Here is a 57,671-nt window from a genome sequence, read left to right on the forward strand (position 1 = left end):
AACTACGGGTATACCGATGAAATGACGGGCGCCGGCTGGCAGGCCAGGAGAATCAATCTGGAAGATTCCATCCCATACCGGCACTGGCACCTGAACGATCCCGGTGTGGTGCCTAACCTGCTGCAAACGGGCTCCGGCTCACCCACCGGCATGGTGGTGTATGAAGGCAGCCTTTTACCGGAAATTTTCCATAACCAGATGATCCACGGGGAGCCGGGGCATAACGTAGTACGTTCTTATCCCGTAAAAAAACATGGCGCCGGTTACACGGCCACCATCGAAAATATCGTTGAAAGCGGCCAGGATAAGTGGTTCCGGCCTTCAGATGTGGGCGTTGCACCGGACGGCTCCCTGTTCATCGCCGATTGGTATGATCCGGGCGTTGGAGGGCACCAGGTAGGAGACCTGGATAAGGGTAGGATCTACCGCATAGCCCCTGAAGGCAATGCCTACAAAGTAAAAGCCCCGGAAATCAGGGGATCACACGATGCCATTAAGGCGCTGAAAAGCCCCAACCCCGCTACCCGCTACCTCGGCTGGACCTGGCTCCATGCGCAGGGAACCGATGCCGAGAAACCTCTGAAAAATTTGTTCACGGATGAAAATCCCCGCTTCCGCGCCCGGGCGCTGTGGCTGCTGAGCAAATTGCTCGGCAGGGGAATGGATTACGTTCGCCAGGCAATAGCTGACGATGATGAAGACATACGCATTACCGCCATCCGCGCCGCGCGGCAATTACAGGCAGATGTGGCACCGCTGCTGGCAAGCCTGGCGGAAGATCCCTCGCCCCAGGTACGCCGGGAAGTATTGATCGCCCTGCGGCATAACAAGTCACCGCAGATGCCTGCCCTGTGGGCGCAACTGGCCTCTCGCTACGATGCCCGCGACCGCTGGTATCTCGAGGCACTGGGTATTTCCGCAGACAACAATTGGAACGCCTGTTTTACCGCCTGGTTGAAACTCACCGGCAACCAATGGAACACGCCTGCCGGCCGTGATATAATCTGGCGGGCAAGAACATCCGCTGCCCTACCCCTGCTGTCGCAAATCATCAACGATCCGGCAGCCAGTCCCTTGCAAAACCTGCGGTTCTTCCGCGCATTGGATTTTTACCCGGTTTCGGAAAGCACTCCCGTGCTGCTGGGCCTGCTAAAAGGAAATCATCCGCAGCAAAACCTGGTGAATGCGCTTGCATTCACCATGCTGGATGAACAGCGGCTGGAAATAAATGCATCGGTAAGAAACGCTTTGCACAACAGTCTCGGCGCAGTTAAAGGCAGGCAGGAGTTTGTAGACCTGGTGCAGCAATATAAAATCCCTGGGCAGGATGAAGAACTGCTTGAACTGGCGGTTGCAGACAAAGGAGAACTCAGCAGCTATGCCATGAAAACGTTGCTGGATGGCGGCGGCCGGCCGCTGGTAGAACGAAAAATGAAAAAGGACACCGCTTCTGCCTCCGCCCTCGTGAAAGTGATCGGCGCCAACCAGGACAAACCCAGCAGGGAACTTTTACAAAACGTCATCCTCAGCCAATACACCCTGCCCGTAAGGATTACCGCTACCCGTATGCTAGGTAGCAGCTGGAACGGGTTCGATCAACTCTGGAAACTGGTAGAAGATAAAAAACTGCCCATGGATCTGGATACTACCGCAAAAGCAGTACTGATCAATTCCTGGCGGCAGGACGTAAAAGCGAAAGCCGTGGCATATTATGAACCAGGCAAGGTCGGCAACACCAACCTTCCTCCCATTGCCCGCCTCGTTGAAATGAAAGGCGATGCTGTATCAGGAAAGAAGATATACGCCACCTATTGCGCCAGCTGCCATATCGCAGGCAACTCCGGCGTGAACTTCGGCCCCGCACTCACTGAAATAGGCAGTAAGCTGGATAAAACAGCCATCTATGACGCCATCATCAACCCGGATGCAGGTATCAGTTTCGGTTACGAAGGAGTGCTGCTGAAGCTGAAAGACGGCAGCAGCATGCTGGGCTATATTGCCGGGGAAACGAAAGAGGAAGTGGAATTGAAGATGGCCGGCGGAAGCGGCGCAAAAATAAAGAAAGCCGACATCTTATCACGTAAAGCATATGAGCATTCATTGATGCCGACAGGGCTGGCGTCAGCAGTTTCTGGACAAGAGCTGGCAGACCTGGTAACCTACCTCGGCACCTTGAAAAAATGATGATTATAAATACCCGCCTGACCGGAGTGCGTCCATCAGTTGGGCGGGTATATCTTCTTTCACGTCAATATCATTGAGGACCGGAAGCAAACAAAAGCTCATCCGCCCTGTCGCGGCCGTTTTCAGCGTTTCAGCGAGCAACGTCGATGTACTCCAGCTTTTCCCTTCAAACAATGGCGGACAAGGTTTTTTTATACCCAGCAGGTAATACCCTCCGTCTGTTGCAGGCCCCACAACCAGGTCGTTCGTCTGCAACAATTCAAACGCCTGCCCTATCACCCCGGAAGTCAATTCATAACAATCACTCCCGATAATGACCACCTGCGCGTAGCCCGCTTTAAATAGATCCTGGAAGGCTGCATGCATACGCTCCCCAAGGTTTCCGCCCTGCTGAACCTTCTTGGAAAACATTGCCGGATCCCAGATATCAGGGTTGCCCACTTTTTCGGAATAGTACACGAACTTGTCACAATGCAGGGGCCGGGTGATCGCTTCGGTATGTTCCAGCAACTTGTTATAAACGGCAAGTGCTGCTTCGTTTCCCAAAGTGGCGGCAATCCTGGTTTTGACTTCTCCGTACACCGGGTTCCGGGTGAATATGATGAGCGCATTCTTCTCCATTTAAAACGGTTTAAGTTACTGCTCCTCCGCAACTGGAGCCAGCCCCGGCGGTACAACCATAACAATGCTGGTTCAGCATAATATCTCTTTTTTCGAGTTCGCGGACATCCAGCCGGGAAATATGCGCGCTGTTTCCACAGCTCACCTTCAAATCAAGCATCTGGTTAAAATCGCAGTCGTACAAATGTCCGTCCCAGCCCACGGAAATGGTGTTCCTGCACATCACACTGTCTACTGCGGCGGGATTAAATGCATCCACCAGCTTCTCCATGTACTTTTCATAATTGCCGGAGGCCAGCAGGTAATCCAGGTAACGGCTGATAGGCATATTGGTGATCGCGTACAGCTGGTTAAAAGAAATATCGTATAGCCGCTTCAGCTCCACTTTATATTCCTTTTCCAGGCTCTGCTGGTTAGGAGGAAGAAATGCGCCTGCCGGGTTATACACAAGATTCAGGATTAACCCGGTTCCAGGCATGCCATAGCCTTCTTCATTGAGCATTTGCAGGGCGGCAATCGAATCTTTGAAAACGCCGTCTCCACGCTGACGGTCGGTCCGGTCGGCTGTAAAGGAAGGCAGTGAAGAAACTACTTCAATGTTGTATGATTTGTAGAATTTGGGCAGATCGTAAAAACGTTTGTTGGAAAGAATGATCGTGAGGTTACAACGGACGATTACGTGCCTGTCCAGCTGTTTGATCCCGGCAACAAACCACCTGAAGTCCGGGTTCAACTCCGGTGCACCGCCGGTAAGATCAACGGTTGTAATTCCCGGGTTGTTCCTGAGGGCATCGAGGCAGGCAGTCATGGTCTCCCTGGTCATAATTTCCTTCCTATCCGGCCCTGCATCCACATGGCAGTGCTTGCAGACCTGGTTGCACATCTTGCCGATGTTTACCTGCAATACTGCCAGGTTTGCAGGTTTTAACGGGAACTTTGCCTGCTCCTTCAGTTTTTCGGTAAAAAAAGGGAACCTCTCTCCTGCCGCGCCTGCCAGCACTGCCAACTGGGCGGGGGCGCTTGCAAGGGTATGTTGCATTGCCAGTAAAGATTTCATGATAACAATTTAAGCTACATGGAAATTTCCCTGACCTTGTTCATCATCTGTACGCCATGCACCAGTGCTGCCCCTCCTTTGATAGACGCGGCAACATGTACGGCTTCCATCATTTGGGCTTCGCTCCAGCCCTTTTCAAAAGCATCGGAGCTGTATGCGTCAATACAATACGGGCACTGTACCGCATGGGCCACCGCAAGGGCCACCAGTGACTTTTCTTTCGCGGTAAGTGCACTGTCTTTAAACACTTCTGTATACCAGCTAAAGAATTTATCGGCCAGTTCCTTTTGAAAGTCTCCAATCCCCGGAAAATTTTTCAGGTCTTTAGGATCGTAATAATTGTCAGCCATCTTGCTCGTTTTTGTAATTGCGTAAAAAAAGGTTCCAATCGTACTTTTTAAATTCCAGGAAAGGACTTTTGCCGGGAGGGATAATGTGCAACTCCCTTAAAATGCTTAAAATTCCTTTTTTACCTCCGAAGTCCCCTCTGAACCAGCCCATGATGGCCGGTACATACACCCTATTTTCTTTCTCGTTATAGGTTGATTCTCCAGAGAGATACACTTTTGTGGCAATTTCCAACTGCTGGTCAAGCCTGGCTGCATCATAGAACGCTATCGGCGGGCAACTTTTTGCACCGCAGTTTAATGCAAAATGTATCCGGTAATCCAGTTCTTCTACCCGTAACTTTTTCTCTATCCCGGATGGAAACGTTTTGTTGAGATAACCAAGGCTCCATTTAATTTTCGAGCGTCTTAATATACCATGCTCAATATCGTCCAGGCTGAATTCCATCCCGGCGATCCTTATTTGCTTTTTGCCGAAAAAAGCGCGCCTGTTCTTGTAGGCTCCCGTGTTTTCGGTTAATATAACCTGTGTGTAAGCATTATAAATGTTTAACCAAAAAGCTTTTTTTTGGGCATCCGTTTTCAGTTGCGCTGCGAGTAAAGCCGGTTCTATTTTAGCCAGTTCTGTGATAATGCTATCTACCGGCCCGCCCGTCCTGGCATTATACAATAATTGCTGGGAAAGCGGTAAAAGACCAGTATCATCCGGGGAACGTTGAAAAACAGGATGGGTAAGCGTGGAAAACAACAATAGCTTAATGAATAACAAGCGCGTTTTTATTGAATGTACGAATAATTGCCTGAAAAGGTTTTGTCAGCGGCTATCTTTGGGATGGCGGATCATGGAGTGATAGGTTTGCCTGATAACTGAAGGATCCTCACCCCTGCTGAATAGCCGGAAGGCTGTAAAATTCGCCCTTTGAACTTTCCACCAGCTGTTCTGGTCGTATTTCCTGGCGGAAACCACAACGTCTTTGGGAATTATTCTGAACCGCTCTGATATTCTTATCCTTTTGATCAGGTCGTATTCTTCCATAATAACATACTTTTCGTCGTAGCCATTGCAGCGATCAAAAACATCTTTTTTCACGAACAGCGTCTCATCGCCGCCACTGGTCCACAAGCGGTCAAAGCGGGTAAACCAGGCGTTCAGCTTCAGCATCATTTTCCCGGAAGCGAACCGGAAGCGGAAACGGCCGGCGGCAAACCCTTCGTGTACGGCTTGCATAATATCCGCGGCGTATGTAACAGGCGGAAGCACATCCGCATGTACGAAGTAGAGTATGTTACCGGAAGCCTTCCGGGCGCCGAAATTCATCTGGAACGCGCGGCTGACCTTCGGCACTGCGAAAACGGTCGCACCGAGGCTTTCAGCTATCATTCGGGTGTGGTCTGTTGGAGAGGCATCCACAACAATAATCTCAACAATTTCAAGCCGGCCCAAAACCAGCCGCTGGATGCAGTTGCCAATATGATCCGCTTCATTTAATGTGGGAATTATAATGCTGATCATGCTATGCAAGATAAAACAAAAAAAAGGCCACCATTGCTGATGACCTCTTTAAAGCTTGTCGGGACGACAAGATTCGAACTGAGTTTCAAAATGCCCGCCCATCAAAGGTTTCAAGGCATTCATTATTTTTACTCATGACTTTACTCATAGCGTCCTATCAATGCCAATACTTTATGCAAAGTATTGACTTTCAGTATTTTATAAGCCTGTAAAATGATATATAAGATACTTCAAAAATAGATCTCCGTCTTCCACCATTTTTACAGATAATAGACCAAAACGCAAAGAACTGTTGTAAAATTAATAAAATTCCGGATTTCATCGTCACATATGTTTTGTAACAATAATAAGTAATGGGGGCACCATCTTCCTCGGAGATCTTCCGGAAAATGAGTCTTCAATTTGAGCATCTTCAACCGAAGCACTCCCTTCAACTCATAACTTCCCCTGGTGAAATTCACGAAGCCAGTCGCCCATTTCTCTTGCACCTTTCGCCAGTTCTTGAGCGTCGCTGGTGAGCCAGGCGCCCAGGATGGATTCAAAATTCTGCGATGCGTTGAAAGAATTTTGTTGAAAAGTGCATTTCAAATTTTGAAGATGATTTTCGCAAATCCATTGCCCTGGCTGGGAGCCTCTTCGCATCCAATATCTGATTGTCATTTGGCGTTGATTTTTTATATACGTTAAAATGAACATGTGATCCATGGAGCATTTACATTGCGAAAAACACCATTCGCTCCATCACTTTGAAACTACAATGGTACAGCAATTAGCCCTATAGTCATCAATTTTTGATATCAATTCCGATACTTCTTGGCCTGCTACCACTGGAAGACGGGACCACTCAAATGAATTGTACCGCCTAATCTTCCTCCCGCTGTTGGATGAGCACGCCATTCAGAAAGATGTCTTTCTTTTTTAAACCATAAAGCGCCCAAGCTGCGGCATATGGACATCCTTGCTCGTCGCTTGCTCGTTGCCATGGCCGGGTCTCACAACGATCGTCAATTTCGTGGTTTTGAGATGAGCGACATGTTCTCATAAGGCTGCACGGCCTTTCTCCTTCCAACAGAAACTTGCTAAGTTGCCATGCTACCCGAAAGTGCGCAGGATCTGCATTGTTCTGTAGCCGCTCAAGTCCAAGTGGAACACGCACCCACCTAAATCCATTGTTATTAATGGATAACGGGCCGCCTAAAAAATTGAAGGTTTTATAAAATTCATGACTTAGTGCGGTGTCGCGACTAAATATTTCCACCATGAAATAGGGATTTTGCTCCCTTATAATTCTTCCTCGTTCAACACTTGCCTGTAGTAACTCTTTGGTACCGGTATAGAACTCGTGCCTGTATAAGGCATCACTTATGTGTTGAATTGCCTGGTCTGCATGTCTTGAGTAACCGATAAGGTCCCATTGAATTTTATCATAGAAAGCATAGCTAAAATCGATCATCTCCTTGCCGCTTGCCGGCACAAATTGCATTCGAGCCATTTCTTGAACAATTTTCACAAAGGCCCACCCAGGCATATTATACAGCAATGAAGCATCACATAAGGCAAAAACCAATTCGTCGCTTGCATTCAGTGCTGGATATAGATGATGAACCAAGTCCGCTGCAACTTTATAAGGATATCGAGGAAGGGAATTTAGGTTTGGGAAAAATTTCTTTTCTACCAAATACGCCATTGTCTCCGATACGGCAGCCTCCCCAAAAGTAAATCGCTTTTCCTGGGCTCTCGGCTCGTCACTCTGCAACCTAAGTTTAATGGCCGTTGCAGTTGAATTAGCATAGTAATCAAGGATCATTGGATTATGTTCCTCCAATACCTCAACAATATGATATGTATCGGCCACCTCCAAAGTCACTCCCGTCATTTGACCACTACCGCGTAACGTTTCCAAGAAATCCAGGTGCCGCTTTTGCTCTTCAGCCGTGGGGTTAGTCATGGGCACTTCAAACTCCATAATTGTATCTGGCTGAATAGAAGAAACAAGCTGTCTGAGACAATCAAACGCACGCCATATCTTGCTGAGACCGCTGCAGGTCGATACATCCTGGATATAGTGAAGATATTCGTGATAATAGGTGCCTTGATCGGCCTCGATGAGCTGGGCGATGTTTATAAGAGGCTGATCGGTATCAACGAAAATTTCAAGGAAAGAAGTAAGGTAACGTCCATTTTCCATATAGGGATCAGTTGAAACTGCTAAACACTAATGTACGGAATTAGGATGATGTCGAAATTCATAAAAAAGACTTATTTTAACCACAACTTATAATCTTCGCCTATACAAGTGAGTTAGAAAAGGTATTGAACCTGATCGATTCCAAGTCAGTTTCAACCCATCGGCGATAGAACATAGCACTAAAAACTGAAAAATAGTGCAGAAACCTAATTTATACTATTTATTTTACATTTATATCATGCAGATTATAAAATAGAAGTATGAAAGAACTGTTCGTAAAGGTAAGGTACTGGACACTGTACGTAATGGATTATATCGTATGCTTAGCTGGTTCATCTGTCGTTATGTTCTACGTGGCCCTGGAAGCGGGAAAGGCCGCCCACCGCGAACAAGGGATAGCTTTGCCCTCCATACCTGAAACAGTTTTCTTCGTTGTTGGTTGGACAATAGGCTGCGCCGCCTTTTGGCTTATTTTTCGATTGTTTTTAATAAAATGGACCAGATTTAAGGCCGGTAATGATCTCGGAAAAAAAAGCCGTAATTGAAAAATACCTGCCGGCAATATACGGCATTCTGACCCGCACCTTAGACCGGGCTGCAGCGGCCCGCGCCCTGGAAGAAATATTTACCACAACCGTTTTCATCCAAGACGACTTAACCTTCTGGATTCAGGCCACGACAAAGCATCTACGTGATAACGGCACTCCAAAGCAGCAAATATTATTAGCAGTAATTCCACCAAAAGTATTATAAAGACTATTCGGATTGTATAGGCTATTTCAATTGAATCAAGAGAGAAGGTTCGCATGTGGTATGATTGGAATAACAGGTGATTAACGACACAGCATATGAATAAAATGCAATTTGTTCTTTGTGTCGGGAATTGAGAGCCTGGCATAAAATTCTAAAAGGAAAAAATCAACCGGCATTGGTGTCGTCCAGTGCTGGTTGATTTTTTATTCTATCCTTACAAAAAAAAGTTCCAGCACACGACCATGCCGGAACGAAGTGTTCGAGAAAATGTTGAATTTACTTTGAACTTTTTCTTAAGTGTTACGGCACTCAAAAAACGCACTCTCTTCAATGTAAGAACTTTCAGGATGTATTTATGTTAATCATTGGTTAGTAAAAGTTTCTTTCGGTTTCACCCTAAAAAGCTGTTTTTGCGTCTTTAGTATTGACACAACATAACCCTTATATGTATTTATTCCCTGCGGTAACTCTAGCGTTACTGAGCTGCTGTATATTTTCGACTTGTAAACCTCGCACCCATGCTGTAATTCACCACGAAGTAAAGTACCCGCCTGATTTTGATACGGTAAAATACCGACAGGCCAATATGAATCCAAAAGAAATCACTTTATTACGGATGATGGCCCCACAAGACAGGATGAGGCCAAACGGTTATTTTTACGGCCCGGCAGGCGTTTATCCTAACGGTGACGTTTCAATTGAAATGTTGAAGCAAAGCCCTACCTATCCTGAGAACGGGGAGATTAAAATTTTTTATAAATATCTTGAAGAGACAACACCTCTTAGGCCGTGGCGTTTAGCAAAGACAGACACCTTCCATTTTAACTTTGGGCCCAAAGATCATTAGCATTGTAGCCATCAGTGGTAAGGAAAGTTTCCGTTTAATGACTTCCGGTGTAACATTGAAAAAAGCCGATGCGTCGACGTTACAAATTGTCAATTTTCCACGTAATAGATGCAAGGTAATACCTGCGCAGTAATTCTGCCGTCGTTGTCTCGGTATAAACCGGAGTTATGGAGTTCTGAAAAAGCGCGTTGCGGTTGAGTAGATCGAAACCTGCCAACCGTAAGATCCATTTCCTGTTCCGGGTAAAGTAGTAATTGACCGACGCGTTCCAAACGGCTGCCGTTGCCGGGTTCCCGCCGCCGTCACGCTGGTTGTACTGATAGTTGAAAGTATTTTCAATCACCAGGCGTGGGCTCCAGTTGAACTGCGCAAAAACTGCCCCGGTCATAGTGGTGGAAGTGACCTTGTCGGACATTGGCAGTGAATACCGGGTAGCCGAATAGGCGACAGAGACGCTGGGCTGAATCGTTATTTTCTCCTTAAAACTGTACTGCATTGAGAGCCGCGGCGCCAGGCCCAGGATACGGAATCGGTTCTCAAATTTGTTAGAGTAAGACACATTTACATTGCTAAATACGCTCGTGCCGATAGAAAACCTGATTGCCGACGCGCCCCGCCGCCAGGAAGCGCTGTAGTTGAGGTTACCACTCAGTGAAAAGTTGCCATCGCTGTTGATCGGCCGGGTATGTTGCACGGAATCGAGCCATGTTTCCTCAACGATCAGATTTGTCGAGCCGGTATAGGCGAGGGCGCCGCTCCAGTAAGACGCACCGCGGTTCTGCTGAATTTCGGCGGAGACGTTGTGAGTAAAGGACGGCTTCAGCTCCGGATTACCATGTCGGACATACAGCGGGTTGGTGATGTCGGGAACTGGTTGGAGCTGCTGCAGGGAGGGTTGTCTGGAAAAGCCATTGTAACGAAGGGTCACTGACGCTGCATCCCCAAACCTGCGCATCAGGATAGCGGCAGGCTGAAAATTGGTGACCCGCTGTTCCAGGTCCGGAAGACCACCACCTGCAGCACTTCGAAGCTGGTTGCCCTGTAAGCCGGCGCCGATCTCCAGAATGGTCCGTTCACCGTTGTATTGAACTGATGCCATGGGTGATTGTGAAAGAAACCGACTGGTGAAGTGGTTACTAAAAGCATGATCTGCCAGGATGTAACCGCCCGTGACAGTGTCCTTCCTGAAAGCATCCCGGTTGCTGATGCTTCTGGTCATGCTCAAGTTGTAGGCAAGCCGTAGACTCCACCTTGGCAGCAGCGGTTCAGTCCAAGCAACGGAGAGCGCCACCGTCGGGCCGCCGCCGGAGATCTTCACATATTGGTCGATGACTGTTTGTTGCGCCGTTCCCTGCAGATTTTCATTGATGGAACTCAAGTTGTAATCGTCCCCATTGTTAGAGTTGTTGGAGAAATTCAGGTTTAGGGCGAAAATCCGGCCCCTCTTCTTGAATTTACGTCCCATAAAGAGCATCGAACTAAAGTTGGTAGTAACGGATTTCGAAAAGAGGTGATTGGCGCTTTCGTTGATTTTTGTTCCTGAAATCGTGGTGTTCGCGCCGCTGGTAAGTACGTTCGGTCGCGATCCGGAGTGCTGATACTGGCCACCGATCGTTAGTTCGGTCAGGCTGTCGGGGCGAAGCTCCAACTGGAAGGTCGCCGAATGCCCAGTGGTACGGGTGTGGTTATCGGCGACAGATCTGAAATTATAGGCTGTATCCGGTAGTATATTACTGCGTTCCGTCTCAATGAGGCTGCGCTGCATGTCTGCATTGAAAAAATAGCTGCCATTTAGCTTGAGTTTCGGTGTAGCCACCAGGCCGGCGTTGAGGCCAATGCCGGATTTGCGGATACGGGCAGGGGTGGTTGACCCGAGTGCCGACAAGGGCACAGCTCCTCCCCCATTGTTGTTGGTGTTATTAACATAGCCGATCAGGCTGAGCTGGGTTTTGCTGTCGAACTGATTGAGATTTGTACTGGCTTCATAACGATCGGCCGTCCCCGCCCCGACAGATGCGCGGCCAAACACCCCCTTCTTCTTGTCTTTCTTCAGTACCAGGTTGAGGACTTTACTATTTCCGGTGGGGGTGGCGCCGGTGAAGCGCTGCTCATTACTACGGGCATCAACCACCTGGATCTTATCGATAATGTCGCGCGGCAGGTTTTTGGTGGTCAACCTCACGTCGGTCCCAAAAAAGTCGCGTCCATCCACCGTGATCTTTGCCACCGGCTTCCCGTTGACCGTGATATTACCATCAATATCAACCTCCACGCCGGGCAGTTGCCGCAACAAATCTTCCACTACGCCGTTGACAGAGGTTTTGAAAGCTCCTGCAGAGAACTCCAGCGTATCCTTTTTTACCACCACCGGCGGGCGTAGCCTGGACACGATGACTTCATCGAGCGTCGTCACCTGGCGTGGCAAGCCAATGGTGCGGATGATAAGTTCCTTGCTCTCGGGTGGAATGATAAATTCCTGCTCATAGTTTTGCAGCCCCTTGAAAGAAATCACGATTTTACAGGGCCGTGCCTTTGGCACGTTTTGTATCGTAAACTCTCCTCTGCGGTTGGTGATGGTATAGGATACCAGGGCTGAATCGGCGGCAGTAAATACCGAAACGGTGGCAGCTTCCAGCGGCTGGGAAGTTGCCGAATCCGTTACAATGCCTTTCAATGGCGCATAGCCCATACGTTGCGCGGCAGCATTCCCATGGAAAAGCACGATAAGCATGACGATTGCGAAAATGCGCATACACCGGTAATTGGTGGCCAACCTGCCCGTTTATAAAATTACTGCCTTTGTCGCCCGCAAATGTAATGGGTGCCACCTGATTTATATTGAGATCGGAAGTATTTTCGGCGGCGGTAGAGGCCATCAATTCTATTGTTATGGCTGCTCGCCGCTGACCTCATAAAAGATATCGACCAGTATGCCAATGTCGTCCCCTGTACTCCATTCGGGAGCCTTTTGATATTCAAAGGTCCTTCTGCCGTCTCTCATCAGAAACTGGCCCTGATAGTAATTATCAATGTAAAGATGCCATTGGTGAAGTGAGCCAGACACCGGGCAGATATCTACTACTTTGCTCTCTTCTCCGAAAGTCGCCACATACCGGATGCCTTTCATCTGGCAAAGCTACGATTAACTCCACGGAGAAGAAATAGGTGTCAACCACCCCCCAATACCTAACCTGAACTTTTATTTAACGGCCAGCCGCTGCTGGTCCCCTTTCCAGGTTGCTGAAATCAACGCGCCGATCATTTTTTAGTAAATCGGGCATTGCAATCTTCCACTTGGGCACTTTTAATCCCACAGCAGGCGCCCTATGAACTTTCCGTTTGGCAGCATGCGGAGTTTGTCCAACATATGAATGTAGGTTTTGTAATCATCACTTCTCATTTCCTCCTCCAGATTTCGTTCCCTACCCCAGTCGATATCTTCCATTACCCGGTCAATACATTTTGGCAGTTGATCACAATGGTAAATTGCTGCTACATCGATGGCGATTTCGCCGGAAGCCGGCTCATTTGTTAAAAAGTCGTGCAGATCCTTTGCGCCATTGATAATTTCATCCAAGATTTCTCGGAGCGTTGTCAGAATAAACAGGTCAAGGTTTTCGTCCTTCAGCTTTTGTTGCAAGGCTATGACAACGGCGTCATTTTGTAAAAACAACATGGAATGTATCGATGAATAGCTTTCGGAGGGAAATGCGCCGTACTCCTTGCCTTCCCTGATTTGATCGACGATCTCGGAAAAATATGACCGGAATTGGGATAGCACTACTCGCATACTTACATATTTTGGTATGCTAATATCGTCAGTAGTGTCAGCTTTTTCATACAGTTTAACCCAGTCCATAAAAAAAGCCGCCTCGCGGTGCGGTACTGGGAGGCGATTAACCTGGTGAAATTACCGGGCTCAAATTTCTACAATTAGGCTATAAGAGAAAAATCTCTTGATTGCTTAAAAGATAATAGATAACGGTAAAAACGCGGAAGGTTTTACTCTGATTATCAACGCAGCGAGAAAATCGGGATGCACTTATCCATTACTGCGATAGGGATGTAGTTTGAGATATGTTTTCACATAATCCACGGCTTCGCCCAGAGAGAGGCCCCAGTCCTCTATTGCCTTGGCGGCGATGCCTGCGCCTTGCTCGAGTAGTTGTTCAGCGATGTCAGCAGATTTGAGCTTTTGTACAATTTCTTCATGAGTTGGCATCAGTATCGATTTTTATCTCAGTTTACAAAAATTTCACGAAAATCCTACCTTTTGTTTGAACCAGCCAAACGCGGTGTGTTTCAGGGCATGGTGTAAAATAAAAATTCTTACTACAGGGTCGGGGAAGCGTGCTTAAGACAGGTCTACCTATACAAACCCAGCAAATGAGAAAAACCAGTAATGCCTCAAAAAAATACCCTACAAAAACAGCCACTTATCCGATGCCACTTGGTCTAACAGACCGCCCATTTCACAAATTGCAAAGCCTATGATGGCACTGGAATTAACGTTCTTGACGTTTCCTATCTAATTGCATTAAAATATGCCGACAAAGCTTCAAAAACTCTTTTTCCTGATCGCTAGGGCTCATGTCACAAAGAGGTTGCTGCGGATCGTTCACTGCTTGGTAGTTCCTTAACAAAGATTCGGAAAAGAGGCATGGGCTAATGATTACCGGCATCAATAGTGTGCCTTGCCGCTCGGCCTTCTCCAAAAGCGGGGCGAGTTCTTTATAACGAATGAACTTAGAACCCAGGAACTTAGTGGAAACAAGGAAAATGGCGATATCTGCTTCGCCGATAGCTTTTTCTATTTCATGTTCAAACACATCGCCGGTCAACAGGTTAGTAGTATCGTTCCATTCCTCGATTTCATCCTGAGAAACATGCGCCAATGCTTTAAGATGGTCCTTTAATACCACTAACCATTCCTTATCTGCATGTGCATAGCTGATGAAAATACGGGTTTTTGTTTTCCTGCCTTCGTGTATGGCCGTGCTGTTATGATTATTGCCTTTACCCTTTAATAGATGCTCGAAGTACTTCTGGCCGCCCCGAGAAAGTGAATACTTCTGGTTTTCTTCAATAATGTAGCGGTTCAATTCAATTTGTAATTTCTGGAGTAAGTTCATCTCCGGGTAGCCATTGGTGGTACGGGGCGCCTCATCAACTAGAACTTGCGGCATTTCATCCATTGGAATTGGGCAGTCTTGTTCTGATAAGAATCGTAAAAGTGCAAAATCATAATCTGTATATACAAACTCACGAATGCGATCCTCCTGTCCTTCATTATCCTTTTCAAGCCACGTTTTGCCGACTTGGGTGATTTCCACCTTACCATCGCTACGCTCGATTAGGTCATACCCCTCCAGCTTATCTCCTTCGGAGCGAATTTCATCCATACTAATCCCGGTTCTCATGCTGATGATTCCAGGGACCGGTGGCCTTAATTCGCTTTGCTTGTAAAGAAACCGCAGTATCCTCCTGGAAGTACCGGATAGTTGAATATTAGTTTTGTCCATTATAAATCTATTTTTTGTAGTTGCTGACCTACCTGGTTCCCACTTGTCCAATTCGCTGAGTTTCCTATTTCTTGGTCCAGTAGGTGCCCGAATCGTTTTCAACCTGCCAATAAAAATTTGCGAATCCTCCTTTCCAACAACGGCGGCAAATTCCGTTAATAACGCCAGGTGAAGATCAGCAGGAAATGCCCCAACGCATTGAATAAAGCCGTCGCGCTTGCTGTAAATGCTGCCGTCGATAGGAAACTCTGCATCCACAATCGGCAGATCTATATGGTAATCCTTGGATTTGGCCAGAAAAAAGTCAGCAATCTCGCTCCAGGCTACCCCGCTCTGATCCCCTCCTAAAAGTTCGCCCGCATAGGCAACAAAACAGGGAGATACTTCTACCTTTGGATAGGATTCCAAGTAATGTAAGAACAAGTAGGCTTCATGAGCTACTACCTTCTCTGCGCATTCAATGTATTCCCACGGTTTCTCCCTCCAGTTAAGTTCTCCGCCCGAAACCAAGTCCTCAAAAGTCGTTCTGATGTTCTTATTGCGATGATTTTCCATTCTAGTATGGAGATCAGCCTTGTTTTTCTCAACTAACTGTTCAGGGTACAAAGCCCTGCTCATTCTTGTTTCAAAGTCCTTTACTAATTGTCCCAGTGAAATCTCATTGAACAAAGTGGTCTCGAACTCTAATTGGTGTCTATACACCGCTTGGTTGTAAGCCCCAAAATTTCGGCTATCGCTGGGTATAACAGTATGTCTGTCTCCCCTATTGGGATGATGATAAACTGTACTTGGATCAAGCCCCTCTCTGATCCAAAAGGCAAACTTATCATTGTAAGGAATATCGGAATCCAACACTGACCTAACGTTTCGCCAGCCAGCATCTATTTGTCTATCAACAAAAACTCCATCTTTATCCTGTAATCTTTTCTGATGACAATTGTTGCAACCACAAAATATTTTATGCACTAGTTCCTCGTTATTGTTGTAGGTACCAAAAATGCCACCCTGGGAAACAATAGGATAATATTTGATCAGTTCTGTAAATTGACTTTGAAAATCAGTTTTACTCAACACTAACTCCCCAATTTTTTCCTGAGTCAATCCCCGATACTTCCAATAAAACATGATGCTAACAGCCATAGAAAGTAATATATGCCCGAAAAATAGTTAATATTCAATTTAATCAATAATTACCATTCGAAAAAAAGCTTATCTCCTTTTTTAAACCACCTGGAACCAGCAAATCAGCGAATAAATGAACGTATGGGTTAGGCAAGCGGTGGATTTCATTGTATCCTAAGCACTGTAATTTCTTCAATTCGCCCGCACTTCATTAATCATTCCTCGCTCAAAAGCCGTCTCCGATGGGGCTGCATGTCTCGCTACTTTTCCCACCATCTACTGTCTGCGCGTCCGGCGCTGCAGCAATTTTTGAGCCTGGCACTTGCTACACCACTGCACCAATCCACCCGCTGCGTATCCGGCGCCGCGCGTTTTTTTGACCCGGCACGGGTTTAATAAAGCTGCGCTGGGTGGTCCCCCACCGCAGCTTCTACCCCGCCATCAGGCATGCTGGCCGCTTCTTGTTTTGCGGCGTGGCCGGGGAGCTTCCGGGGCGACAGCATCGGGATCGCCGAACGGTACCGGCACTTCAAACCCGGTTTTTTGGTTGATGACCGATCCGCGGTAAGCGATTTGGAGGTTTACCACCAACTCGCGCAGCATCCTGACGGCAGATAGCGCCACCGCACGATTTATAAAGAGGTCTTGTTTTTGGAGTGCTTCCCATGTTGAGCAACTGGGCGTATCGGGAACGTCTACCATCAGGTGGCCGAACTCTTTGGTCACAAACGGCACAGCGCTTACGGTCCGCACCTGCTTCATTTTGGGCTGCTTGACCTTTCCCACGGTACATAGCAGTGCCTGACCGGTGTGATTGGTATTGCCGCAGTCGATCCAGTACAGGGGCTTACGGGTGGGGTGGATATGACGCTTTTGGGATGCCCGCAACACGCGTGCGATCCCATGGCGCGGCCCTACCTCGTCGACGCAACTGATGGTAACCTGCGCATAGAGTTCGTGGCACTGCCCGCTGTCATGTTCAAAGAGTTTCTCGTCAAACCGCCTGTCTTCGGCCTCCCACCCAAACCCGAAATAGCGGTTGATGCGGGTGACTACGGCCTCCGCTTTGTTCATACCGATCTCGGCGGTGGAAAAGCGCTGCTTTCCGATGTTGGGTTGGGTGATCTGGTCGGCGTCGAAAACCCGTACATGAAATCCGGGGTGGCCCAGTTGGTTAAGCACGTAAGTGGTATCTGCCAGTAGTGTAACGAGGTGGCTGCCGGTGCCACCGGCACCGATGACGTTGACGGTGATGGGGTGTGGTGGCGCTTGCAGAACGGGAGCCAGGCAATGGATCAAGGGGTAATGCGTGATGGTATTCATAACAGTTGATTTAAGGTGAAACGTGTAAGTTGGAGCTTAGCGGGTGGAAAACTGGTGGCATCGGCGGCGATGCTTTGCCAGATAGTAGTGGGATCAGGTCCGGCTTTGCGGTTGCTGTGGGAAAAAAGCGACCCAAAGAAATGGCGTTCCCACGCGTCCATGGTTTTTTGCAGGTTGGCGCACGCTTCCAGATCGATCCCGGCGTTACCCATACAAACATTCCCCTCATCGCTGACATTTAGGAAGGGTGCATGGTAGAGCTGTGTATCAAGATCAGGAGGCTCCTGCCCGGTGAGGGCAAAAATTCGAAGACGATTGCCGCTGGCCGACCATAGCAGCGCCGGGACCGGGTAATTGCGGCTTTCTATGTTCAGTCCGTCGATGAAATGCAACGGGCGAATAGCTGCGGGCGTGTACCAGATCGCTGACCCCTCGCCGATATGCAAGACCGATAAAGGGATGAGGGTGGCCGGAAGGTAAGCGGTGGATTTACGGCCTTGCGCAACCAGCCGCGCTCCTAGTTCGGCCAGTTGGTCCAGCGGCATTGGGCGCGGCTTGCAAAGTCTGCCTGCGGCGTTAAACTGCATCTGTTCAACGTAGAAGTCTTCGGTGCCTTCGCGGATGATGATGGCCGTAGAGGGCTGGTAGATATTTCGGAGGGCGTAAATGAAGTTTTTCATGACTGTTACATTTTAAAAGTTTGGAGCGCACCCGCAAGGGCGGCGCAGCAACTATAGAGTCGCTCGGTAAATTCGCTACTACCGACAAGGGGCTTGCCCTTGGGCGGAAAGACGATATAGCCCATCGGCAGGTAATTGTGGTCTTCTTCCCATGCGGGGTGGTTGATCCAGCACTCGAAATCGTCTGGCACGCGATCACCGTTCCCGTAGCAGAAGCCGAGGCACTGGTCGATTGTGAGCGGTTCATCTTCGCCGGGTTCGGCCAGATCGGGGTAAACGCCATCGTGCATGCTGCTACCCGGATACTTTCGATAGAGACCTAACAGGCGCCTGCTGGCACGGACCAGATTCTTATTACTCGCCTTTACTGCCCCGTAGCCAGCGATGATTCTTTTCCACTGGGAGAGATCAGTCTGCTCCTTGATATAGCGCAAAGCGGTACAACAATATTCTTCCCCTTCGGCCAGTTCGTCCCATACGATTTGACAGTGGTCTTCTTCGCCCTCCTCATCCCCGTAATCCCCGGCAGACTGACCGATGTCCTCATAAATCTGGCTGACGACACTGTTGGCGAAGGGCGAAAGTAGCCCGGCAACTTCCATCAGGTAGGCAAAAGATGTGGCGATCACGGGGATGGCCGGATGTTGCGGCTTATCTTCGATCATGTATCCAAGGGTGGCCATCGGCAAAAAGACGGGTTCAAGGACGGCAGCCGAGACAATACCGAGACACCCCAACTGCGGAGGACTATCTGCTACAAATAGCCGGTAGGTTGAATTGTTCTCCCGCATTTGCTGGCAAAGGCGGTCGTAGTCCTCGACGAGGCCCAAGGGAAAGGGTATGCGAGAGGGTTGGTAGCGTGGGAGTTTGAGGAACCGGCAGATTCTGCGTGCAGCCCCTTGAAAGCGCTTTCGTATCAGGCGCGGATCGCCGGGGCCAAACCATACCGATGGTATGGTTTGGCTTAAAATGGCGGCAGTTGCATCGGCAGCGAAGCTGGCTTGTATTTGCGGCGAGCTATCTCGCTGGTTTCGGGCAGTCGCAAGGTGTCCTTCATGAAGTAGCCGAGTTTGTTGTGAACCTCCTTTAAACCCGCGTCTGGCTTTGCGGCCGGAGGACGAATTATTATTTTCACTTTCATGTTTCATGACTTTTAGCCTTTAGTTCCGACAATTGGTTTGATGTAGTAGACGCGGCCTCTGGGCTCCAGTTTCGGGCCATCAGGAGTAGCGCTGGCCAGTAGCGGGTACATAGGCGCATAGTGCATGCACACCATGGCCGGTGTTAGGTGTTCACCCGGATCGGCGAGAACTGTTTCTGTAGTACTGTTGCTCAAATAGGTGACAAACAGTCGCGGAAGCGTTTTTACTTCTATCATGATTATTAAGTTTTTGAAGTGGAAATAAAAGGTGGGGGTTAGTCTTCGATGAGCGGAGCGGAGGCGAAAGGATCACATTCCCCGGTATCGTCTTGCAGTGGCTCATCAGGGTCTTGCTCGTCGGGGTCTTCAGTTTCGTCTAACTCGCTACTATCTTGGCTGGTGCCATCCGTAGGATCAACGTGCGGGGCCACCTGCGGTGCATCCGCGCCCCCCTGCCATATGCCGCCTTCCTTTTGTTCCATTTTGACGATCAGTTCGGCCCTGCGGGTGGCTATTCGGCCAGCGTAATCCGGATGCTTTTTACCCATGCGGTCGATGTAGCCGATTGCCTGCCGGAACTCGGTGCGTTTTTCATAGTCCGCAACGCTTTTCATGAAAATATCGAAGTCGCGTTCCTTCTGCGACTTCATTCTGTCCTTCGCGCTGACATCGGACTGAACTTTATCCTTACGCTTCTTGTCTTCCTTAGCTCTGGCGGCTTCCAGTTCAGCGTTATACTGAATTACGTTGGTCAAAAAGGCGTTGGTATCCGCCATCGGCTGTGTGGCCTTTGGGAGAAAGTGCATGTCCAGTTCTACGCCACTACCTGTCAGGGTTAGTGGCGCAATAGGAGTGACCGAATGACTTTTGCCATCGGGGGCATGTAGCATAATGGATACGGCAATGGGTTGTGCAGGAACCAGCGTAACGGCGATTTGCAGCGTACCATGTAAGCCGAGGCTTTCAAGTGCGGAAAAGAAATTGATACTTTCCATAATAAAAAGTGTGTTTGTACTGCCGCTGATAGCGAACAGGTGGTGAAAAAAGTGGGAAGACCTTTGCCGGATGGGCCGGCCTTCCTAACCGTTAGCGACCAGCACAAACCGGCAGAGGCGGAAGACATTTTTGGGGATAAAAAATATTACCCGCTTCGGGTGGGATTTTTTTCACCAAACCGGTAGGCAAGCAGGCAGCCACTGCGGCCGGCGCAGAATTTCGTACGCTCGGCGCCGGTATGTAGCTTCGCGAAACCGGTTTAAAAGGACTTGTGCGTAGGGAAACTGATGACCGTGTCATCTATGAGGGAAATAAGAAGGCAGTATAGAAATAGATAATCTCTATAGTATGTATCAATTATATTTATACTTATAAAATCCTGTGTTCGGGGAAACTTTGGTAAATTTCCAGTATCGCATATAGGAACAAGTTGTAATCTCGCTTCGGACCGTCTCGAAAAAAGTGGATAGCAGACAAGCCGTGCGTCTGGCAGGGGTACTCTCAAGAGTCCTGTACCCCGTTCATGGTGATAACCGGCGCATACCGCGTCAGGACTAATGGCATACAGCAGACTTAATAGTAACCACGCTTATCAGATTATGAATCGTCTTATCCGTACCCTCATTGTGGAAGATATGCCCGTGCAGGCTGCCGATATTGCGGCATTTGTTGGCTCACGACCTGAGCTTGCCCTGTCGGGCGTAGCTTCATCGGTGGAGGAAGCCATTGACCTGATCGCCGTCCACGACCCGGACCTGGTCTTGCTCGATGTGGAGCTTCGCGGCGGAACGGGCTTTGATATACTTGACAGTCTTGGCCACTGGCGTTTTAAGGTCATCTTTCTGACAGCGCATGAGACTTTCGCCATCCGGGCCATCCGGGCGGGCGCGCTCGATTACCTTGTTAAGCCGTTCGATCGGGACCAGTTTGCCACGGCATTGGGCAGGCTTGCCGATTACCTGCCGGCAACAGTAGGGCAGACTGCAATAGCCACAGAGGTCTATCGGCAGCGGCCACTGCAGCGCCTGGCCCTGCGAGAGGGTAAAATATTGCATCTGCTATCGCCTGCGGAGATCTATTACCTGGAAGCAACGGGAGAACACACGGTCTTCCACCTTGCCGACCGCCAAATTCAGGTTACCCAGCGCCTAAAGGAATATGAAGATCTACTGCCAAGTAGTAATTTTATGCGCTCCCATCAGTCCTACCTCGTCAATCTTCATCATGTATCCAGTCTCGATTATAGTGGCCACCTTCGGCTCAGAGACGGGGTGCGGGTTCCAGTATCTGAAAGACGCATACAGGATGTGGCTGATCGGCTTAAAATGTTGTGAACTCATTTCCATTTTCAAACCTTCATCACACCGTACCCTCATGAACCGCCTGCTTTTTATCTTTTTCTCTATCGCTACCGGCTGTCAGCAGCCAGCAGTAGAGACATTGAGCGACGCTGGTGCTGACAGCATCGTTAACATGATGCGCAGAGACATAGGGTTTTCCATCAGAACGGGCGAGCAGCGCCACAACTTCGCCTACCTCGATAGCATCCGGCCGCTGGTAGACAGTCTCCGTCACTATGGTGTCACCAGCACATGGCATCGTATCCGTGGTATGGCTGAGATGATGATATACGATTATAGCAACGCTGCCCGTTCATTTGAGACAGCTACGATCCTTGCCCGCCAACAAGACACAACTAATAAATTTTACGGCGCTGCCCTATCGCAGTTCGGTCATTTCGAGGGTTTACGCGGAAACTACGACACGGCACTTGTATTGCTTCAACAGGCACTGCCTATCGGGTTACGCACGGACGATTCAAATACGGTCGCACTGTCGTGCCTGGGGTTATCGAAGTGCCTCGAACTGATGCACGATACCGCCGGGGAACACAGGTACCTTTTCCTGGGGTTGAGGTATGCAAACGCACAAGTCTACAAGGAATATTTCGTCCACAACATACTGGTATATTACCGCAAAGGAGCGATGAATGATTCGGCAAAAATATTTACCCAGCGGATACTGCAGGATTCGCTGCGTTTTAATGTGTATACGCCCGCCGAGCGGGCGGAAGTGCTGGGAGCCATGATGGCCGACCAAGAGTTGTATGAAAAGGCACGACATTATATGGCTGATGCCCTGACGTTTCGCCGTGCTGTTGGTGAGCTTACTGCTGGTATATATTTCAATCTTGGCAACGTCAACATGCAGTTAAAAAACTACCGGGTTGCCAGCGCTTACCTTGATACAGCCCTATTGCTGGCGCGCGTCGAGGGTGACCCCGCTGTCCTCGCCCGTATTTTCTCCGCACGCGCTCAACTGCAGCACAGCCACCAGCATTGGGTACAGGTTGTGCAATCGATGGATTCGTTCTACTTCTACCACCAACGGGAAGACAGCGCAAGCCGCCAGGCCGACGCCATGGAGATTGATACGAGGTTTCGCGTACGCGAGACCAAACTTGAGCTTGCGGAAGCCAATGTACAGCGCATGTATATGGCGGCGGAAGTACGGCGACGCAATAACCTAATCATTTTGGGCCTGCTGCTGGTCGTCGGTGGCGCCTACATCGCCTGGCGCCGATATCGTAGGAGCCGGCGGAAGTCTGAAGCAAGGGAAAAGATGCTTATCGACCAAATGTTGCGTAGTCGCATGGAGCCGCACTTTATCTTCAATTCCCTTGGCGTGCTCCACGGATTTATACAGGCCGGCGAAACGGAAAAGGCAAAAGCCTATATCGGCAGCTTTTCGAGATTGGCCAAGATCAGCCTTGATAATTCACGGCAGGGTTGGGTACCGCTGGCAGATGAAATCGAAGCGCTGGAAGCCTACCTTTCCATCCAATCAAAAAACTATGCCCGGATGAGCTATGACATATCCGTTTTTGAAGGCTATCGCCAGGATGAGCTGGAGGTACCGACAATGCTGATTCAGCCTTTCGTAGAAAATGCGGTGATCCACGGGGTGGCTGCGATGTCCGAGCCGTGCCATATTAGGGTCTCCATCCGACGCGGCGACGGGGTGCTGCATTGCGTGATCGAAGACAACGGCCCAGGCTTGCGTCACCGAATGCAAGCGCCGGGAAAGACCTCAGAATCGACGCAGATCACCGAAGCACGGCTCGATATCCTCAAATGGGAGACTGGGCGAGATACGAGCCTGTCTATCCGTGACAAGAAACAAGTTCAAGGCCGGGGTGTGCTGGTAGCCCTTGACCTACCCTACCGGTAAGCGGAGAATCTTCATTTGCAGTGGGCATCGTCATATTCAAACCGGGCGACTAATGCGGTGCGCAACGCATCGAGAAATGGCGTACGCTGCCTTTTGCGGATGCGGATGCCCTCGTATGCTTTATAGATATTAATGAACCGAATGCCAAAGATCCGTTCGAAAAATTCCGCGAGTTTGTTTATCTCCAGTTTCCTGCCGCCGAGCATACCGAGCTCGTTAACGGCATATGCCAGTTCGGTGAGCGCTGCGATGGTGCCCGTCCATTGCAGACCTCCGTGTTCGCGGCCTGGCGCCTGTGACCATTTGTGCATGTCAGCGCCGTACATCAGTTTATCGAGGTACTGCTCCAGGAGGCGATAGCCCGTGTCCGCTGCCATTTCATGGGACTTGGGTGCATAATATCGTTTATCTGCAATGGTTACTTGACCTGAAAAATGAAACACTGTAGTACTACGGGTAAAATAATACAAGTCAAGGAAATCGAAGTTCAGCTCGCAGTAAAGTAAAAACTCTTTGTTGTCGTTGCGGAAGTTGGTTATTTTATCCACTTCTTCGCGGTAAGTCTTTTGTTTATCTGCCAGGCCGGTGACCGGCGTTGCGGCCAGCAGGCGCAGCAATTGCAGATAGTAGAAGAGACGCCCATCAATTTGTGGACGAAGTTTGCGAAAGAAATGGATCTGTTCGTCGGTGTCGGTAAATTCTTGCGTTTCGACGGCCGCGTTGATCTGTTGCACGGCCTCGGCGCAAATTTGGACACAGTTGCCTACCGTAGCAGCATCTGCCGCATGGCCGTGGTCAGCTTGCTCCAGATCTGTTAGTAGCCTGGCGATGATTTCCTGGGTACATTTGATAATAGTCATGGATACCGATTTTAGGATTAGCGGCGCTTATAGCCACAAGCGTTATGAAATCAGTACCCGCGCGCAGGATTTTCAATATAGCAAATGCTCATTCAAACATAACATAGCACACTCATCGAACCAAAAAGGCTACGTGAGTGGGATATGTCAGCGCTGGATGGCGGGCAAAAACGGATTCGCGGATTTTCGATACAGATTGACCGAATAGTCGCCGCTACAAAAAACTGCAGTGGGCTAGAACAACACCCTGAAAACTTTCATTACCTATTGCCAAAAAATAAGCCCGGCATTGCGCCGGGCTGTAATCGAGAACCTGCCTTGCAGATCCCACGGGACGGGCGGTATTACTCAGGCAGTTGCGCTCCCGCAGAGCTGCCCTCCTCTTGCCGCCAGTATGATCAGCGATATATCGGAGCCGGAATCTGCTTCCAAAACGGCTACCGTGACATTCTTCTTTGCTGTGATGGGTCACTTTCGTTGGTTTTACGCACTTGTTCGGCGATGGCTTCGCTACCGCCGGCAATAAGTTCAAAGAGTTTATCGGGACCATCCACCATGGTATATTTCCCACGGTATATAGCCGTCAGATCTTCAACAATCGGCGCCGGAATATAGGCGGGTGCCATCACCAGCAGATCGCTCATACCTCCCTGTTTGGTGAGGTGCAGTATCGGTTGCAGCCCATTGGAATTAATCACTGTTACTGAGATGGGCTGGGGTGGCGTACGAATGGGGCCAAAATCCGCTGTAATGCCCTGTGGTATATTCGCCAATAGACTTGATAGGCGAGTAAGATCGTTCAGGCGAAAGTACACCTGAAATGATTCCGGGTTTTGGTCCCTGGCAGTTCCTGAAGGGATATAGGTAACACAGGCGCGGTATGGTATGTATGGTATTTCCGCGTTATCCGGTTGACGTCGCAGAGAAAGCACGGACAGTGCATGAACCGCGGTATGGTTATAGAGAAGCTCATGGTTTGACCGGCGGGCAATTTCGGAGATAAATACTTTCCCGCCGTCCTCGCTGATCTTTGGAGGAAACTTGTCAGTAAATGTTTTGGGCATCATGTGATGAAACTTCGCATTAAAAATCAAATAGGTGGTCTGTGATGGCATGGGCTGAAGTTCGTTATTTTGATCTGGTATGGTTAGCTGCCCTCCTCTTGCAATTTCAGCCATTAGTTTGACTTCTGTTCTACGATCAACTAACTGAACGCGCTCACAAGCGAATGCCTGGGCATAGCGCCGAAAACTGGTATCCTGCAACAGCCTGGGATCGAAATTGAGGAAAGTATCCATTGCGTGGGTTTGAGATTGCAGGTGCAATGTTGAAGAAAAACGTACCCTCGGTTGCACTGCCATTTGAGGATCATGCGGGTCCACAAGGTCGCCATTAACCGACACAGCATAGTCCATGGACTGTCCTGACCACGGGTGGTATTCCGGATCGCGGTGGCGAAGAAACCCGAAATGCTGCGGATGCGGGTCTTTAACAAATAGTCCAGGATTCCAGCTTCCAAAGCCATCGGATTGAAATAATGTTGTTTTATCGGGAATGGAAATCAAGCGGCTTTCCATGAGAGCGAAAGGGCCATAATGGCGGCTGTGCCCCTGTGCTCCCTTTTGAAAATTGAAACTGGCAAGGGCGTTCTGGCGCGAACTAAAGTAATCGAACAATTGTAGGAACTCACTATCTTTTTCGAGGGTTCCAGGCTGCACCACCCGATAACCTCGCCTTTCCACTAAGAATCCTTGTTGCTGATAGGGGAAGCTGTTGGGATCATAATACATCCGCGCAACGTTCATCATTTCAACCATCCTATCGGACATTTGATAGACGTTATCCGTACCCGGGCTGGCCAGCAGCCAATTTCTGGACTCCAGGTGAAAAGCGACAAAAAGAGATGCGGTCGGCGCATCGATCAACCACCCTTCCACCGGATTGGGCTCGGCAGGTGTCAATTCAAGCCGCAGATTACGGTGTTCATCCATATAAACACTGGCAAGGCGCCAGCCCCTTTGGTCATATATAGATGTTTTTCGGAAGTCATCCGCGCTATCGGTGGGTTTGATTCGCAATGAATCATACCTGACAGCCAGCAAAAAATCAAGCATCGCCTGATTTATATCGGGATAACCAGCATGAAAGTAACCTCCTTCATGCAGATCGGCAGGTGTTGCGTTGTGGTGATAAGTAAAAAATCGGTACATGTGTACATAGTTAGTGATGCAGAATGTTATTGTTCTTCCGTCCAATAGCCGCGCAGATCATCGAAGCTGGTTTTTCTGGTTGCTTCCGCGGATCTGCGGGATTGCATCTTAGCCTGTTGCTGGGTTTCAGCGGCAGCCCAACACCAGTTGTTTGTATTGATTTCCGTGTCTGCTGATTCTTTTCTCCTAACCGAATCGCTGTTTTCGATTGATACTGTCAGATTGATCCCGTACTAATCGTTCCTGCATCCGGGTCAGATGGTAGTTGGTAGCAGGTAGTTGTGTTTTCGCAGGCTGGACGGGTTGGCGTAGATCAATGGCCTGCACTCCTATGGAATTGAGGTAATCGGCCAGGGGATGTGGTAAAAGGTCCTTGGCATGGCTGATGTTGGCGACAGAAAGGTCCGGATTGTATCCGGCTACTATCAGCGGCAGTCGTCTTCCGGTCTCCATCACCACCGCCTGCTGCAATGTCGGGCCGTCTGTTTTACCGGCATATGGCTGAGGAATAAACGGCTGAGAAATGCCCGCTTTGGCGGGGTCCAGCATAAAAGCTGCTGCTTCCCGTATTGTAGGCATGGGAAAGCATTGAAAAAACGGTGCAATCTCCGGGGCCCGCTCATATCCGTAATATTGGAATACTTCATAAGGGGTAGCTTTCGCAAGTTCATGTTGTTGCCCGCTACCTAAATAATAATCCAACAATTCTATCCGTCGCAGAAGGTATTCAGTATTGATTTCAAAATTACCGTTGTTGTATGTTCCAACCAATTGACAGTCAACTTGAGAAAAATAGCCTGCTGCTTCCTTGTGCTGCATGCCGCTATATAGTTGCGGACTGACAATAAGGTAAATGGCATCACCAGGCTGGTCGCCGGGGTACTGCGAACTTGCGGCCTTCAATTCGAGATGGCGGGCGAATCCGATTTCTGCCAGCAATTCGCCCCGGTTGCTTTCAATCCAGCACCTGTGTTTTGGTCGGTAACTGGCAAACCTACGGACGGCATCCGGTTGGTACATTACGTTGGATAATGAAAGCAGACACTGCAAAGCGTGATCATGACTATCGTAATATAGAACCCGATGATACTCACCGATAGGATATGGATACTTTTTGGTAGCCCTCGTCGCTAAAGGGGCGATCTGAAAATGTACTGCGCAGCCGTCAATTGAGGGTAGCTTGGCGAAATGCAAACTGGTATTGCGAGCCGGTCCACCCATGTATGTCAGACAGCGACGCATGTCTCTTGGCGGCTCCCAAAAGCCCTCCAAGCAGTTATCCTGGTGAATAGAGATAGACGTAATGTCTTTATAGCTTTCAGGTCCGGCACTATCAAGCCGATCGAGATAGTGTACACAGGCCAGCCGGGCTTGCTGGACATCGGCAAACATTCCCACTGCATTTACCATCATTGTCTTTTCTGTATCCCCTTCAAGCACCTTCTTTTTGTATTCAGTAGTAACGGTTGCCGGCAGTTGCGGAATTAATGGAATGGCAACGGCTTCAATAAATCTATCTGCAGTCAACCGTAGAGCGGGGTCGATCTCGACTTTCCCGTTTACAACCGAACCCACATGCCATTTCTTGGCTCTTTTCGCCTGAGCCGGATCTTTGGGCCGGCGCCCTTGCAGTATTTCGTTAAAGAAGATCAAAAGTGCAGTTTCAGCAGTAGGATAAGCGGTCAGGAAGAACCGGTTGTCTTTTTCCGGGGCCAACTTGCAGATAATGTTGCCGTCATCATCCTGTATACTACGGGATATCCCGAGCAGGGTGTTTCCATTGTCCCCATAAGCTGTTGCCGAACGAATAAAGGCCCCCAAAAGAGCAAGTGTAGCTTGCTCCACTGTCGGATAGGCATATATCCATTGGCCGGAAGCCTTAACTGCAGGACTCCCGGCGTGGTCAACCCTATGATACTGAGCCATAGTTATCTGTTTATTTTACATTCAAAATGTTTGCATTTTTACGATCGTCAAATTTGCAGGAGCATCTGGCTACCTGCTGCTGTTTAGCCTTGTTTCACCCGGTTCTTGTTCTCAGGATCTTCTTTAATGGTACGGCCGGGCTGAATAGCGCGGTTAAGGTTTTGATGGCGCCCCTTTCCGGTTGCAGTCGATGTTTTATTCTGCGGGTTTATGACTTTGTTTACCTCCTCTGGATTGGGGGCGGAACTGTTGATGCCGGGATCGGGTGCAGGTGGCTGACCCTGTGCTGGCATCTGTCCTTGTACCGTCCTGTCATCTGCGGACTTATCTGAAATAGGTGATTGCAGCCCAGCGGCTGATGCTGGCGCTGAAAGTGCCGCATCATCGGCTGGCGGTTCGCCGGATTGCTTTGGGGCTGTAGTCGTCTGACCCGGCCTGTGGAGTACTTCGTCAGTGCCTACTTGCTGATTATCTCCTTCTGCCGTAAAACGGCTAAGAAATTTCTCGCGACGGGCGTCGTGCGCAATTTGAGCCTCCGCGGTACGGAAAGATTCATGATGAAGCGATATGTTCACGTCGTCATTGCTTAACAGATACATGGTTTTGCGAGAGGCGTGGGCCAGTACGACAACTGTAGGATGATCAGGGTTTTCAGTAACTGCGATATATCTTTTACCGCGCTCTATCAGGTCGACAGCTTTGTCCAGCTCACCGGCTGTCGCCAGGTCCGGAAAACGAAAATCCGAGAATTTACTACGCGCGTCATATCCCCAGTTACTGTCGTACTTAGCCAGCACATACCGCGGCGGTTGTTCGGTGACGCCTTCGCTGTTTTTGTATTTTGAGAAGTCTATTTCTCGCCAGTAAAAGGGCTCAACGGGCTTCGGCTCGCTAGCGACGGATGTCTGCGGCAAATTCCTGCGGTTACGCTGGCTATTTTCCGGCAAATTGGGATCTGGCTTTGTCGTTACCTTTACACTTCTACCCATGAGCAAGTAGGCAGCGTCTTCCAGGGTCACATGATCCCGTGAACCGAACCAGTTACGCCGATGAAGCTGTCTGTCGGCGGACATGAACTTTTTGTTTGTATTGGCATCGATGCCCAGAAGCATAGGCCGCAAAACGCCACCAATTTCATGGAATAGCCGGTGATCCAGTTGGCGAAGCGCCGTCATCTGGTCCGTAATGTCTTGGAGGTACTCGTGTGTTTGCTCATTACTAATACCTGTCCCCTTGGGGGGATTGAGGATTTTAGCAATCAGCACTTCTGTATCAACCCCTTCCGCTGCATAGTTTTTGAAGGTGGGAATCTGCGTGCCCTGGAATCCATTGTAAAACAGGGAGTGTTTTCCCACCTTCATGTCCGCATCGAAAACATTCAGTCTGTTCTCGGCAATCTTATAGTCGAAAACCTTAAAGTTTTCCTCGCCTAACAAAAGGCTGTCACGCACACTTTGGATAGCTTGGGAACTATATCCCAGTGTCTCCATATTGGTAAGGACATATTCGGTATTTTGAAGTTGTCGCATAACGAATGTTTTTGCTGTTAAGAATTTGAGGACCACAGGCAGCCTGATTACCGGCTGCGGCGCCGCAACTGCAGTGCTGGCTGGCTGATGTCCTGTTGTTTAGGAATGATGAAGTTGAACGACGGCTGATATCGGGCGGCGGCAAGCGCGTAGGATTGTCGCGTGATGTCAACACCTTCGCGGTTCGAAGAATTTCGTAGCGCGCCAATGAGGTCAGCTATCGAGACTGACTTTTCGTTTTTGTCCAATATGAGGATTCGGGCATTAATCGCATCAACAGTCATGGAGAAGCTACTGACGTCCTCCTTTTCCAAGCGCCAGCCAATTCTTTCTCCCCTCTCAAGAAAAATCTCGACCATGTCTATGGACGCATATTTCGGAATAAAAGGTTTGAGCGCATCCAATTCTTTCCTGAGTGTCAAGCGATGCTGCGGATAATCGATCAGTGCAAATGCACCACTGATGCTTCGTCTGGAGTAATCGACCTGATACCAGTGACCCTGGCCTGCCTTTTTGCAGATAAAGACGGCCCGTGAGCGCGGCGGTGTGAGCAAGTCGATTGCTTTGCGCATTGTCACGCCGTTATGGCTACTAAAAAAGCAGGATATGGAATTTCGCCCAGCATACTCATGGAGCTCAGCGGTATTAATGCCGGCTATGTTCCTCGACTGCAGAAATCCTGTTGCCATCCTGTAAAACTGATGGCGATCGTGTTCCTTTAATAGGCCGAGCATAGCAATAGCCTGTTGCTGAGCGGTAGCGTCAACCTCCGGGTCTCCACTCTGGAACCCTGGAATGAACGCTTTAATCATATCATGGTGGAGTTGCAAAGTATCAACCGGCGTGCTCCGTGTCAAATCATACTCCGGAAATTGGTAAAGATGATGGCCGAGGTAATTGCAAACACCGTTGTCGCTGGAAAAATGGAGCTCCTGGAAAAAAGCGCCGGCAGGCGTCACGATAACGTGTGGCAGGGTAAAGAATGCCTCTCCTTTACGCACGGCAATCTGCGCCTGGATTGCCATATGCGGTGGCATTTCAGCCCTATCGATCTGCATGACCAATTCAGAAAAGTTGCGGATAGCATGTTTCATACGATGCAGTTGAGGTTAGGACATACTCATTCCATTGCGGGGCGTATCCTGTTTGATTTGCCGGCTGGTCGATCGGGCGACAGAGCGGTTGAGCTGCACGGTAGCAGCGGGTTTCTTTCTTGGAACTACATTCTGGTTACCACCCGCTATCAACTTCTTTCCGACTTCGGTTTGAGAGGCTCGTATGCCGGGCAAGTCCATGATTTTTGTCATCTGTGGCCCTTTGAAGCGCACAACGTTGGCTTTCTGATAGTTTGGGTGACCATCATTAAATTCCTTGCCTCTTTGGAAAACGGCTTTTCCCGCCTTTTGTAATTGGCGGCCCGTCCAACGTACAAATGCCTTGGTGTTGCGCTTCAACCAATTGGGATCGAGCTTGCTGTTGATGGACTTACGGCCATCACGGATGGATTCCAAGATCATCTGGTCCTCCATAGAAGGTGACTTCCCATATTCGCGCAGTACCTGTCCATAAAACTTCCGGGTAGCTTTCAGGTGGGGGCGAGATCCCAGGTGCTTTCCGCCTATTTCGTTGTTGCGTTTTTGGTGTATCGCCCGGAACAATTCGAGTTTATCCTGCAGCGGCAATTGCTTGTTCTTCATATCTCGATTTTTAATAATGAATTAATCGTGTTTCAAAACGTGCTAACCTGTAGCAGGTGTCTGCCTTTGAGGCGCAGTTGCAGCACCCGGTCACCGCCCTGTTCAAAGACTTCCGCGCAAAACATTTTGCCTTCCGCGATGGTGAATTTTGGCACGGCGATCACGATCGTAGCTTGCCCTTTCGCTGACACGCGCGTGGAAGGGCTGGAGAGCAGGTGTAAGGGCTCTATTTTAGTTTCCATCATCGAGGTACGTTTGACGCGCTTGCGGTCGCGCACATAAAAGCGGGTAATATCCAGATCATAGTCTACCGGAGAGCCGTTACGGATGCCAAACGAAAGGAACATTACGCCATCTTTTAGCAGTATGTTATGAAGCCGCATGTACACATCACCCACCTTGCGACTTACCGGCCCGCTGCGCCGTGGCGCTGTCGCTGCGGTAACCAGTGCGCAGGAGGCGATATCGGCGGCGTTCATACGACCACCTTCAAAGCGTGCCTGACCGCCGGAGGGCTTCGCGGAAAAATCGAATAGGTAGGATGCTGGAGTTGGATTGTAGCGGACCGAAAAAGAGTAGATCATGCCGTCGATGGTAAAGACCGTCAGGTTGGTGGCAGGCATCTGGTTGCTGGCTGCTTTGACCCGTAATACGTTGCTGACACCTGGCACCACGCTGGTAGATAGGTCGGGATGACCGCGGTCTATGCAGTTTTCGCAAATGGCGACAGGAAAAATGAGCACGGTAGTAGCGCCGGCAGAAATGGGTAGATCCTGTATAACGGTGGTGCTGGCGACCGTAGGATGTAACAGTGACTTGTCCTGGGCGACGGCGACGAAGGTTGCCAGCACGCCCAAAACGAAAAAAAGTGGGAAACGATAATGTCTCATGGTGAGAAACAGTTTAAGTGAGAAAAAAATATTACTGGTTGGTTTGGGTTGAGCGAAGCAATACCGGATATCCGGCTTTGACGGTAACCGGGTCAACCTTGACTTTCCGGGAAAGCAAGTTTTTGGCTGTCTCCAGGCCCGCGGTAGCCGCCTGAGCTTCGATAGAAGGGTTCAGGGAAGAGAGCGCCACCGACTGGATGGTGCGGTCCGTTGCTTCTTTACTGACTTCCCGCGTAATGGACCCGTGAATACGAATACCAGGGTTGGCATCGTAGTCGTATACTTCCAACCTGACAGGCATCAGTTCATTGGATATGCCCAAACCGGTTACCTGTACGGTAAGCCGTTCACCGGATAGCGAGCACATTCCCCACACGCAGACACCTTTGGGAACAAATCGACCGTCGACAAATACGGGTTGGACAAGTCGAAGTTTGATCCATGCACCGCTGACGATTTGTTGTGTTTCATGAACGACGGCGGCGATGGCGGTGTGGTCTGTGAGGGTATCTGCCGAGAGGCCGTCGCCGCTGCCAAAGAATGCGCCGCGTGTTGTAACCCCTACCCCACTGGTGTCGGCTGTTGGAGCAAGGCCGCCGAAGTAGTCCTTATGTGCCGTAGCTGGCGTTATGGTCACTGGTATGACACGCCCCTGTTGCTTACGGGATACATCCTTTAGGCGATCGGTGACCCTGCTGGGATGCTGAATATCCAGGATCGTCTCCATCATCCCCTTCATCTGTTGCATTTCAGCGTCCATACCACCGGCTGCCTGCTGCTGAATTTGTGACATCTGCTGTTGCAGGCCCTGGAACTGACTATCATTACCCTGGACCGGATCACTGCCGGGCAAGTCAACTTTCCGCCCGGTCTTTTCCATTTCGGCCTGATCAATGAGGTGTTGAATACCCGCAAGGCGCTCCTGGAGCTGGGCAACCTGGTGATCGGGATCGCGTCTGGGCCGGGAAGAGGGGTAAGTCTCCAAGGCCGGCGAAAACGGAGCATCCACCGCGCCCGCTGGCGGCTGCTGCCCGTTCGCATTACTATTGGTGTCAAAAATCCCGGCTACATTTTCCCGGCCTGCTTTGGCGGAATCTTCTTCTGCCCGCTTGTAAAGGCTCATTTTATCGAGCATGTTGCCTTCTACTTCAGGTGAAGGCAGTACGGCATTGAGTGAGCTGGGTTTGCTCTCTGCATGTCCTTCTTTGTCCTTTCCCCCTCCCATCATGGAGAAGAATATTGCACAGAACGGGAAGAACAGTAGTGGCAGGAATATTTTCGCTTTCTTGTTGTTCTTTTTGGTGACTTGCATGTTGCACTAATTTGATCGTTTACAAAATGGCTCATGGTCTCAGTTGCTGTTCGAGGGTTAGGACGCTGTCGATGAAGCCGGGCCTACGCCGGTTAAAGGCAGCTACGGTGTCCCTACCTGCCGGTGTTGCCATCAGGCTATCGAGGCGCGCCCGAAATAGCCGCAGGTAGAGAGTGTCCTCTGCCGTTAGCCGTGGAAGCAGGTCCGTTGGTGGAGCCACCGGCGCTCCCATGTTGATGGCCGTTGCGCGCTGTGGTGCTCCAGGATTTTTGAGCTGGTAGAAGACCACCGAGAAGCTGATGGCCTGGGAGACCAGGACGAACAAGACCAGGAAGCGTTTCTGCTCCCGCCGGGTCCAATGGCGGGTGCGATGGTTCAAAACGCGGCCAAAATGCCCGGCGAGCGCAGCGTAACGACGGGTTATCCAAGCTGCACCGCGGCTCCGTGCGCGGCTAATAGGGCTCTGCAGTTTGGGGCTACCCTGCGCTTCAGGCTGAACCAGTGGTGCTTCTTTCCCGATTGGTGGAATGGATGGTGCCTTTTGCATGGTCAACGTTTTTCGGTGAGTATGTCCCTGTTGTCGAGCGTCACCCAGCGTTCAATGAGTAGGCCATGGCTGTTATGGTCGGAGCGGTCCACGTCACGGAGATAGCCTTCGGTAACGAGAGAGCGGGTAAGGATTACCGATGGACGGATGATGCGCTGACGCCCGTAGAACCGGAAATAGTAGGGAAAGGTGCTTGTATTGACCTGCACACTGTCTACTTTTAACTCCTGGCTGACGTTGCCGGCGATTACGGCTGCGAAGTAGCCATTTTCTTTCAGGGCATCGTAGGCTTCTTTGGCGGATCGGTCGGCCATATAAAAAGCCGAAGCGACCCTCGCCTCGATGGCCTTTTCGTCGGGGCTGAGTGTAAAAAACAACTCGTGAAAGCGGCTAACGTGATCGCGTGCCTCCACCGGCAGGTTATCGGTACGGGTGGAGATCTCTGCGCCGTAAGCCTTTCCGTCTGCCAGTACGTATATCTTTTCTGCTGCCTGGCTAAGTCTGGACATACAATAGTAGATGGTAAACCCACATAAGGCGGCGCAAACCACCACGACCACCATGGTAAAAAGGCGGACGTGCTTAAAAGCGGTTTCGATGTTGTTCAGGTGCTGAAACATAAAAGTGATTTTCAGATGAGAGGTCAGGATAGCTTGTCGCGGAAGTAGCCTGCGTTTGCCCCGTGGCCGGCGTGCCCTCCGGTTTGCATCAGGTGTTTATTGCCGTAGGCGTCAGCGGCCATGCCGCCGCCCATTCCCCCAGCCATGCCCATCCCGGCGGCTCCCATTGCTGCCGCGCCGCCGACAACCATGCCTGCGGCGCCGTAGGAGTATGATCCAGCCATCGACGTCATCTTGGCCGTTACAGGACTGCCGCCGCCGGCATTGACGATCATGCTAGCAATGGAGGGTACGGTCGTGTAGCAGACGATACCGATGAGCATGAAAATCAGGTAACCAATGTCGGAGGTGGTAAAGAAGGAATCGCCGTAGGTCTCGATCTGGCTGATATCGAGGCGGATCATCTCTTCCTGAATCATCCCGAGCAAAGCACCCACGATATTGCATACCGGCAACCACAGGTAGTAGTTGATGTACCTAGCCAGCCAGATGGTGAGCGAATGCTGGAAGCCATCGAATATGGCGAGGGCGAAAACGAGCGGACCAATTAAAGCCATGATCAGCAGGTTGAATGTCCTGAGCGTGTTGATACATAGCGCTGCTGCTTCGTAGAGCAGTTGCAACAGAAAGGAAACGACCTCTTTGAACCAGGTCTTAAGGCCATAGTAGCCTTTGGCCATGGCGAACTCCACGCTGTTGGTGAGGTAGCCCCATGGGGTTTCCATCATCCCTTCATCTTTGTGCGCGTATTTCATCCATTCGCTGCGGTCTCCCCTACCATTGTTGACGCCGTACATCAAATAAAATGGAGAAGTCTTCGCTTTCTGCTGGCGCTCTGCGATTAGCTCTTTGATCGTCCTGGTAGACTGGTCCATCATTTCCTGTGTGCCAGCTACGGCCGGAGACATAATCCCTCCAATCAGGGCTACGATGTGGCTAAAGTTGAATATGCAAAAGCCGAGGACGAACGGTCTGAATAGTGGGTAGAAGTCAATACTCTCCCCTGCCGCGATATGCTTCCATACGCGGTGGGCGATGTAGAACGTGGCGCCGAAGCAGCCGATCAGTCGGGCTGACATCACCAGGTCCTGGCAGCGGGGCATCATTTTGTCGAATAGCCTGTTAAGTATGCCGTGAAGTCCGCGGATGTGCTCAGGGACGCCTTGGGCGCTGGCGGCTGCCGGCAGCAGGACGAGCAGGAATAAGGCGGTAATAATTGCAATGTGTCTATGTCGCATGGTGGGGGCGTTACTGGTGAAAAATTATGGTCGGGGCTGAATCCCGAAAAGGTTGGAGAGTGTCAAGGCTTCCGACTTGTCCTTTACCCGCTGAATGGCCAGCAAGCTCTGCTCAGTATTAAATTCGCGGAGGAAGGAAAACTTGCGTTCCATGTCGTCGGCAATGCGATCGATGGCCGCCATGCGTTCACTGTCATTCATCCGTGTCTGGCGGGCAGTGATGACCAACAACAACTCGTCGAGGTTGCCAAGACTATCCTGAAAAAGGCCGGCGTAGACACTGGCCAGGTATTCCATTTTTTCGACGGTAAATGCGGCTGACCCACGAAAGCGGTTGTAGGCTGATTTATATTCCTTGACGATACGCAATTGGTAGTCTATGATGTCTACAATGCGGTAGTATTTGCGAACCTCGGGAGACACCTGGTAGAGGCCGTCGAGAAAAATATCATGGAGCTTGAAGTTGCCGCTGGTGACTTCTTTGACTTTGTTATAGCCATTAACCAGAAATTGGTAACCTTCATACATCCTTTGCAGAATCTGACGGTACTGGTTCAGCTTTTCAAGGTTGAGGATAAGCTGAGCGGCTTCATGCTCCTGGGCACGCAGACCGACAGCGGGCGTGGCGGCGAAAACGGCCACCATGACCATGGAGATAATCATGAGTTTCATGGCAAGCTATTTTTTGAGGTCGTACAAATTGGTGAGAGTCGAACCTTCCATCGTTTCGGACATCCGTGATGTGACCAGGCTGCATGCTTCGGTACAGAATGTCTTGGTGAACATGAGTTTTCGCTGGCTGCGGGAAGCGAGATCTTCGATCCTGCGGATGCGCTCGGCGTCGTTCATTTCCAGGCGCCCATCGGTGAGGATAGAATGTAGTTCACGGGTCAGGTTATCACTGTCGGTAGCCACCGCGGCGCAAGTGTTGCGCAGAAAGGATCGCTGGTGTCCAGCGAGTACGGTGTCGCGGCGCATCAGTCGAAGAAACCGATCGAGGGATCGCTGGATGTCGAGGTTGTAGTTCAGTGCCTGCAAGGCAGCGGGATAGCGCCTTACAACGGGGTTTACCTGCTTTTTGCTGAGGTAGTAGAGGTCGTGAATGGTAAACTCGCCGTTTCGGACCTGGTGAATCGTGCTCAGGCCGTCCTTAACGATGGTATAGCCCTGCCGGGCGGCATTAAGATAGAGTTGGAGCTGGGCGATCTGCGCCAGCGTATTGTTGCGCTCTTTCTTATTCTGGCCGAATAGGTCGCTAAACCGAAAGGAGATGGCTTGTCCAAAGGAAAGCTGTGGTGAAAAGAAAACGAAGACAGCGGTTATGGTGATGAGTACTTGTTTCATGGTGAGATTTTTTTTGCGGTGAGGTTATTGAACCAAGCGGCGAGCTGGCGGGTCCAGCGCCGCTGCGGGAGCATCATTGTCTGGAGCATGCGGAAGAAAGGCAGGTTGTCGTTGGAGGTGATGGGTATCAGGTGGCTCAACCCGGGCTCGGTGAGCAATACCGACTTGATGTGGTAGCTATCGGCGTGGCTATAGGTCACCTGCAGACGGCACCTGCGAACGGTTGAGCCAGTACGAGCAGGCAAGTCTGTTACAAGAAAAAAGGTGGCGGTGGCGGTTTCGTCTGTTTGCAGCAAAGACTCGATAGTGGACATGCACTGCTCTATGGCACCGGTGCTCAATTGCTGGTCAAAGACTTCGATACAGAATTGTCCCTCATATCCTTTGCGCAGTAGCAGGTGGGCAAAGCTGGTGCACAACCCTGATTCCGAATAAACAGGCCGCGGTGTCATGGTTTGATGTTATAAAGTCCTTGAAGCGTGGTAATTTCAGATTGCTCCTTTACCCGCTGCATTCCCAGCATCAGGTTCTGGTTAGTGTACTCGCGCAGATCGGCAAGGTTCTCGTCGACCATGTCAGAGACGCGGTGGATCAGCGCCAGGCGCTGAGCGTCGTCCATTTGGGTGGCGAAGCTGCGGATGACCAGGTGAATCTGGTCGACGTTTCGCAGACTCTGTTCGAGGATTCCGGTGTATACATCCACCATGGAAAGCACTTCTTCAGGTTTGAAGGCTTTGATTTTGGTGATGGTGCTGATGGCGCGCTGGCATTCCTTTACCACCTGTACCTGGTTACTTACGATATCCTTGACGCGTTTGTAGTAGGTGATGGCGTTGCGCACGCGCCACAATTCGTCATAGTACCCGCTGAAGAGTTCGGTCTGTTGCTTACTCCATTGATATATCTCGTCGAGCTTGAGTTTGCTTAGCAGATTCTCTAACTGCTTCTGCACGTTTTGCAGTTTGATGGTTTCGTTTTGCAGGCGCTGCACGGCGATATCGAAAGCACGTATCACCTTTTTGATGCCGGCCAGGATGATCTGGCTGATCGGATCTGTGGCGTTGGCCTGTTGCGGTGATACGCATATGGTTAGCATCACCGTGAGTGCTAAGAAAATAAGGTACCGCTTCATCGATGTACGTTTGAAGTGAAAAAATGGGGGAATTACCATGAGCCGCGGAGCCTTGCGGCAATGGCTGGATGAGCGAGAGGCGGGCTCAACGCGAGAAAAATCGATGCGCATGGCGAGGCTGCCAGCGAGAATACGCTTATTGAAAAGGTAAAGGGGCGGTGGAGTGGAGTCCCCTGGGAAGTTTACAGGCAGCAGTTAGTGGAGGCGCTGCGCTGAGGTGTCGAACTGCCGTTCGGCAACCAATTATGATGACCGCCATGAAGCGAAAAGGCCGGTCCTATTATAGCAATCGTTATCCTGGGTTGGCTTACTGTTACCGCACCGGATAGAATGCGACCTGGTTGATCCTAATATACCCGGAATCGGGCACCAGGAGAACATCCAACTGGTTATCGGCGTGAATTGCGGAGGTGGTTGCATTGTAATAGCCGATCCACGCGCGGTCAGTAACCTTATCGACATTGTCTTCCGTATCCTTGAATCGCTCTACCGAGTGGATCTTCACAGAATATCCGCCGGTCCCTTCCGTCCCCGCCTGGCTGATGGTGACTGTACGAACCATGAGACTCTTCTCGTCGTCCATTGTATCGACAAAAAAGCCGGTCATCGGCGCTTCTTTGGTGGCTGGGCTGCCGCACTTACTAACAGCGACCCCGAGGATGGATATGGCAAGCATGTATGTGAACTTCATGGTTTGCTTTTAATTATATCTGCAATTTGTAGGATAAAATTTTGAAACCTCAAAAAACTTTTTTTCGAGGAAACTCCCATTGATTCTGTGTGCTTTATATATCGGGTTACCTTGTCGGCCTCACAGGATCAGCCTTGGGGAAGCTTCATTTAATGACCTGACAGGCAATGGAACGATCAAAATCGAGGGCGATAAAAATGCTTTCTATTCGTTCGTGGGTATGGTTGATAAATTCAACTTTTGGTTCAATATTGTTGAACCATAGTAAAGTAATTTTCCGTGCTTGCCTAGCTTATGGGCAATACAGCTCCATCATCTGTATATTTGATGGAGCTGTATTCCTTCGCTGAACACTACGTAGTGTTATACGCCGGTTCTTTTTCGTATTAAATAAACAACCATTATCATTTTTCCTTATCCTCCTTTGGGGCTTCAGCCGCCGCCTCTTCTTCCTTGGGTTTTTCCCCTACCTTTTCTTTGGACTTCCCAATGGGTATGTTGAATGTCAGCGACCAGAAGCTATTGGTGCGAAAGGTTTTTTTCGTGATATCCTTGAGGTTGTTGGAGGCGATATCCTGTAAGTTGGAATAGCCATTGGCCAGCGTCTCAACCATTCCGGCCGCGCAGCCATAGGAAAGAATCAATCTTCCCGACTTGCCAAAGATCAGGCTACCGCCTCCCAGGTACCGAATAGACGGATTGGGGCCAATAGACAGACCAGCACCTATGGTCGCTCCAATACTAAACCATGAGCTGATTCTCGGATATACATGCATCATCGCGGCAACGCCCATATCCAGGTTCTTTTCATTTTCCTGCTGAATGATCTGATATCTGCGGTTGATGACGGAATCCGCCCCTGTAGAGCCTGGCACGATACTACTGTCTGGTTTCAGCAAATAACGATCGTCCACCAGGTTAGTAATAAACGGGCCGGTACTGAAGTCGAACTTTATACCGCCGATGGCGCTGACTTTCAGCGGCTGGTTGTCCACAACCCTGACCCCCTGGACGCCGGATTTGGGCAGCACCGAAAAGTTGAAAATATACTGATCGACATTTTGCACCTGCGGAATCGTGTACACAAAGTAGCTGCGCAGCGTCAGCAGGCTTCGGTAACTGTTGAGCGTCTCGGATACCTGTTCACGGTGGTAGGGCGTCAGACCCTGCAGGTTGTACCGAATAAAACTGGCAAGATCAGTAATGGTGGAATCGTACTTTCTAAAATAGTTGAGTGTTTCGCGGCGGAAGTCGGAGATGTAGGTACATACATCCTTACATTCCGGCATATCCTTGAGTAGCCCTGTAAGCTGGTCAATCTCCTTTTGCAGCTGTAGGACATCGGCCAATATGTTGAGCAGGTTGCTATTTTCCGACTGCGTGGCGGGCGCAATAAAGGTTTGATTAAAGAGGGCGGGCACCTCGGTATTGAAGTCTATCGTTTCACTACCAACTACGACGCTATCCCGAAAAGGATTGATGCCTCTGATAACAAAAGCATACGAACGGCCGACAACCGGTTTTCTGATACATTGCTTGCCGCCTTTTGTAACCAACATACTGCTATGATCATACACCAGGTGCCGGATGGACAGCGTACAGGCAGAACAAAAATCAACGGAGAGTTCCTGCAGGTCCTTCATTTTGTCCTTAATGACCTTAAAGCCGGGCGGCGGCAGCCGTTCCAGTACTACGGAGGCAAATGTCCGGGTTACGCCGTTACCGTTTCTGATCCTGAAGTTGACGACCTGATTTTCCAGGCTGGTGGGGACGCTAAAAGGGTGGGTACCGCCGGTAACCGATTCAACCAGGATATCACCGACCCCGCTGACGACCGTCAGGGTATCCTTGTCGGGTAGTGACGTTATCACAATTCTGCCTTTTTTGATCTCCTGGTGCTCGAGGGGTACAACGATTTTTTTTGTCGTGGCTTCAATTAGCACTGAATCGGACGGATCGACGGATTTGCCCTGGTATTGAAATTTGATGACCTGGGCATGCAGTTGGAAACTAAAAGACAATAGTAAGAGAAAGAAAAAATGTTTCATGTTGTGCGCTTTTAAAGTATCGTCAATTTAAACTCATCGAATATTTTATAGTATGGAACGATATAGGTATAGAGATCGTCGCCGCCGAGCACAATACCTACGATCATGCCATCTTGCAGCAGTAGGCTGCCGGAGTCTCCTAAGACGGTGCATCGGGTTATCATGATCATGTCTAAAAACTCGAATGGTACCGCATCCCGGAAGGGTTTTAACACATCAATAATCGGGGTGGTGAACCTCCCCCCTTTGCTGCGGACGTAGAGCTCCGCCGGCTTGTTTTTAATGGCGCCAAGGTTCTTTTTTTGGTGAAAATCATTTCGAATAAACGCTCTGCCGTCCGGCAATACATTGTGCACTATGGCGCCTTCCTGCAGCAGCACAATGGCCGCGTCGATCTGCTGGGTAAATTTCCCTTTATACAACGTTCCTATCAGATTACCGACAGCTACCCGGTGAATGGCAGGATTGGTGGCTCTATCGAAAACAAACTGCCCGCTCCGCTTCAGGGAGTTGGCGGCGACATGATAGTTGGTCAGGGCAAAAAGGTCATTGCGGCTATTGCGTAAAAACAGGCCGATGGTTCCGGGATCGTTGGTACCCACCTCTTTAATTGAGTCCATGATCGCGGCATGCAACTGGAATTCACCAGACTGCCGTACGTCGGTCTTGATTCTTTTCACCTGGCCGTCCGGAAACCGTATATCAAAATATGGGGGAATGTACTCTGTTGCCGCCAGCTCGGACTCCGGGATCTTTTTGGCGAAGTTGAAGACGATGACGTAATAGTTGAGATACCGGTCATTTTTGTACTTCCGCTCCACGCGGACGCTGCGCAGATTGTTACCGTATTTTTTATACCAACGCTTACGTCGTTGTTGAATGTAACCCTGAAGAAACGCGATCTTCCTGATAGTTTTGGGGTGCATAGTATGGGGTGCTGTGGAAGGGGCAACTGGGTGAGTACTACTCAAATGCCGTTCCTAGATAAACATAGATTAGGAAATCCATACCAAGATAGACATATTCCGTTATTTTTCAAACGGTCATGGACAACGCGATATAGCGACCGAAAAGTTGGCTCAAATGCTCCGGAACAACCGATGGAGTTTCACAACCGACTGCATTACCGCCGCATTAAAAAACTCCCGCCAGGCGTTCGGCAGGAGCATGGCCAATTTACCCACGCCCTTCACAAGATTGTGGGGGACTTGGCCTGGGGCAATGTCGTTTAGTATGCCATAAGCTATTGGTCAGGCAAATCCATCTTGTTTGATTCGCAGATCTTCAATTAGCGCCCTGATTCCTTTTCGGATGTCCCCGCCAAACCTATCGGCATACTGCTGAACGAGCACTTTCTCCTTTTCCTCCGTTGTATAACAGTAATATTCCTCCGGTGAAGGTTCATAGCCGAACACCCGCGAGTATTGACCACCCAACTCGATGTATATCTCGCGGTACTTACGGCGGGGATCATTGGCACGATTCAGTGACAAAACCATGGTTTTGCCTTTGTCCGTAAGGCCCAAAGTCTCCTGAATCTTATCGAATTTATTGGCAAACTTGCGGATATCGAGGATGATCTTGCAGTCTGCGTTGTTGAGGATGGCTTCCTTAACCACCGGGGAGGAGATAAGGTCATCGACTTCCTGGGTAACCACAATTGCTTCGCCGAAATGTTTTCTAACAGTCTTATACAGGTATTTTATGAAGGAAGCCATGCCCGCCTTGGCGATTGCTGACCAGGCTTCTTCAATAATGATCACTTTACGAACGCCTTTGAGTTTGCGCATTTTCGAAATGAAGCTCTCCATTATTACCAATGTCGTCACTGCAAATAATGTCCCGTGCTCCTTTAAGGCGTCGATCTCGTAGACTGTCAGCCGCTGATGAAGTAGGTCGAGATTTTGAGTAGCGTTGAGCAAGTAGCCAAATTCACCATCTTTATAATACGGCCGAAGAACATATAAAAAGTTGTCGATATCGAACTCCTTTTCCTTTACCTTATCCCCTGCCAGCACGGCCCCGTACTCGTCACGGAGAAAATCGTAGAATGTATTGAAACAAGGTATAATGGCTTTGTTCTTCTCCAGTTTGCCGAAATACATATGCAAAGCGTTAGAAAGAGCGACATACTCACTGCGTCGGAACTGTTCATCCTCGCGCTTCCATAGGGCAACGAGCAATGTCTTTAGGGACTCCTTTTTTTCGGTATCCATGCTGTCACCCGGTGACAGGTAGAAAGGGTTAAAGCGGATGGGATCGCTCTCCTTGTGGGTAAAGTAGTAACCGCCCAAAAGGCCGGTCAACCCTTGGTAGGAATGCCCGACATCGACGATTACGACATGTGCACCCTGCTCGACATAAGATCGAACTAAATGATTGACTGCCAGAGATTTGCCAGCTCCTGAGCTCCCAAGAATGACCTTATTGCGATTACTGGTATAGCGTCCCATCGGCCAATCGCTGATATCGGTCCATACAGGACAGCCCATTTGTCGGTCTACGAGTCGAAGGCCAAAAGAGGATACTGAATCGCGATAGGAGGTTTCCTGGGCCAGAAAGCAGGACGCCTGCTCGCAGAAAGTGTCGAAGGTTTCATTGAAAGGTAACTCACCTTCATTGCCCGGCATAGCTGCCCAATGCAATTGGGCTGCACCGCGGATTTCTTCTCTCGGGTTGGCATCCATCTGCGCCAGGGCTGATGAGGCCATGTTACGAATGTCTTTGAGCTTATCTCGATCGTCGGTCCAAACCAACAGATTGAAATGGGCACGGACTGGCTGGCGCGACTCCGATATCGCCTCGTTGAGGTAGGCATTTACGGCGTCGCGGGCGATGGCATTCTCACGGCTGTATGCACTGAGCGAGTGAAGGCGACGGCGCTTGGCCTCGAGTTTCTTGTAGGTTTTGTGGGTATCTTCAATGACGATGTACTGGTTGTAGATGTGATCGCAGTCCAGTAGCTGACCGACCGGTGCGGCGAAACTGACGAAAAATTTAGTTCGATCGGTAGAATACTTATCATACGCCAGTTTGGAACCAACCAGGCTGGGAAGATCTTCAAGCTGGCTCATGGAGTAGAGCTGACACAGCTTCTCCCCTATGCGAAACTCAGGCTTATACGAAATATCCCGTTGCAGGGGCTCGCTTTCGGCGTCGAGTAAAAAGCAATACTTCTCCAGTAATCCCGGTTTTTCGGTGGTGCCGGCCAGCTCGTCTGCGGCAAGGCGACGTAGTTGAATAAAACTCCCTTCAGACAAGAGCTTTTCGAATTGACCGACCTTATCTTCAAAATCAGCGAATGCCTGGCCTTTAGCGGCAGGCTGCACCAATGACGGGCGTAACAGGTTGTTGAAAACTGAACTGGCAGGCTTGCGGCCATCAGCACGCCGTGTGACCATCAGGTAACAGGCGTGTTGCCGAATGGGACGCTGGTAAAAGAAACGCTCGCTTGCCTGGTTCAAAAATGTGATCTCGTCTTCGGTGTTTTCCTTCGACCGGAAGTTACCTTTTGTGTACCAATCCTGCTTATGCAGGATGGTACCGGGCGGCAGGATACGAATGGCACGTATCCAGTTATGGTGCACGGTCTCCAGTTCATCGGCTGCCAGGGTAAAGACTTCGGGTAGCAGTACCTCGAATACAACAGTGATATCGCCCTGCTTTGAAAGCAGGCAGTCGTCCTCTATCTTATAAATGGGAAATCGGTCGGCAAGGGAATAAGTTTTGGATGCGACAGGGCGTACCTGTAGCACCAGCGCTGCGAGTAACAGCGTTGCAATGCAGATGATGGTGAACATGATTAACGAGTTTTGGAAAGAGAAAGAAAGATGTGCCTTCCGGGAGGGTGCAGGCACTCAGGAAGCCGGCGGTAGCCGATTTCTTTGATCAGGCCATGTTCGCCGTAGCGATGACTGTAGCGGATTACCCACGTAACGAGTGCGTACCCCAGCACTCCGGTTACGGCTGCACATATGAAGGTGGGAATGCCGGCGATATAAAGGATGGAAAAAAGAATCAACAGGGCCACCAGGCCGAGGCCCAGATACATGATGTATTGGGCCTTTATCCGTGGGCTAAGCATCCGGCGCCTTGCTATATTGCTATAGTAGGTTTCCAAATACTCGCCCCCAAACCGTACGTACACCTCTCAGCGTATACGGCTTTCCATTAATATTACTCAGTCTAACCGACCGGCATGAATCTTCTTGTGACAAGGCGGGCAGACGGCTATCGTCTTCCTTCTTCTGGCGTGCATCAGGATTTGCCAAGGTTGCTTACGGGCAACATCTTTGAGCTTCCTGACATGGTGCATTTCCAGATCGCCTTCACTGCCGCATACTTCACAAACTTTCGCTTTCAACCGGTCTACCAGACTGGTGGTAGCGTTGTTCATGATCATATTGGGCAGGTTGTCACTAAAGAACTGATTCGTGTCTGTCTTTCGCTTGAACCCAGCATTGTAGAAAAGTTTGACTTTCTGATTTCCGAGTCTATCTCTGTACGTTACACCAAAGTTCTTTCCGATACGGAGTTTGGCGATGGCTTCGCGTTGGCTCATGCTGTACTTCTTAGCGAATGTTTTGAACATGCTGTACTGCATGATGTGATAGAAGTCGTTAATCGAAGAGCTATTATTGGCTATCGAATAGTAATTGTAAAAGCCCCTGATTTCTGCGTTGTAGTTGTCTATAATCTCCAGATCGTCATTGTTGATCAGTTTCGTCCTGCTGAGAGGTTTCCAGATTTGGCGGCCTTCGTGAGTGACCATAGTAATCGCCTCGTATTCGGCCAGTTTCCGCCTCATGGTTTCGGTCGGTATGTTCAACACGACTTTGTGATCATAGACCCGCATTTTATTGCCGGTTTTACTACTACGTTTCGTTGCCTGACTGGCTTTCCGGACATGGATCTCGTACCCTAAGAACTTTGCAGGTGTCTGCGCATGCGTAATGAGCGTTTTGTCGTCTGACAGTGCGAGTTTCAGTTTATCGGAGAGGAAGTTCTTAATATCCCCTTTGATCTGCTCACACTCCTGTTTGCTCCCGATGACGCCGATCAGAAAATCATCTGCGTACCTTGTGTATTTGATCCGTTTGAATCCGCTGTCCATTTCATCAACGCTTTTGTGGGCTAATCGCTCCTTTTTGATAGCTTCAATCTTAGCGATTCTTGAAAGCCTTTCACTTTCATCCTTTACTCTGTCCAGTTTGTAGTTGAGCTTCGCAATCTTCTGCGTGAGCTTGAAGTAGGCTACGTTGCTCTTTCTTGTAGAACCTTTGTCGAACTGATTGATGTACTCCTTCATGAACTTGTCCAGCTTGTCGAGGTAGATATTTGCCAGTATTGGGCTGACTATACCTCCCTGCGGTGTTCCGCTGTAGGTTCTGTGGAATACCCAGTCTTCGACGTACCCGGCGCGGAGGAATTTTCTGACCAGCCGTAGGAAGCGTTCATCTTCGATTCTTTCGCGGAGGATTCCGATCAGTACATCGTGATCGATGTTGTCGAAAAACCCTTTGATGTCCCCTTCAATGAACCACTTTGTGGCTGTGAAGTTCTTCTGCACCTGGTTTAGTGCGGTGTGGCTGCTTCTGTTTGGCCGGAAGCCGTGAGAGCTGTCTTCGAATTGCTTCTCGAATATGGATTCCAGAATCATTCGGAGTACCTCCTGCACTAATTTGTCGTTGAACGATGGGATGCCAAGAGGACGCATTTTGCCATTCTTTTTAGGAATGTATGTCCTGCGGGCCGGGGCTGGCTGGTATGATTCGTTTTTTAACGATTCGATCAGCATTGCGATACGTTCCAAACTCATATCGTCTACGGTTTGGCCGTCTGCCCCTTTCGTCATGTTCCCTGCCTTCGCATAAATGCGTTGGTAGGCGACATAGAACAGTTCTTCGTTAAAGAACAAGCGGTAGAGCCTTTCAAACTTGTACGCAGGCGTTTTACTATGCTCTGCCAGACTGTTTAATACGCTTTGTGGATTTCTCATAAAGTCTCACACTTTTTCCAAAAATTGTATTAAAGAATATTAACTGCCTCCCTTCGCCATGTACAGGGCTTTCCCCTGCTCGGACTACTACGGAGGCTCCGTTACCATGCCGGATATTCAGAGGTCTGTACCTCATAGCCGCGCCAGCGGCGTTCCGGTTTAGGTAATCCCCGGTAAGATTTTTTGACAATAGCTTGACAAACTGTCGGATACCACTTTCGTTATTTCCTGCTGACGGCAGTTGCGCTGTAGCTTGTCCGTTGCTTTCTCCCCTCAAAGGCTGGGGAGGAAGTGCTACAGAGTGACGATTCAGATACCTTACGTCACCGGTTCGAGACGTCCCGCTCTAACTATGGTTGAACCAGTATAGGCTTTATCCTCGTGTTTGTCTTTTCACCTTCAGGTTCAGTCGCAGGTTGGTAACTACCTGACTTTCCCGTTCACCGGCATGCTATACTCCCCGTCTGCTTTCGCTTTCGGATAAGCCGGTTGGTGATAGGTCGTGTCGGACACTAACCTAATATGTTGCTAATCACGTAATTATCAAAGAACTTTCTCGGGCGCACCTTTAAACTCGACAGGCTTATTGACGTTTTTGTTGAGGGTGTATATGCTTGAAGACATGTCCTATGTTTTAATCGCTAATTCGTTTCAGGCTGATCATCAGCCTCAAATTCTTCACGGTGTACCGACCCGATAAATTCAACCAGGGTAGCGTCGAGGTAATAAAAAGGACTTGCCGGGTCATCAAACCGAACCAGCTCGAAGACATAAGCTCCCTTGCGCGCTACTTTAAGGATTAGATCGCGCAGCGATCCCCGATCGGTCCATTTCTTGTAAATTTCAGGCAAACGGGTGCGTAGCAACATTTCAATCAGGTCCATCTGACTGGGACCGCTATGCTGTATCTGAAGATCCAGACAGTAAGCGACAATCTGCTCCGGAGGTATCTGTTCTTTCATCTGTTCATCGATCAAACTGTCCACCAGCTCCCAGTCTTCCTTGAAGAATGCGTCGTATTTTCCTTGCGCGCACAGGTTTTCCAGCAACGGTTGGTAGTGTTGCGACAAAAACTTAAGGTATTGTTCTCTAATCTCGCTCCGCATCTTTTGAATGTCGTATTGCATGAGTGGTAAAATTTATCCAGGTGAAAAGCTCCATTCTACGCTCGGGCGACCGGTGGCAGTTGGGTGAGATGTGTTTCATTGACCACCGGCCACTTTAGAGCGTAGCCTATAACCCTTATGATGATAATAAGGGAGATGTAGACACATCCCCCTGACATTTGTTGATCTTCTTCAATCAACCGGAAAACATGCGAATTTTGATTAAAAGGGCCGCCTGCCACCATCCATGTCATGCGTCACGATATCTGTCAATCACCGGGCAGGCAGCCCTCTTTTGTTGAGCTTTTGGCAACCGGCTGCTCCACACTGCCGGCATGTCATCGCTCAGGTCTCTTCGGCAGTCGCTGGACGCTTGCCAGTAGCATGCCTCTTTGCCGCTGGCATCAAGAGATGCCGAAGAAAGTTTTAATGGCGACACCGATCAGCACCAGGAAAATGCAGCTCGAAAACCACGCAGCGGCGATTTTTCCTGTATTGTTGTCGCCCTCGTTCCATTTACTGTAAACCTTGATGGCCCCCACGAGCCCCACGATGCCTCCGCAGGCGTACATGATCTGCGATGCGGTGGTAAAATAGGTACGGATAGAAGTGTTTGCGTTGTTGAGCGCAGTCCCTGCATTGGGCTGCTGTTGTGCGACGACATCTACGCCAGCCAGCAGTACCATCGCTGCACATAGCAGCAGGCTTTTGGCGTAGTCGTTCTGATAATTGTTGCATACGATGCCTTCACGTTTCATCTTCACATTTCTTTTAATGGTCACGGGGATAGTGGTATGGGCCGGCCACCCTGACGCTTATTGCATTCGTCAGCCAGTGCGCATGCCACGGGCAGAGTCGCTGGCAGGCAGCCAGGTCCCATACACCTTTGAATCAATCCATACTTGTCGGGAATAGATAGTGGTCCCCGTTCAGCGGCAGGCATGCGCCTGGCTGTCGAGGGAGCCACTACCTGGGCCGGGGGCTCAACGATGAAAACTAAACTGTGCTACGAAAACGAATTATCCTTCCTGTTGCCAAAGTGTGTCGAGCTCGGCGGTGGTAAGCGACAGACCGCATTCCTGGAATGCCGCCCGCGCGATCATGTTTTGAATAGCTGCCCGTAGGCTTGGATGGCCTAAGTCGGGATAGCTGGCAATGATAGGTTTGATTTTATCGAGCAGACCTAAGTTGGAACCGATTTCTCGGCTGTCGGTGATGGTCTGCCGGATGGAGATAGCAATTTCTTCCAGCGCTTCGAACTCCCCATCCTCGGGGCCGTCCTCCATGTCATCCTCTTCATCAAATAACTTTTGCCGATATGCGCTGTGCGTTTCAAAAGGCGGTAGCTGGTAGCTAGGATTCCCGGCCACCGCGGCAGGAACAGGCTGTGTTGCAGGGTCGGACTCTTCACTAACCTGCCAGATTCGCTTCGGCCCTGGTGGGGGCGGCGGCGTACCGGGCACGGGAGGCTTTTCCCTTCGCAAAATTTCATCGCGGTATACGTATGCAATCCAGCCAAGTGATACTACTGCGAATCCGCCGATGAACTCCAGCCAACTAACAGATGATAACATAAGTCGGTGTTTTTGCGGTGATGGTTTGTAATCGTGTTTACGAAGACAAAAATGGGCCATCACGAAAACGAAAAAAACCAGTTCCATACACTGTATGAAAATATTTTTCAAAGTGCGTGCAAATCGTCGTGGTCGAGACGACGAAGGAGTGCTGTCACCAGGCCGGAAATAAACGGCGTCCGGTCCTTTTTCCGAATGCGAATGCCTTCGTACGCTTTGTAGATATTGCCGAGATCTACGCCGAACCACTCGCTGACGGCTGAGGCAATCCGGCTGATCTCGGGACGCCCATCAAATGCACCGTATTCATGGAGGGCATAAACCAGTTCTGTAAGGGATGCTTTGGATAAAACCCATCGAAGCTGATGCTGCCCCCTCCCTACCCTGCCGGGACCGCTCAGGCGGTCGATCTGTGCCATCAGATAATCTGCCAGGCGTTGATAGGCCCAACTGGAAGCAAGGTGCTGCGAATGCTCATTCCTGGGCAGCACCATGTTCGCTGGCAGATTAGGAAAGGCCGCCAATTGGAGGATGGTTGGTGTGTTGAAAAAGAAGAAGCTGAGCTTGTCCTCTGGCATATTTTCCAGCCAGGCTGCAACGCCCTGCCGTCGGCTAATAATCGGAGCAATACCTTTGAGCAGCCCGGAATAAAAGAGAATGGACATTTCAGCGGTTCCAAGCGGATGTATTTCTTCGACCAGATGTACCTGCGACCAGAACATCCAATGGGCAAGTGCTGCCGGATAGGTATGGCGAAAAAAAGAAAGCTCCTCCGCGGCGTCACGAAAGTCATTCTGTTGCCAGTAGGCTATTGTTTCCTCCAGTGCAACCTGGCACTGTCCGGCTGCGCGAGCGGCGATTGAGATGTCTGCATAGCTGGTATATTCGGGCAAGTGGAGCTCTAACTTTGCCAAGATCTGTTGGTAGTGGGAAGGCATGGTGGTTCGTGATTTTGAACCACCAAGGTGAAAAGAAGAAAAATTGTGCGGATGGGGAGGGGTATATGATACCCCATGCAACATATTGAAAATTAAGTCACAGCAATTTCAAATTCATGTATTCGGGTAGTGATTTTAATGGCGCCGCCGCCGTTTTCGCAGGCACCATTGCCGGTAAAAGGTTTTGGCTGGCTGGTATTTGGCGTGTTCGTGCTCAGTCTGATGGAAGGCCAGGTCGGCAAAAGTATCCGGCTCCACGGCGAAGAGGGTATCGAGGTCTACCAACTGCTGAGCACCAAGCTGACCAGGATGGGAAAGAATGTAGTGCGCGCGCCCTGCGGAGATGCCGAGTACCCTGGCTATCAGGGTCGGCTTTAAGCCACGGCGCACCAACGCATGCACCGTTGTCACTGACCTGTTAAACAGTAGCTCCCGGTACGGTATAAGTTCATCCACCGGGCGGGCATACCGTTGCTTGCGACGGTCAATTTCCACTTGTACCCTGGTCATGGCCGCGAACGTGCCGGCTTCGGCGCCAAAATATTCATCGAGCATCTGTAATCGCTCTGCCCAAATTGCACTTGGCACCTTCAGGAAAAAATCAGCGACCTGCTCGGTGGTGCCGAACACATCTGCCATCTGGCTGATGGTGGCATGCCGGGTGAAAAACGTACGCAATGATGGCGGTTGCCTTCCTTTTTTTGGCAAGCCTAAGTAGATGATCTGATTCACCCTGGAAAAATAAGGCAATTCGGATTTGGTTGCTGCTTTTAATGACGCAGTGAAAGTAGACATTGTCGTATTAACTTGGACGTATTGTCGCTCCGACTCAAGGATGGTAACGCAATGAGCAATTTAGGCTACGGACTATATTTTGCGTATATTCAACGGAAAGCTGCGCACTACAATGCGCATGCGTTATATCTCACCTAAAAACTGCTAATTCTAAGAATAGAGTCATGACAATTTATGAAGCTACCGACGCACTGAACAGTCTTGCTCGATTTTCGCCTGTATTGTCCGGATTTCAATCCCGAATGAAGACCCTGCACGGTAATACCCGCGTCCAGACTTACAAGATTTTCAGCGGGCACACCATTTTCGGAGGCAATGAATGTTATGCCTATCATGCTGGTGGCAGAAGTGACCTTCAACTTAATATTGGGGCAGAATGGCTGGATGATAGGGAAATATTCAGATATGGAGTAGGGTTCTCACTTTACCCAAATCAAAGCCAGCCCGACCCTATGAATTTCCTGCCGCCGAAGATCAAAGCACTTAATGAATACATTAAGAAAAACAAATCCACTTTTGACGATCTTTGGATGTGGCATTATGATAGTCCCGACGGCCATAATCGCTCAGATAATTTCCCGGTCGGGCCCATCCCTCCTGAATGGGAAACCTTTGAAAATTTCATTTTCATTGGAAAATTCATCAACAAGCCGCTCTCCGAAGCGAATACTGATGATATCCAAAGCATGTTGGCGTTGCTGGAGCGCCTGGCGCCGGTTGTAGAATACGTAGAGGCGCAATATCATCATTTCAAACCGGCCCATGACGGGAACCGGATATCTCGTATTTGCTGGAATGACAACGGATGGGTGGAACCTTCCGGGTGGCCCGGGAAAAGCACCGATCCCAAATCGCATGAAGGAAAGTACGGATATGGGCATGAGGAATGGCTTTGTGATACGTCCAAGACGATCGACGGATTTCACTATGCTTTTCTCGAATCTGTCCGAGGGCTCGAAGAATCAGCCGAAGATAAAGTTTACAACATCGATCTTTTTACAGTAGATGGACGAACAGCCAAAAGATATGCGGTAGGGATTATAAGGAATGTGGAAATTGTCGGTCACGAGCGAGCAGATGAGATCGTAGCAGAATATGAGCGGCGTGGATGGATGCAGTTGATGGACCAACAAATTGAAGCGGTCCAAGCAATCAGGTCCGAGTTCTCGCAAAACGAAGGTTTCAAGCTGTTCAACATTCGTTTCATGCCGCAGGATCTTCAGTTGTTCGAAAGCTACCGGTTAATTGAAGATAACAGGATCGCTAAATCTCATCGCTATGAATTGATGCACAAGCACGCAGAAATCGGTCTGGCAAACCCCATGAATGACGCCATAGCATTCGAACCGGACGCCTCCCGAGAACCAGATGTCGATGACAGCATCGAGACGACGATCTATCACCGTGAGCCAAAACCAGTTGAAAACCTGTACCTGCATAAAAAGGTAAGAGATCGGCTTAAAAACTACCTGATCGACCAGTATGGCTTCTGTGTCGGCAAAGAATGCGGAACAGGGCAAGGCACCAGCGTTGATGTAATCAGGGTTCGCCAAGGCCGAAGAATTTACTACGAAGTAAAAGTCTACAGCAGTATAAAAGCAAGTATTCGAGAGGCATTGGGCCAACTTTTAGAATATTCGGACTGGCCCGACACAAACCACGCAAAGGCGATGGTTGTCGTTGGTGTCGCCCCACTCTGCAATGAAAGCAGGGGTTATCTGGATTCATTGAGGTCCAGATATAAACTTCCACTATACTACCAACAGTTTGACCTCCAAAGTAAAGCGATAGTTGACGGGGATTTTTCCGACTCCATCTTCGACTGATGGCAGTAGTGCTACAGCCATTTCCGCAGTGCCGCGTTGAGTCTGAAGGTCATGTCGATGAGGCGACCGGCCGCGGCCTTCTTCTTGCCGAGGTTGTTTCCAAGGGCGGTGAGCGAATTGACCGACGGCTGGTCACTGCCTTTGGTTTCGGTCACCTGCGCCAGGGTGCGACGCAGGTATATCTTGCTCGGACTTTTAACGACATCGATTTCCTGCATCGTATCGAAGAGCAGGTCCAGTTCGGCGACGCTGATATTGAAGCGCAGCTTGAATACCTCGAGCGGGTTTTCCAGATGGGGCATCAGGTAGCGCTGCAGGTCGATCAGTTGGGCTTTAACCCATTTAGAAAGTTGCGTACGCGCCGACTTCCTACCGGTGTAAAGGTGCATATCAGGATGGGGTGTCATCATTTCCAGTTTGGTGTCGTACCATAGCAGGATCTCGAGTTTCTGCTCATGGGGTAAGTTATCTGCCTTGACCAGCAGTTTGAGGTTGCAATGGTTGATGTATTCTGGATCGTTGAAGTTGTGGGTAATGAGCTGGAGGTGTAGCTGCAGGTTCGTGTCAATGCCTGCTATTGGCTTAATGGTTGCCAGCGCCTCGAACAATTGGCGGTAATATCGTAGTCGACCGAACGGCACGAACGTGCCCTGTTCAATGAATGGTCGCAGATGAGCCAGAACGATTGAAACAATGGGCGCGTTGTGCTCATCGAGGATGGACTGCAGTTGCTCCACCTCCCCTTTCAGGTTTATCAGCCTAATTCCGTCAGCAAAAGGCGTAAGCCAGGTCCATTCATAATCCTTCGGCACATGCTCCAGCAACAGGCGTTGCATTAAACCTATCTGTTCGTCAGCGCGCTGGTATAATGCCAGCAATTGTCCGCGATTATATTCTTCAGTGACAACGGCAGTGCAGAACCTAAACACCAGCTTTCCAGAAATCGCCTCCAGAAGTCGCCCCTGTCCGGCAATGTAGTGGCGCAATTTTCTCTTCCCCGTGATCTGGCTCAGCTCCAAAGAGAGCGATTTGGCCGCACTGTTACTGAGGTGACGAATCGTCGTTTCATGCTCCTCGACGGATTTACTGGTTGCGCCGGTAGTGCCGGATGACACAATTGTCATTTCTGTGATGTAGTTTGAAAATGCGCCAAGTTCATTCATGTCGTTTGGATTTTGCTCGGCATTTGGGTGGGGCTCATTCAAATTTATGCCAAAAACACATGACCGTGTCCGTCACGGTGCATTAAAATTTCGACGATACTGGTAGCAACCCGAGCCAGCCGCCATCTGGCCGGCTGCCATTTTGAGCGGCTCGAATCCGGCCATAATCGCAAGATGATGATACCGTTGCTGATAGCGATCGAGGACCAGAAAGACCCTCTCAACACCTTTAAACTGGAAGCAGCAGTCAAGGGCGACGCGAATGGGCAATAGTAGTCGGGCAATTGGTACGGCAAAATCAGCCCGCGGATACCATACATAGTTGTTTTGCTGTCGGCTAACCTGGCGGTAAGGATTGGTTTCCAATCCTACGGTTATCAAAAGGCGCGGAATATCGTTTTCAATGACGACCAGGTGCTGGTAATACGGATCGCGCGCTTCGCGTTCCAGGTCGCTTATCAGTTCGTCATAAAGGCGCTGGTGAGCAGCAACATCTTTATCTTCCTCCGTCCCGGTCCAACGGATCATCCAAAGCATATCCGCTGGCAGATCGAGGGTGCGAACAATGTAAGTTGTCTTAATCTTAGGCTGGTAAGAGGAAAAGTAGGTCACAGGCTGGTATGGATCTTCCGGCCTGCAAAGCAATGGATAAGGTATGCTCATAGTGGACCAATTCATACTTGAAGTTTTAGGGTAAACTGGTCGAAACATGGTTGTGTAGCCCGATAGGGCCCACAGAATGTGTGGATTCCACCCGAGGAGCGTGGACCCGAGCTTTTTGAAAAGAGCCTTAACCTATTGGAAGTTTTCTACTTGGTATGGATAGTCAGAGCGTAGCCAAAACTTAACTTTATGAATAAGAAACTTCACAATAATACCATCATTGCACGGGCTAGCCGCGGTTGAAGGCTGTAAAATTGCCCTTCTAAGTATTTCCCCTTACGGAAGATGGTTGGTTGAGGCATCTGATAAAGCAAACGGTCACGCGATTACTTATGCGATCAGGAGGTTGATCATTCCATTCCCATTAACGGGTTACAATACCTTTGATTTCAGCCAATGCTGATATAAACTGTCCAGCGAGAGCACCAAAAGGTCATAAAACATACCCGGGAGAGACGGCAAAATTAGCCGCCGCTGCGCTTCTGTCCAATTGCAGTGGCGGCAGCTCCCGGAAACATATCATACTCCAACCCACGTTCGACCAACATGTCGCCGTTAGTGACTACCGCAGCCTGGACTGTTCAGGTTATTCAAGACCGACCTCTACTATGCGTATGGTAACCGAACAGTCCGTGATGCTGCGGATTCGGGCAATTGGTAGTCACAGGTCAAAAAAAAGCCTGCAGGATATTCTGCAAGGCTTTCGGTAAGTGTATTTGATAGGTGGTTAGAATAGCGACGAAGGGCGGCTACTGTCAGGATTAATCTGGATCTCCGCTTCCCTTCTGGAAAGGCGGGATAACAAAAACGGGTTTGCAGCAGAAATCCAGAATAAATCCAAGGTTCTTTTCCTCATAGGCGTTTGGACTGCTAAAAGAAAGCGATGGAAATTCACAAGGCCCGCATTTGACGGGAACGTGGAAAGTATGGAACTGGTAGAGACCAATTCCCTACAATAGGACATAGTTAAACCATCACCTTACAGACAACTTATCAAAGCGGCCTTCAGGCTACAGGTTACCAAAATCTAAATCAAACTTGAATTTGTCAAGAATTATTTGCCAACTATGAGAGTCCTCCCCTCACGTCGCACTTTCAGCGACGCATTTTGTAGCAAGCTGATAAGGGAGTCCAAGGGAATATCGGGGTCGCCAGCGGTAAACAACACAGCCACTTTGGCGTGCTGCTCATCAAGTTCTACCTCCAGATCATACCTGCGGGCAATATCATTTGCAACTTCTCCGAGCTGTTCACCGTTATAAACGAAATATCCCTCCTTCCAGGCTACAACATCTGCGAGATTTCTTACCTGGGCAGTTTCAATCTGGTCTCCCTGCCGGGCCACCATCGACTGTTGTCCGGGAACAAGCTCGCGCACCTGGCTTCCCTTGGAGATTCGTACGGAACCCTCCAGCAGAGTGGTTTTTATTAATCCTCGCTCAGCATAGGCGTTTATGTTGAAATGGGTACCCAGAACATCCACTTGCATTTTGCCGATAGTTGTTGGCACTTCCACCCGAAACGGACGCTGCGGATCTTTAGCCACTTCGAAATATGCTTCCCCTTCAATGCTGACATTTCGGGTGGCCTGTCCGAAGTTGGCTGGATAACGGATGGACGACTGCGCGTTGAGCCATACCCGCGTACCATCCGGCAGCCGCACTGCATACTTACCGCCGCGCGGCGTGCGCAGGGTATTATACTCGGCGGACCGCTGGCTCCCTTCTGCCCCGAGGTAAGAAAGTTCGCCGGTGGTGTCGTTGGAAACAACCAGTCCGCCCTGATGGGCAACTATGCCGCTATTGTTACCAAGCGCAACCTCCCTCCCATCTGCCAATGTCAGTGTAGCCACGTCCTTTGCAGGCATTACAGGCATTTGCGCCATATCAGCCCTATGCTCCAGCTTTCCAACCATATAGAATACGGCCACGCCCAAAAGCACAAGGATTGCAGCGGCGGCAGACAACCGTACAAACGAGAACATTCGTCGCGCCGGCGAAAGCCGCTGCTGCATTTTTTTCCATTCCTGATCGCGCGTG

Annotated in this window: 53 protein-coding genes (2 of these 53 cut by a window edge); 7 read left to right on the plus strand and 46 right to left on the minus strand. The window is 49.8% G+C overall.

What is annotated here, in order from left to right:
• Positions 1-2,184, plus strand: the 3' portion of a protein-coding gene (locus EG028_RS01810) for a PVC-type heme-binding CxxCH protein (RefSeq protein ID WP_120514326.1). 861 nt of this gene lie to the left of the window's left edge; 2,184 of the gene's 3,045 nt are visible here — the last part of the coding sequence; its start codon lies beyond the left edge, outside the window; it ends in the stop codon at positions 2,182-2,184.
• 3 nt (positions 2,185-2,187) lie between these two features.
• On the opposite strand, the gene EG028_RS01815 is transcribed toward EG028_RS01810, so the two are convergent.
• From EG028_RS01815 to EG028_RS01840, 7 genes are all read right to left on the minus strand, one after another.
• Positions 2,188-2,805, minus strand: coding sequence for a TIGR04282 family arsenosugar biosynthesis glycosyltransferase (locus tag EG028_RS01815; protein WP_120514327.1), 618 nt, complete (start codon positions 2,803-2,805; stop codon positions 2,188-2,190).
• A gap of 10 nt (positions 2,806-2,815) precedes the next feature.
• Positions 2,816-3,862, minus strand: coding sequence for an arsenosugar biosynthesis radical SAM (seleno)protein ArsS (gene arsS, locus EG028_RS01820; protein WP_120514328.1), 1,047 nt, complete (start codon positions 3,860-3,862; stop codon positions 2,816-2,818).
• Between the two features lie 14 nt (positions 3,863-3,876).
• On the minus strand, positions 3,877-4,212 hold the full coding sequence (locus tag EG028_RS01825; protein ID WP_120514329.1) for an arsenosugar biosynthesis-associated peroxidase-like protein: 336 nt from the start codon (positions 4,210-4,212) through the stop codon (positions 3,877-3,879).
• Positions 4,205-4,978 carry a DUF547 domain-containing protein gene (locus tag EG028_RS01830; RefSeq protein ID WP_162946204.1) on the minus strand — a complete coding sequence of 258 codons (774 nt, stop codon included), beginning with the start codon at positions 4,976-4,978 and terminating at the stop codon, positions 4,205-4,207. Before EG028_RS01830 ends, EG028_RS01825 begins: the two co-directional genes overlap by 8 nt.
• Before the next feature lie 45 nt (positions 4,979-5,023).
• Entirely contained in the window at positions 5,024-5,722 is a 699-nt protein-coding gene (locus EG028_RS01835) for a TIGR04283 family arsenosugar biosynthesis glycosyltransferase (RefSeq protein WP_120514331.1), read from the minus strand.
• 435 nt (positions 5,723-6,157) lie between these two features.
• Positions 6,158-6,310 carry a hypothetical protein gene (locus EG028_RS27605; RefSeq protein ID WP_162946205.1) on the minus strand — a complete coding sequence of 51 codons (153 nt, stop codon included), beginning with the start codon at positions 6,308-6,310 and terminating at the stop codon, positions 6,158-6,160.
• A gap of 274 nt (positions 6,311-6,584) precedes the next feature.
• Positions 6,585-7,910 (minus strand): RNA-binding protein, encoded by a 1,326-nt coding sequence (locus tag EG028_RS01840; protein WP_120514333.1) that lies wholly within the window; start codon positions 7,908-7,910, stop codon positions 6,585-6,587.
• Between the two features lie 516 nt (positions 7,911-8,426).
• On the opposite strand from EG028_RS01840, the gene EG028_RS01845 reads away from it, so the two are divergent.
• Both EG028_RS01845 and EG028_RS01850 read left to right on the plus strand, forming a co-directional pair.
• The gene (locus EG028_RS01845) at positions 8,427-8,663 is read left to right on the plus strand and encodes a hypothetical protein (RefSeq protein ID WP_120514335.1); all 237 of its coding nucleotides are present in this window, start codon (positions 8,427-8,429) and stop codon (positions 8,661-8,663) included.
• A 586-nt stretch (positions 8,664-9,249) separates the two neighbouring features.
• The gene (locus EG028_RS01850; RefSeq protein WP_123864505.1) at positions 9,250-9,510 is read left to right on the plus strand and encodes a hypothetical protein; all 261 of its coding nucleotides are present in this window, start codon (positions 9,250-9,252) and stop codon (positions 9,508-9,510) included.
• A 79-nt stretch (positions 9,511-9,589) separates the two neighbouring features.
• Here the strand turns inward: EG028_RS01850 and EG028_RS01855 are convergent, their stop codons facing one another.
• From EG028_RS01855 to EG028_RS01900, 11 genes are all read right to left on the minus strand, one after another.
• Complete coding sequence (locus tag EG028_RS01855; RefSeq protein ID WP_120514337.1) at positions 9,590-12,262, minus strand: outer membrane beta-barrel protein; 2,673 nt, start codon at positions 12,260-12,262, stop codon at positions 9,590-9,592.
• A gap of 135 nt (positions 12,263-12,397) precedes the next feature.
• Positions 12,398-12,637 (minus strand): hypothetical protein, encoded by a 240-nt coding sequence (locus tag EG028_RS01860; protein WP_120514338.1) that lies wholly within the window; start codon positions 12,635-12,637, stop codon positions 12,398-12,400.
• 177 nt (positions 12,638-12,814) lie between these two features.
• On the minus strand, positions 12,815-13,300 hold the full coding sequence (locus EG028_RS01865; RefSeq protein WP_123864506.1) for a hypothetical protein: 486 nt from the start codon (positions 13,298-13,300) through the stop codon (positions 12,815-12,817).
• 252 nt (positions 13,301-13,552) lie between these two features.
• Positions 13,553-13,732 carry a hypothetical protein gene (locus tag EG028_RS01870; protein ID WP_120514340.1) on the minus strand — a complete coding sequence of 60 codons (180 nt, stop codon included), beginning with the start codon at positions 13,730-13,732 and terminating at the stop codon, positions 13,553-13,555.
• 283 nt (positions 13,733-14,015) lie between these two features.
• Positions 14,016-16,172, minus strand: a complete 2,157-nt coding sequence (locus tag EG028_RS01875) for a toll/interleukin-1 receptor domain-containing protein (protein WP_120514341.1) — start codon at positions 16,170-16,172, stop codon at positions 14,016-14,018.
• Positions 16,173-16,595: 423 nt separating this feature from the next.
• Positions 16,596-17,477 (minus strand): PRTRC system ThiF family protein, encoded by an 882-nt coding sequence (locus EG028_RS01880; RefSeq protein WP_120514342.1) that lies wholly within the window; start codon positions 17,475-17,477, stop codon positions 16,596-16,598.
• A complete protein-coding gene (locus EG028_RS01885) occupies positions 17,474-18,157 on the minus strand; it encodes a hypothetical protein (RefSeq protein ID WP_120514343.1) in 684 nt (227 codons plus the stop codon). The genes EG028_RS01880 and EG028_RS01885 overlap by 4 nt, the downstream gene beginning before the upstream one ends.
• 5 nt (positions 18,158-18,162) lie before the next feature.
• Positions 18,163-18,987 (minus strand): hypothetical protein, encoded by an 825-nt coding sequence (locus EG028_RS01890; RefSeq protein ID WP_123864507.1) that lies wholly within the window; start codon positions 18,985-18,987, stop codon positions 18,163-18,165.
• 134 nt (positions 18,988-19,121) lie between these two features.
• Entirely contained in the window at positions 19,122-19,298 is a 177-nt protein-coding gene (locus EG028_RS27610; RefSeq protein WP_162946206.1) for a hypothetical protein, read from the minus strand.
• A gap of 12 nt (positions 19,299-19,310) precedes the next feature.
• A complete protein-coding gene (locus EG028_RS01895; protein ID WP_120514345.1) occupies positions 19,311-19,535 on the minus strand; it encodes a PRTRC system protein C in 225 nt (74 codons plus the stop codon).
• A 38-nt stretch (positions 19,536-19,573) separates the two neighbouring features.
• Complete coding sequence (locus EG028_RS01900; protein ID WP_120514346.1) at positions 19,574-20,293, minus strand: hypothetical protein; 720 nt, start codon at positions 20,291-20,293, stop codon at positions 19,574-19,576.
• Positions 20,294-20,893: 600 nt separating this feature from the next.
• On the opposite strand from EG028_RS01900, the gene EG028_RS01905 reads away from it, so the two are divergent.
• Positions 20,894-21,628, plus strand: a complete 735-nt coding sequence (locus tag EG028_RS01905) for a LytR/AlgR family response regulator transcription factor (protein ID WP_162946207.1) — start codon at positions 20,894-20,896, stop codon at positions 21,626-21,628.
• Entirely contained in the window at positions 21,600-23,525 is a 1,926-nt protein-coding gene (locus tag EG028_RS01910) for a sensor histidine kinase (protein WP_221198094.1), read from the plus strand. Before EG028_RS01905 ends, EG028_RS01910 begins: the two co-directional genes overlap by 29 nt.
• 11 nt (positions 23,526-23,536) lie before the next feature.
• Here EG028_RS01910 and EG028_RS01915 read toward each other — a convergent pair whose 3' ends face one another.
• From EG028_RS01915 to EG028_RS01985, 15 genes are all read right to left on the minus strand, one after another.
• The gene (locus tag EG028_RS01915) at positions 23,537-24,385 is read right to left on the minus strand and encodes an RteC domain-containing protein (RefSeq protein ID WP_120514349.1); all 849 of its coding nucleotides are present in this window, start codon (positions 24,383-24,385) and stop codon (positions 23,537-23,539) included.
• A gap of 437 nt (positions 24,386-24,822) precedes the next feature.
• Positions 24,823-26,595, minus strand: a complete 1,773-nt coding sequence (locus EG028_RS01920) for a hypothetical protein (protein WP_120514350.1) — start codon at positions 26,593-26,595, stop codon at positions 24,823-24,825.
• A gap of 186 nt (positions 26,596-26,781) precedes the next feature.
• Positions 26,782-28,521 (minus strand): hypothetical protein, encoded by a 1,740-nt coding sequence (locus tag EG028_RS01925; RefSeq protein ID WP_120514351.1) that lies wholly within the window; start codon positions 28,519-28,521, stop codon positions 26,782-26,784.
• An 83-nt stretch (positions 28,522-28,604) separates the two neighbouring features.
• Positions 28,605-30,050: a hypothetical protein gene (locus tag EG028_RS01930; RefSeq protein WP_120514352.1), complete on the minus strand. Its 1,446-nt coding sequence runs from the start codon at positions 30,048-30,050 to the stop codon at positions 28,605-28,607.
• A gap of 47 nt (positions 30,051-30,097) precedes the next feature.
• The gene (locus EG028_RS01935; RefSeq protein WP_123864508.1) at positions 30,098-31,144 is read right to left on the minus strand and encodes a hypothetical protein; all 1,047 of its coding nucleotides are present in this window, start codon (positions 31,142-31,144) and stop codon (positions 30,098-30,100) included.
• A 15-nt stretch (positions 31,145-31,159) separates the two neighbouring features.
• On the minus strand, positions 31,160-31,747 hold the full coding sequence (locus EG028_RS01940) for a hypothetical protein (RefSeq protein ID WP_120514354.1): 588 nt from the start codon (positions 31,745-31,747) through the stop codon (positions 31,160-31,162).
• Between the two features lie 32 nt (positions 31,748-31,779).
• On the minus strand, positions 31,780-32,637 hold the full coding sequence (locus EG028_RS01945) for a DUF4138 domain-containing protein (RefSeq protein ID WP_120514355.1): 858 nt from the start codon (positions 32,635-32,637) through the stop codon (positions 31,780-31,782).
• A 31-nt stretch (positions 32,638-32,668) separates the two neighbouring features.
• Complete coding sequence (gene traM, locus EG028_RS01950) at positions 32,669-33,949, minus strand: conjugative transposon protein TraM (protein WP_120514356.1); 1,281 nt, start codon at positions 33,947-33,949, stop codon at positions 32,669-32,671.
• Positions 33,950-34,498: 549 nt separating this feature from the next.
• Complete coding sequence (gene traK, locus EG028_RS01955; RefSeq protein WP_120514358.1) at positions 34,499-35,116, minus strand: conjugative transposon protein TraK; 618 nt, start codon at positions 35,114-35,116, stop codon at positions 34,499-34,501.
• A gap of 23 nt (positions 35,117-35,139) precedes the next feature.
• Positions 35,140-36,354, minus strand: a complete 1,215-nt coding sequence (gene traJ / locus EG028_RS01960; RefSeq protein ID WP_120514359.1) for a conjugative transposon protein TraJ — start codon at positions 36,352-36,354, stop codon at positions 35,140-35,142.
• Positions 36,355-36,378: 24 nt separating this feature from the next.
• Entirely contained in the window at positions 36,379-37,026 is a 648-nt protein-coding gene (locus EG028_RS01965) for a TerB family tellurite resistance protein (protein ID WP_120514360.1), read from the minus strand.
• Between the two features lie 6 nt (positions 37,027-37,032).
• Positions 37,033-37,698 carry a hypothetical protein gene (locus tag EG028_RS01970; RefSeq protein WP_120514361.1) on the minus strand — a complete coding sequence of 222 codons (666 nt, stop codon included), beginning with the start codon at positions 37,696-37,698 and terminating at the stop codon, positions 37,033-37,035.
• Complete coding sequence (locus EG028_RS01975; RefSeq protein ID WP_120514362.1) at positions 37,695-38,150, minus strand: hypothetical protein; 456 nt, start codon at positions 38,148-38,150, stop codon at positions 37,695-37,697. The genes EG028_RS01970 and EG028_RS01975 overlap by 4 nt, the downstream gene beginning before the upstream one ends.
• Positions 38,147-38,830, minus strand: a complete 684-nt coding sequence (locus EG028_RS01980; protein ID WP_120514363.1) for an SIMPL domain-containing protein — start codon at positions 38,828-38,830, stop codon at positions 38,147-38,149. The genes EG028_RS01975 and EG028_RS01980 overlap by 4 nt, the downstream gene beginning before the upstream one ends.
• Before the next feature lie 313 nt (positions 38,831-39,143).
• On the minus strand, positions 39,144-39,521 hold the full coding sequence (locus EG028_RS01985; protein ID WP_120514364.1) for a hypothetical protein: 378 nt from the start codon (positions 39,519-39,521) through the stop codon (positions 39,144-39,146).
• Positions 39,522-39,600: 79 nt separating this feature from the next.
• On the opposite strand from EG028_RS01985, the gene EG028_RS28045 reads away from it, so the two are divergent.
• Entirely contained in the window at positions 39,601-39,786 is a 186-nt protein-coding gene (locus tag EG028_RS28045; RefSeq protein ID WP_120514365.1) for an alkyl sulfatase C-terminal domain-containing protein, read from the plus strand.
• A gap of 139 nt (positions 39,787-39,925) precedes the next feature.
• Here EG028_RS28045 and EG028_RS01995 read toward each other — a convergent pair whose 3' ends face one another.
• The 10 genes from EG028_RS01995 to EG028_RS02040 all read right to left on the minus strand — a co-directional run bounded on the left by EG028_RS01995 (position 39,926) and on the right by EG028_RS02040 (position 51,980).
• Positions 39,926-41,569, minus strand: a complete 1,644-nt coding sequence (locus tag EG028_RS01995) for a hypothetical protein (RefSeq protein ID WP_123864509.1) — start codon at positions 41,567-41,569, stop codon at positions 39,926-39,928.
• 11 nt (positions 41,570-41,580) lie between these two features.
• Positions 41,581-42,495 carry a hypothetical protein gene (locus EG028_RS02000; protein ID WP_120514367.1) on the minus strand — a complete coding sequence of 305 codons (915 nt, stop codon included), beginning with the start codon at positions 42,493-42,495 and terminating at the stop codon, positions 41,581-41,583.
• A gap of 324 nt (positions 42,496-42,819) precedes the next feature.
• Positions 42,820-45,369: a TraG family conjugative transposon ATPase gene (locus EG028_RS02005; protein WP_120514368.1), complete on the minus strand. Its 2,550-nt coding sequence runs from the start codon at positions 45,367-45,369 to the stop codon at positions 42,820-42,822.
• Positions 45,370-45,371: 2 nt separating this feature from the next.
• Positions 45,372-45,653 carry a DUF4133 domain-containing protein gene (locus tag EG028_RS02010; RefSeq protein WP_120514369.1) on the minus strand — a complete coding sequence of 94 codons (282 nt, stop codon included), beginning with the start codon at positions 45,651-45,653 and terminating at the stop codon, positions 45,372-45,374.
• A 96-nt stretch (positions 45,654-45,749) separates the two neighbouring features.
• Positions 45,750-47,567, minus strand: coding sequence for a group II intron reverse transcriptase/maturase (gene ltrA / locus EG028_RS02015; RefSeq protein ID WP_120514370.1), 1,818 nt, complete (start codon positions 47,565-47,567; stop codon positions 45,750-45,752).
• 641 nt (positions 47,568-48,208) lie between these two features.
• Positions 48,209-48,694 (minus strand): hypothetical protein, encoded by a 486-nt coding sequence (locus tag EG028_RS02020; protein ID WP_120514371.1) that lies wholly within the window; start codon positions 48,692-48,694, stop codon positions 48,209-48,211.
• A gap of 383 nt (positions 48,695-49,077) precedes the next feature.
• A complete protein-coding gene (locus EG028_RS02025) occupies positions 49,078-49,431 on the minus strand; it encodes a DUF4134 domain-containing protein (protein ID WP_206614336.1) in 354 nt (117 codons plus the stop codon).
• Positions 49,432-49,692: 261 nt separating this feature from the next.
• On the minus strand, positions 49,693-50,334 hold the full coding sequence (locus tag EG028_RS02030) for a hypothetical protein (protein WP_123864510.1): 642 nt from the start codon (positions 50,332-50,334) through the stop codon (positions 49,693-49,695).
• Positions 50,335-50,354: 20 nt separating this feature from the next.
• On the minus strand, positions 50,355-51,185 hold the full coding sequence (locus EG028_RS02035; RefSeq protein ID WP_162946209.1) for an RteC domain-containing protein: 831 nt from the start codon (positions 51,183-51,185) through the stop codon (positions 50,355-50,357).
• A 135-nt stretch (positions 51,186-51,320) separates the two neighbouring features.
• A complete protein-coding gene (locus EG028_RS02040) occupies positions 51,321-51,980 on the minus strand; it encodes a hypothetical protein (protein ID WP_123864511.1) in 660 nt (219 codons plus the stop codon).
• Between the two features lie 164 nt (positions 51,981-52,144).
• Here EG028_RS02040 and EG028_RS02045 point away from each other — a divergent pair, with 164 nt between their 5' ends.
• The gene (locus tag EG028_RS02045; protein ID WP_123864512.1) at positions 52,145-53,806 is read left to right on the plus strand and encodes a hypothetical protein; all 1,662 of its coding nucleotides are present in this window, start codon (positions 52,145-52,147) and stop codon (positions 53,804-53,806) included.
• An 11-nt stretch (positions 53,807-53,817) separates the two neighbouring features.
• Here the strand turns inward: EG028_RS02045 and EG028_RS02050 are convergent, their stop codons facing one another.
• The 3 genes from EG028_RS02050 to EG028_RS02060 form a co-directional block, all read right to left on the minus strand.
• Positions 53,818-54,969 carry a hypothetical protein gene (locus EG028_RS02050; RefSeq protein WP_123864513.1) on the minus strand — a complete coding sequence of 384 codons (1,152 nt, stop codon included), beginning with the start codon at positions 54,967-54,969 and terminating at the stop codon, positions 53,818-53,820.
• Between the two features lie 72 nt (positions 54,970-55,041).
• Positions 55,042-55,647: a hypothetical protein gene (locus tag EG028_RS02055; RefSeq protein WP_123864514.1), complete on the minus strand. Its 606-nt coding sequence runs from the start codon at positions 55,645-55,647 to the stop codon at positions 55,042-55,044.
• A 1,039-nt stretch (positions 55,648-56,686) separates the two neighbouring features.
• Positions 56,687-57,671: the 3' portion of a FecR family protein gene (locus tag EG028_RS02060; RefSeq protein WP_120514378.1), read on the minus strand. 203 nt of this gene lie beyond the right edge of the window; only the last 985 of its 1,188 coding nucleotides appear in the window; its start codon lies beyond the right edge, outside the window — the gene reads right to left on this strand; it ends in the stop codon at positions 56,687-56,689.

Source organism: Chitinophaga barathri (assembly GCF_003807585.1).
GTDB lineage: Bacteria > Bacteroidota > Bacteroidia > Chitinophagales > Chitinophagaceae > Chitinophaga > Chitinophaga barathri.

Bases quoted from the DNA above. Each gene is read 5' to 3' on its own strand.
- EG028_RS01815 (WP_120514327.1), bottom strand. From the start codon at position 2,805: ATGGAGAAGAATGCGCTCATCATATTCACCCGGAACCCGGTGTACGGA.
- arsS (WP_120514328.1), bottom strand. From the start codon at position 3,862: ATGAAATCTTTACTGGCAATGCAACATACCCTTGCAAGCGCCCCCGCC.
- EG028_RS01825 (WP_120514329.1), bottom strand. From the start codon at position 4,212: ATGGCTGACAATTATTACGATCCTAAAGACCTGAAAAATTTTCCGGGG.
- EG028_RS01835 (WP_120514331.1), bottom strand. From the start codon at position 5,722: ATGATCAGCATTATAATTCCCACATTAAATGAAGCGGATCATATTGGC.
- EG028_RS01840 (WP_120514333.1), bottom strand. From the start codon at position 7,910: ATGGAAAATGGACGTTACCTTACTTCTTTCCTTGAAATTTTCGTTGAT.
- EG028_RS01845 (WP_120514335.1), top strand. From the start codon at position 8,427: ATGATCTCGGAAAAAAAAGCCGTAATTGAAAAATACCTGCCGGCAATA.
- EG028_RS01850 (WP_123864505.1), top strand. From the start codon at position 9,250: ATGAATCCAAAAGAAATCACTTTATTACGGATGATGGCCCCACAAGAC.
- EG028_RS01855 (WP_120514337.1), bottom strand. From the start codon at position 12,262: ATGCGCATTTTCGCAATCGTCATGCTTATCGTGCTTTTCCATGGGAAT.
- EG028_RS01860 (WP_120514338.1), bottom strand. From the start codon at position 12,637: ATGAAAGGCATCCGGTATGTGGCGACTTTCGGAGAAGAGAGCAAAGTA.
- EG028_RS01865 (WP_123864506.1), bottom strand. From the start codon at position 13,300: ATGCGAGTAGTGCTATCCCAATTCCGGTCATATTTTTCCGAGATCGTC.
- EG028_RS01870 (WP_120514340.1), bottom strand. From the start codon at position 13,732: ATGCCAACTCATGAAGAAATTGTACAAAAGCTCAAATCTGCTGACATC.
- EG028_RS01875 (WP_120514341.1), bottom strand. From the start codon at position 16,172: ATGGCTGTTAGCATCATGTTTTATTGGAAGTATCGGGGATTGACTCAG.
- EG028_RS01880 (WP_120514342.1), bottom strand. From the start codon at position 17,477: ATGAATACCATCACGCATTACCCCTTGATCCATTGCCTGGCTCCCGTT.
- EG028_RS01885 (WP_120514343.1), bottom strand. From the start codon at position 18,157: ATGAAAAACTTCATTTACGCCCTCCGAAATATCTACCAGCCCTCTACG.
- EG028_RS27610 (WP_162946206.1), bottom strand. From the start codon at position 19,298: ATGAAAGTGAAAATAATAATTCGTCCTCCGGCCGCAAAGCCAGACGCG.
- EG028_RS01895 (WP_120514345.1), bottom strand. From the start codon at position 19,535: ATGATAGAAGTAAAAACGCTTCCGCGACTGTTTGTCACCTATTTGAGC.
- EG028_RS01900 (WP_120514346.1), bottom strand. From the start codon at position 20,293: ATGGAAAGTATCAATTTCTTTTCCGCACTTGAAAGCCTCGGCTTACAT.
- EG028_RS01905 (WP_162946207.1), top strand. From the start codon at position 20,894: ATGAATCGTCTTATCCGTACCCTCATTGTGGAAGATATGCCCGTGCAG.
- EG028_RS01910 (WP_221198094.1), top strand. From the start codon at position 21,600: ATGTGGCTGATCGGCTTAAAATGTTGTGAACTCATTTCCATTTTCAAA.
- EG028_RS01915 (WP_120514349.1), bottom strand. From the start codon at position 24,385: ATGACTATTATCAAATGTACCCAGGAAATCATCGCCAGGCTACTAACA.
- EG028_RS01920 (WP_120514350.1), bottom strand. From the start codon at position 26,595: ATGTACCGATTTTTTACTTATCACCACAACGCAACACCTGCCGATCTG.
- EG028_RS01925 (WP_120514351.1), bottom strand. From the start codon at position 28,521: ATGGCTCAGTATCATAGGGTTGACCACGCCGGGAGTCCTGCAGTTAAG.
- EG028_RS01930 (WP_120514352.1), bottom strand. From the start codon at position 30,050: ATGCGACAACTTCAAAATACCGAATATGTCCTTACCAATATGGAGACA.
- EG028_RS01935 (WP_123864508.1), bottom strand. From the start codon at position 31,144: ATGAAACATGCTATCCGCAACTTTTCTGAATTGGTCATGCAGATCGAT.
- EG028_RS01940 (WP_120514354.1), bottom strand. From the start codon at position 31,747: ATGAAGAACAAGCAATTGCCGCTGCAGGATAAACTCGAATTGTTCCGG.
- EG028_RS01945 (WP_120514355.1), bottom strand. From the start codon at position 32,637: ATGAGACATTATCGTTTCCCACTTTTTTTCGTTTTGGGCGTGCTGGCA.
- traM (WP_120514356.1), bottom strand. From the start codon at position 33,949: ATGCAAGTCACCAAAAAGAACAACAAGAAAGCGAAAATATTCCTGCCA.
- traK (WP_120514358.1), bottom strand. From the start codon at position 35,116: ATGTTTCAGCACCTGAACAACATCGAAACCGCTTTTAAGCACGTCCGC.
- traJ (WP_120514359.1), bottom strand. From the start codon at position 36,354: ATGCGACATAGACACATTGCAATTATTACCGCCTTATTCCTGCTCGTC.
- EG028_RS01965 (WP_120514360.1), bottom strand. From the start codon at position 37,026: ATGAAACTCATGATTATCTCCATGGTCATGGTGGCCGTTTTCGCCGCC.
- EG028_RS01970 (WP_120514361.1), bottom strand. From the start codon at position 37,698: ATGAAACAAGTACTCATCACCATAACCGCTGTCTTCGTTTTCTTTTCA.
- EG028_RS01975 (WP_120514362.1), bottom strand. From the start codon at position 38,150: ATGACACCGCGGCCTGTTTATTCGGAATCAGGGTTGTGCACCAGCTTT.
- EG028_RS01980 (WP_120514363.1), bottom strand. From the start codon at position 38,830: ATGAAGCGGTACCTTATTTTCTTAGCACTCACGGTGATGCTAACCATA.
- EG028_RS01985 (WP_120514364.1), bottom strand. From the start codon at position 39,521: ATGAAGTTCACATACATGCTTGCCATATCCATCCTCGGGGTCGCTGTT.
- EG028_RS01995 (WP_123864509.1), bottom strand. From the start codon at position 41,569: ATGAAACATTTTTTCTTTCTCTTACTATTGTCTTTTAGTTTCCAACTG.
- EG028_RS02000 (WP_120514367.1), bottom strand. From the start codon at position 42,495: ATGCACCCCAAAACTATCAGGAAGATCGCGTTTCTTCAGGGTTACATT.
- EG028_RS02005 (WP_120514368.1), bottom strand. From the start codon at position 45,369: ATGTTCACCATCATCTGCATTGCAACGCTGTTACTCGCAGCGCTGGTG.
- EG028_RS02010 (WP_120514369.1), bottom strand. From the start codon at position 45,653: ATGCTTAGCCCACGGATAAAGGCCCAATACATCATGTATCTGGGCCTC.
- ltrA (WP_120514370.1), bottom strand. From the start codon at position 47,567: ATGAGAAATCCACAAAGCGTATTAAACAGTCTGGCAGAGCATAGTAAA.
- EG028_RS02020 (WP_120514371.1), bottom strand. From the start codon at position 48,694: ATGCAATACGACATTCAAAAGATGCGGAGCGAGATTAGAGAACAATAC.
- EG028_RS02025 (WP_206614336.1), bottom strand. From the start codon at position 49,431: ATGAAACGTGAAGGCATCGTATGCAACAATTATCAGAACGACTACGCC.
- EG028_RS02030 (WP_123864510.1), bottom strand. From the start codon at position 50,334: ATGGAACTGGTTTTTTTCGTTTTCGTGATGGCCCATTTTTGTCTTCGT.
- EG028_RS02035 (WP_162946209.1), bottom strand. From the start codon at position 51,185: ATGCCTTCCCACTACCAACAGATCTTGGCAAAGTTAGAGCTCCACTTG.
- EG028_RS02040 (WP_123864511.1), bottom strand. From the start codon at position 51,980: ATGTCTACTTTCACTGCGTCATTAAAAGCAGCAACCAAATCCGAATTG.
- EG028_RS02045 (WP_123864512.1), top strand. From the start codon at position 52,145: ATGACAATTTATGAAGCTACCGACGCACTGAACAGTCTTGCTCGATTT.
- EG028_RS02050 (WP_123864513.1), bottom strand. From the start codon at position 54,969: ATGAATGAACTTGGCGCATTTTCAAACTACATCACAGAAATGACAATT.
- EG028_RS02055 (WP_123864514.1), bottom strand. From the start codon at position 55,647: ATGAATTGGTCCACTATGAGCATACCTTATCCATTGCTTTGCAGGCCG.